This is a genomic window from Ferrovibrio sp. GW821-FHT12F09 (assembly GCF_058806775.1).
Genome location: NZ_JBXAPZ010000003.1, coordinates 225,310 through 278,948 on the forward strand (window position 1 = coordinate 225,310; position 53,639 = coordinate 278,948).

The 53,639-nt window shown below is 62.9% G+C and carries 62 protein-coding genes and 1 tRNA gene (2 of these 63 only partly in view); 40 read left to right on the top strand and 23 right to left on the bottom strand.

All coding sequences use genetic code 11. The features are described 5' to 3' along the window. The 3 genes in view from hemB to AC1ROB_RS21355 are tightly spaced (at most 50 nt apart) and all read right to left on the bottom strand, a layout consistent with a single transcriptional unit that may run on beyond the window. Window positions 1–122: the 5' portion of a porphobilinogen synthase gene (gene hemB / locus AC1ROB_RS21345; protein ID WP_492973057.1), read on the bottom strand. The gene continues 901 nt to the left of window position 1, outside the view; 122 of the gene's 1,023 nt are visible here — the first part of the coding sequence; the start codon lies at window positions 120–122; its stop codon lies off the left edge, out of view. Next, on the bottom strand, window positions 123–350 hold the full coding sequence (locus AC1ROB_RS21350) for a helix-turn-helix transcriptional regulator (protein WP_492973056.1): 228 nt from the start codon (window positions 348–350) through the stop codon (window positions 123–125). It abuts the gene before it with no gap. A gap of 50 nt (window positions 351–400) precedes the next feature. Further along, a complete protein-coding gene (locus tag AC1ROB_RS21355) occupies window positions 401–2,644 on the bottom strand; it encodes a sensor histidine kinase (protein ID WP_492973054.1) in 2,244 nt (747 codons plus the stop codon). Between the two features lie 150 nt (window positions 2,645–2,794). Here AC1ROB_RS21355 and AC1ROB_RS21360 point away from each other — a divergent pair, with 150 nt between their 5' ends. Genes AC1ROB_RS21360 through mmsB form a run of 3 tightly spaced genes read left to right on the top strand, consistent with a single transcriptional unit; the run spans window position 2,795 to window position 5,934 of the window. Beyond that, window positions 2,795–3,946, top strand: coding sequence for an isobutyryl-CoA dehydrogenase (locus AC1ROB_RS21360; RefSeq protein WP_492973053.1), 1,152 nt, complete (start codon window positions 2,795–2,797; stop codon window positions 3,944–3,946). Window positions 3,947–3,965: 19 nt separating this feature from the next. Next, window positions 3,966–5,015: an enoyl-CoA hydratase/isomerase family protein gene (locus AC1ROB_RS21365; protein WP_492973052.1), complete on the top strand. Its 1,050-nt coding sequence runs from the start codon at window positions 3,966–3,968 to the stop codon at window positions 5,013–5,015. A 28-nt stretch (window positions 5,016–5,043) separates the two neighbouring features. Beyond that, a complete protein-coding gene (gene mmsB, locus AC1ROB_RS21370; RefSeq protein ID WP_492973051.1) occupies window positions 5,044–5,934 on the top strand; it encodes a 3-hydroxyisobutyrate dehydrogenase in 891 nt (296 codons plus the stop codon). Between the two features lie 8 nt (window positions 5,935–5,942). On the opposite strand, the gene AC1ROB_RS21375 is transcribed toward mmsB, so the two are convergent. From AC1ROB_RS21375 to AC1ROB_RS21385, 3 genes are all read right to left on the bottom strand, one after another. Then, window positions 5,943–6,428 carry a PRC-barrel domain-containing protein gene (locus AC1ROB_RS21375; RefSeq protein ID WP_492973050.1) on the bottom strand — a complete coding sequence of 162 codons (486 nt, stop codon included), beginning with the start codon at window positions 6,426–6,428 and terminating at the stop codon, window positions 5,943–5,945. Beyond that, window positions 6,428–6,619: a hypothetical protein gene (locus AC1ROB_RS21380; protein ID WP_492973048.1), complete on the bottom strand. Its 192-nt coding sequence runs from the start codon at window positions 6,617–6,619 to the stop codon at window positions 6,428–6,430. The genes AC1ROB_RS21375 and AC1ROB_RS21380 overlap by 1 nt, the downstream gene beginning before the upstream one ends. A gap of 112 nt (window positions 6,620–6,731) precedes the next feature. Further along, complete coding sequence (locus AC1ROB_RS21385; protein ID WP_492973047.1) at window positions 6,732–7,130, bottom strand: RidA family protein; 399 nt, start codon at window positions 7,128–7,130, stop codon at window positions 6,732–6,734. A gap of 188 nt (window positions 7,131–7,318) precedes the next feature. Between AC1ROB_RS21385 and AC1ROB_RS21390 the strand changes: the two genes are divergently transcribed. The 19 genes from AC1ROB_RS21390 to AC1ROB_RS21480 all read left to right on the top strand — a co-directional run bounded on the left by AC1ROB_RS21390 (window position 7,319) and on the right by AC1ROB_RS21480 (window position 24,125). Beyond that, the gene (locus AC1ROB_RS21390) at window positions 7,319–7,534 is read left to right on the top strand and encodes a DUF6898 family protein (RefSeq protein ID WP_492973045.1); all 216 of its coding nucleotides are present in this window, start codon (window positions 7,319–7,321) and stop codon (window positions 7,532–7,534) included. Further along, a complete protein-coding gene (locus AC1ROB_RS21395) occupies window positions 7,534–8,448 on the top strand; it encodes an ABC transporter permease subunit (protein ID WP_492973044.1) in 915 nt (304 codons plus the stop codon). The genes AC1ROB_RS21390 and AC1ROB_RS21395 overlap by 1 nt, the downstream gene beginning before the upstream one ends. A 1-nt stretch (window position 8,449) precedes the next feature. Then, window positions 8,450–9,733, top strand: a complete 1,284-nt coding sequence (gene livM / locus AC1ROB_RS21400) for a high-affinity branched-chain amino acid ABC transporter permease LivM (RefSeq protein ID WP_492973043.1) — start codon at window positions 8,450–8,452, stop codon at window positions 9,731–9,733. Next, entirely contained in the window at window positions 9,730–10,554 is an 825-nt protein-coding gene (locus AC1ROB_RS21405) for an ABC transporter ATP-binding protein (protein WP_492973042.1), read from the top strand. The genes livM and AC1ROB_RS21405 overlap by 4 nt, the downstream gene beginning before the upstream one ends. Further along, complete coding sequence (locus tag AC1ROB_RS21410; RefSeq protein WP_492973041.1) at window positions 10,554–11,261, top strand: ABC transporter ATP-binding protein; 708 nt, start codon at window positions 10,554–10,556, stop codon at window positions 11,259–11,261. The genes AC1ROB_RS21405 and AC1ROB_RS21410 overlap by 1 nt, the downstream gene beginning before the upstream one ends. Continuing rightward, complete coding sequence (locus AC1ROB_RS21415) at window positions 11,261–11,614, top strand: DUF6867 family protein (protein WP_492973040.1); 354 nt, start codon at window positions 11,261–11,263, stop codon at window positions 11,612–11,614. The genes AC1ROB_RS21410 and AC1ROB_RS21415 overlap by 1 nt, the downstream gene beginning before the upstream one ends. Window positions 11,615–11,682: 68 nt before the next feature. Beyond that, a complete protein-coding gene (locus tag AC1ROB_RS21420) occupies window positions 11,683–12,783 on the top strand; it encodes a branched-chain amino acid ABC transporter substrate-binding protein (protein WP_492973039.1) in 1,101 nt (366 codons plus the stop codon). 193 nt (window positions 12,784–12,976) lie between these two features. Then, entirely contained in the window at window positions 12,977–13,420 is a 444-nt protein-coding gene (rpiB, locus tag AC1ROB_RS21425; protein ID WP_492973038.1) for a ribose 5-phosphate isomerase B, read from the top strand. A gap of 35 nt (window positions 13,421–13,455) precedes the next feature. Further along, window positions 13,456–14,754, top strand: a complete 1,299-nt coding sequence (glyA, locus tag AC1ROB_RS21430) for a serine hydroxymethyltransferase (RefSeq protein WP_492973037.1) — start codon at window positions 13,456–13,458, stop codon at window positions 14,752–14,754. A gap of 32 nt (window positions 14,755–14,786) precedes the next feature. Continuing rightward, on the top strand, window positions 14,787–15,254 hold the full coding sequence (nrdR, locus tag AC1ROB_RS21435; protein WP_492973036.1) for a transcriptional regulator NrdR: 468 nt from the start codon (window positions 14,787–14,789) through the stop codon (window positions 15,252–15,254). Beyond that, complete coding sequence (gene ribD, locus AC1ROB_RS21440; protein WP_492973035.1) at window positions 15,247–16,365, top strand: bifunctional diaminohydroxyphosphoribosylaminopyrimidine deaminase/5-amino-6-(5-phosphoribosylamino)uracil reductase RibD; 1,119 nt, start codon at window positions 15,247–15,249, stop codon at window positions 16,363–16,365. Before nrdR ends, ribD begins: the two co-directional genes overlap by 8 nt. Window positions 16,366–16,374: 9 nt before the next feature. Further along, the gene (locus AC1ROB_RS21445; RefSeq protein ID WP_492973034.1) at window positions 16,375–16,971 is read left to right on the top strand and encodes a riboflavin synthase; all 597 of its coding nucleotides are present in this window, start codon (window positions 16,375–16,377) and stop codon (window positions 16,969–16,971) included. 5 nt (window positions 16,972–16,976) lie between these two features. Continuing rightward, window positions 16,977–18,098, top strand: a complete 1,122-nt coding sequence (gene ribB / locus AC1ROB_RS21450; protein ID WP_492973033.1) for a 3,4-dihydroxy-2-butanone-4-phosphate synthase — start codon at window positions 16,977–16,979, stop codon at window positions 18,096–18,098. A 2-nt stretch (window positions 18,099–18,100) separates the two neighbouring features. Beyond that, window positions 18,101–18,649: a 6,7-dimethyl-8-ribityllumazine synthase gene (locus AC1ROB_RS21455; protein WP_492973032.1), complete on the top strand. Its 549-nt coding sequence runs from the start codon at window positions 18,101–18,103 to the stop codon at window positions 18,647–18,649. Continuing rightward, window positions 18,646–19,140, top strand: a complete 495-nt coding sequence (gene nusB / locus AC1ROB_RS21460) for a transcription antitermination factor NusB (RefSeq protein ID WP_492973031.1) — start codon at window positions 18,646–18,648, stop codon at window positions 19,138–19,140. Before AC1ROB_RS21455 ends, nusB begins: the two co-directional genes overlap by 4 nt. Window positions 19,141–19,147: 7 nt before the next feature. Next, entirely contained in the window at window positions 19,148–20,143 is a 996-nt protein-coding gene (thiL, locus tag AC1ROB_RS21465; protein ID WP_492973030.1) for a thiamine-phosphate kinase, read from the top strand. A 26-nt stretch (window positions 20,144–20,169) separates the two neighbouring features. Next, on the top strand, window positions 20,170–20,640 hold the full coding sequence (locus tag AC1ROB_RS21470; RefSeq protein ID WP_492973029.1) for a hypothetical protein: 471 nt from the start codon (window positions 20,170–20,172) through the stop codon (window positions 20,638–20,640). 25 nt (window positions 20,641–20,665) lie between these two features. After that, complete coding sequence (locus tag AC1ROB_RS21475; RefSeq protein WP_492973028.1) at window positions 20,666–21,865, top strand: MFS transporter; 1,200 nt, start codon at window positions 20,666–20,668, stop codon at window positions 21,863–21,865. A gap of 175 nt (window positions 21,866–22,040) precedes the next feature. Next, window positions 22,041–24,125 (top strand): sodium-translocating pyrophosphatase, encoded by a 2,085-nt coding sequence (locus AC1ROB_RS21480; protein WP_492973027.1) that lies wholly within the window; start codon window positions 22,041–22,043, stop codon window positions 24,123–24,125. A gap of 60 nt (window positions 24,126–24,185) precedes the next feature. On the opposite strand, the gene cobS is transcribed toward AC1ROB_RS21480, so the two are convergent. Further along, on the bottom strand, window positions 24,186–25,037 hold the full coding sequence (gene cobS, locus AC1ROB_RS21485; protein ID WP_492973026.1) for an adenosylcobinamide-GDP ribazoletransferase: 852 nt from the start codon (window positions 25,035–25,037) through the stop codon (window positions 24,186–24,188). A 78-nt stretch (window positions 25,038–25,115) separates the two neighbouring features. Here cobS and cobT point away from each other — a divergent pair, with 78 nt between their 5' ends. Continuing rightward, window positions 25,116–26,138: a nicotinate-nucleotide--dimethylbenzimidazole phosphoribosyltransferase gene (gene cobT, locus AC1ROB_RS21490; protein ID WP_492973025.1), complete on the top strand. Its 1,023-nt coding sequence runs from the start codon at window positions 25,116–25,118 to the stop codon at window positions 26,136–26,138. Here cobT and AC1ROB_RS21495 read toward each other — a convergent pair. Next, on the bottom strand, window positions 26,135–26,608 hold the full coding sequence (locus tag AC1ROB_RS21495; RefSeq protein ID WP_492973024.1) for an outer membrane protein assembly factor BamE: 474 nt from the start codon (window positions 26,606–26,608) through the stop codon (window positions 26,135–26,137). The two genes, cobT and AC1ROB_RS21495, sit on opposite strands and share 4 nt — an antisense overlap. 99 nt (window positions 26,609–26,707) lie before the next feature. On the opposite strand from AC1ROB_RS21495, the gene AC1ROB_RS21500 reads away from it, so the two are divergent. The 8 genes from AC1ROB_RS21500 to AC1ROB_RS21535 all read left to right on the top strand — a co-directional run bounded on the left by AC1ROB_RS21500 (window position 26,708) and on the right by AC1ROB_RS21535 (window position 31,748). Then, window positions 26,708–27,253: a ubiquinol-cytochrome C chaperone family protein gene (locus tag AC1ROB_RS21500; RefSeq protein ID WP_492973023.1), complete on the top strand. Its 546-nt coding sequence runs from the start codon at window positions 26,708–26,710 to the stop codon at window positions 27,251–27,253. Between the two features lie 105 nt (window positions 27,254–27,358). Continuing rightward, window positions 27,359–27,919: a YceD family protein gene (locus tag AC1ROB_RS21505; protein WP_492973022.1), complete on the top strand. Its 561-nt coding sequence runs from the start codon at window positions 27,359–27,361 to the stop codon at window positions 27,917–27,919. A gap of 104 nt (window positions 27,920–28,023) precedes the next feature. Continuing rightward, window positions 28,024–28,209, top strand: coding sequence for a 50S ribosomal protein L32 (gene rpmF, locus AC1ROB_RS21510; protein WP_492973021.1), 186 nt, complete (start codon window positions 28,024–28,026; stop codon window positions 28,207–28,209). 30 nt (window positions 28,210–28,239) lie between these two features. Beyond that, on the top strand, window positions 28,240–29,316 hold the full coding sequence (plsX, locus tag AC1ROB_RS21515) for a phosphate acyltransferase PlsX (protein ID WP_492973020.1): 1,077 nt from the start codon (window positions 28,240–28,242) through the stop codon (window positions 29,314–29,316). Beyond that, window positions 29,313–30,287 carry a beta-ketoacyl-ACP synthase III gene (locus AC1ROB_RS21520; protein ID WP_492973285.1) on the top strand — a complete coding sequence of 325 codons (975 nt, stop codon included), beginning with the start codon at window positions 29,313–29,315 and terminating at the stop codon, window positions 30,285–30,287. Before plsX ends, AC1ROB_RS21520 begins: the two co-directional genes overlap by 4 nt. Before the next feature lie 133 nt (window positions 30,288–30,420). Then, on the top strand, window positions 30,421–30,750 hold the full coding sequence (locus tag AC1ROB_RS21525; RefSeq protein WP_492973019.1) for an integration host factor subunit alpha: 330 nt from the start codon (window positions 30,421–30,423) through the stop codon (window positions 30,748–30,750). 20 nt (window positions 30,751–30,770) lie between these two features. After that, window positions 30,771–31,271 carry a MerR family transcriptional regulator gene (locus AC1ROB_RS21530; protein WP_492973018.1) on the top strand — a complete coding sequence of 167 codons (501 nt, stop codon included), beginning with the start codon at window positions 30,771–30,773 and terminating at the stop codon, window positions 31,269–31,271. Between the two features lie 400 nt (window positions 31,272–31,671). Further along, a tRNA-Pro gene (locus AC1ROB_RS21535) sits at window positions 31,672–31,748 on the top strand. Between the two features lie 30 nt (window positions 31,749–31,778). Here the strand turns inward: AC1ROB_RS21535 and AC1ROB_RS21540 are convergent. After that, on the bottom strand, window positions 31,779–31,964 hold the full coding sequence (locus AC1ROB_RS21540; protein ID WP_492973017.1) for a hypothetical protein: 186 nt from the start codon (window positions 31,962–31,964) through the stop codon (window positions 31,779–31,781). Window positions 31,965–32,157: 193 nt separating this feature from the next. Between AC1ROB_RS21540 and AC1ROB_RS21545 the strand changes: the two genes are divergently transcribed. The 5 genes from AC1ROB_RS21545 to AC1ROB_RS21565 all read left to right on the top strand — a co-directional run bounded on the left by AC1ROB_RS21545 (window position 32,158) and on the right by AC1ROB_RS21565 (window position 36,189). Then, window positions 32,158–32,580 carry a hypothetical protein gene (locus AC1ROB_RS21545; RefSeq protein ID WP_492973016.1) on the top strand — a complete coding sequence of 141 codons (423 nt, stop codon included), beginning with the start codon at window positions 32,158–32,160 and terminating at the stop codon, window positions 32,578–32,580. Between the two features lie 160 nt (window positions 32,581–32,740). Continuing rightward, a complete protein-coding gene (yajC, locus tag AC1ROB_RS21550) occupies window positions 32,741–33,091 on the top strand; it encodes a preprotein translocase subunit YajC (RefSeq protein ID WP_492973015.1) in 351 nt (116 codons plus the stop codon). 124 nt (window positions 33,092–33,215) lie between these two features. Further along, window positions 33,216–34,820 (top strand): protein translocase subunit SecD, encoded by a 1,605-nt coding sequence (gene secD, locus AC1ROB_RS21555; protein ID WP_492973014.1) that lies wholly within the window; start codon window positions 33,216–33,218, stop codon window positions 34,818–34,820. A 13-nt stretch (window positions 34,821–34,833) separates the two neighbouring features. Beyond that, window positions 34,834–35,790, top strand: coding sequence for a protein translocase subunit SecF (secF, locus tag AC1ROB_RS21560; RefSeq protein ID WP_492973013.1), 957 nt, complete (start codon window positions 34,834–34,836; stop codon window positions 35,788–35,790). Window positions 35,791–35,814: 24 nt separating this feature from the next. Then, complete coding sequence (locus AC1ROB_RS21565) at window positions 35,815–36,189, top strand: Mth938-like domain-containing protein (protein ID WP_492973012.1); 375 nt, start codon at window positions 35,815–35,817, stop codon at window positions 36,187–36,189. A gap of 78 nt (window positions 36,190–36,267) precedes the next feature. On the opposite strand, the gene AC1ROB_RS21570 is transcribed toward AC1ROB_RS21565, so the two are convergent. Beyond that, window positions 36,268–36,846 (bottom strand): urate hydroxylase PuuD, encoded by a 579-nt coding sequence (locus AC1ROB_RS21570; RefSeq protein WP_492973011.1) that lies wholly within the window; start codon window positions 36,844–36,846, stop codon window positions 36,268–36,270. Between the two features lie 164 nt (window positions 36,847–37,010). Here AC1ROB_RS21570 and AC1ROB_RS21575 point away from each other — a divergent pair, with 164 nt between their 5' ends. After that, on the top strand, window positions 37,011–37,838 hold the full coding sequence (locus AC1ROB_RS21575) for a phytoene/squalene synthase family protein (protein WP_492973010.1): 828 nt from the start codon (window positions 37,011–37,013) through the stop codon (window positions 37,836–37,838). Here AC1ROB_RS21575 and trmFO read toward each other — a convergent pair. The 4 genes from trmFO to uvrA are packed head-to-tail and all read right to left on the bottom strand — an operon-like array spanning window position 37,835 to window position 43,091. After that, a complete protein-coding gene (gene trmFO, locus AC1ROB_RS21580) occupies window positions 37,835–39,190 on the bottom strand; it encodes a methylenetetrahydrofolate--tRNA-(uracil(54)-C(5))-methyltransferase (FADH(2)-oxidizing) TrmFO (RefSeq protein ID WP_492973009.1) in 1,356 nt (451 codons plus the stop codon). The genes AC1ROB_RS21575 and trmFO overlap by 4 nt on opposite strands. Then, a complete protein-coding gene (locus tag AC1ROB_RS21585; protein ID WP_492973007.1) occupies window positions 39,177–39,758 on the bottom strand; it encodes a regulatory protein RecX in 582 nt (193 codons plus the stop codon). The genes trmFO and AC1ROB_RS21585 overlap by 14 nt, the downstream gene beginning before the upstream one ends. Window positions 39,759–39,766: 8 nt before the next feature. Further along, window positions 39,767–40,180, bottom strand: a complete 414-nt coding sequence (locus AC1ROB_RS21590) for a GlcG/HbpS family heme-binding protein (protein ID WP_492973005.1) — start codon at window positions 40,178–40,180, stop codon at window positions 39,767–39,769. Between the two features lie 19 nt (window positions 40,181–40,199). After that, entirely contained in the window at window positions 40,200–43,091 is a 2,892-nt protein-coding gene (uvrA, locus tag AC1ROB_RS21595; protein WP_492973004.1) for an excinuclease ABC subunit UvrA, read from the bottom strand. Window positions 43,092–43,203: 112 nt separating this feature from the next. On the opposite strand from uvrA, the gene ssb reads away from it, so the two are divergent. The 3 genes from ssb to AC1ROB_RS21610 all read left to right on the top strand — a co-directional run bounded on the left by ssb (window position 43,204) and on the right by AC1ROB_RS21610 (window position 46,429). Next, on the top strand, window positions 43,204–43,713 hold the full coding sequence (gene ssb, locus AC1ROB_RS21600; RefSeq protein ID WP_492973003.1) for a single-stranded DNA-binding protein: 510 nt from the start codon (window positions 43,204–43,206) through the stop codon (window positions 43,711–43,713). 200 nt (window positions 43,714–43,913) lie between these two features. Next, on the top strand, window positions 43,914–46,040 hold the full coding sequence (locus tag AC1ROB_RS21605; protein ID WP_492973002.1) for an ATP-binding protein: 2,127 nt from the start codon (window positions 43,914–43,916) through the stop codon (window positions 46,038–46,040). Continuing rightward, window positions 46,037–46,429 carry a response regulator gene (locus AC1ROB_RS21610; RefSeq protein WP_492973001.1) on the top strand — a complete coding sequence of 131 codons (393 nt, stop codon included), beginning with the start codon at window positions 46,037–46,039 and terminating at the stop codon, window positions 46,427–46,429. The genes AC1ROB_RS21605 and AC1ROB_RS21610 overlap by 4 nt, the downstream gene beginning before the upstream one ends. 3 nt (window positions 46,430–46,432) lie before the next feature. Here AC1ROB_RS21610 and AC1ROB_RS21615 read toward each other — a convergent pair whose 3' ends face one another. The 9 genes from AC1ROB_RS21615 to AC1ROB_RS21655 form a co-directional block, all read right to left on the bottom strand. Beyond that, window positions 46,433–46,762 carry a hypothetical protein gene (locus tag AC1ROB_RS21615; RefSeq protein WP_493031558.1) on the bottom strand — a complete coding sequence of 110 codons (330 nt, stop codon included), beginning with the start codon at window positions 46,760–46,762 and terminating at the stop codon, window positions 46,433–46,435. A gap of 83 nt (window positions 46,763–46,845) precedes the next feature. Then, entirely contained in the window at window positions 46,846–47,154 is a 309-nt protein-coding gene (locus AC1ROB_RS21620) for a hypothetical protein (RefSeq protein ID WP_492972999.1), read from the bottom strand. Between the two features lie 11 nt (window positions 47,155–47,165). After that, window positions 47,166–47,447, bottom strand: coding sequence for a CsbD family protein (locus AC1ROB_RS21625; protein ID WP_492972998.1), 282 nt, complete (start codon window positions 47,445–47,447; stop codon window positions 47,166–47,168). Window positions 47,448–47,489: 42 nt separating this feature from the next. Then, entirely contained in the window at window positions 47,490–47,786 is a 297-nt protein-coding gene (locus tag AC1ROB_RS21630) for a CsbD family protein (protein ID WP_492972997.1), read from the bottom strand. Window positions 47,787–48,002: 216 nt separating this feature from the next. Beyond that, a complete protein-coding gene (mazG, locus tag AC1ROB_RS21635; RefSeq protein ID WP_492972996.1) occupies window positions 48,003–48,824 on the bottom strand; it encodes a nucleoside triphosphate pyrophosphohydrolase in 822 nt (273 codons plus the stop codon). A gap of 87 nt (window positions 48,825–48,911) precedes the next feature. Further along, on the bottom strand, window positions 48,912–50,321 hold the full coding sequence (locus tag AC1ROB_RS21640; protein WP_492972995.1) for a homospermidine synthase: 1,410 nt from the start codon (window positions 50,319–50,321) through the stop codon (window positions 48,912–48,914). 121 nt (window positions 50,322–50,442) lie between these two features. Further along, window positions 50,443–51,672, bottom strand: a complete 1,230-nt coding sequence (locus AC1ROB_RS21645) for a type III PLP-dependent enzyme (protein ID WP_492972994.1) — start codon at window positions 51,670–51,672, stop codon at window positions 50,443–50,445. Window positions 51,673–52,002: 330 nt separating this feature from the next. Next, window positions 52,003–52,896, bottom strand: coding sequence for an agmatinase (speB, locus tag AC1ROB_RS21650; RefSeq protein WP_492972993.1), 894 nt, complete (start codon window positions 52,894–52,896; stop codon window positions 52,003–52,005). Between the two features lie 16 nt (window positions 52,897–52,912). Further along, on the bottom strand, window positions 52,913–53,639 hold the 3' portion of the coding sequence (locus tag AC1ROB_RS21655) for an RMD1 family protein (RefSeq protein WP_492972992.1). Its footprint extends 80 nt past the window's final position; the window shows 727 of its 807 coding nt (coding positions 81–807); its start codon lies off the right edge, out of view — the gene reads right to left on this strand; the stop codon is at window positions 52,913–52,915.

Genomic DNA, 53,639 nt, shown 5'->3' on the forward strand with positions numbered 1-53,639 from the left:
ATCAGGTCATCGACGCTCAGGCGGTTCTCGGCGACCAGGCGGCGCGTCCAGTCGGACTGGCGCAGGCGGCGGGGACGGGAGACCGGGAATGGCGGGGGCGGGGTAATCGGATGGCTGCTCATTCACAGAGCTTTATCAAACCGCTCCTGAAACGCAATCCAGACCCAGGGAGAAGTACCCAGAATCCGGCCCAGACGCAGGGCAAGGCCGAAGGAAATCGGCCTTTGGCCGGATAGCACCAGTTGTAGCAGCCGGCGTGGCATGCGGGCTTCGCGATGGAACAGCTGGGGGTCTGAGCCGCGGGCGCTGATGGCGCGCTCCAGCAGGGTTCCAGGATGGATCGGTAGCATGATCGGACCTCCACGCCATGATGATGGCGGAGAATCATGCGCCTGGTTGGTTAATGTCCCGTAACGCCGCCACCGCCGCGCGGTGTGCGGCCTGCCAGACGATCGAACTGGCTGACCAGGTCTGCGACGTCTTTCTCCAGCGGTTCGGGCGGCAGCAGGGTGGCGGCATCGTTGGCTGCGGGCGGTGCCGGCTGTTTGACGGGCTGCTGGGCGGCCAGCTTGGCGGTGAGCTCGATATCCTCGCGGCACCGTACGGTGAACCAGAATGTCGAGCCTTCCCCCAGGGCGCTCACCATGCCGATCTCGCCGCCCATCAGATGCACCAGATGCCGGCAGATCGTCAGGCCCAGGCCGGTGCCGCCATAACGGCGGGTCATGGAGGCGTCGGCCTGGGTGAAAGGTTCAAAGAGCTTGTTCTGCTGGTCTGCTGCGATGCCGATGCCGGTGTCACGGATGGCGCAGTGAAGCATGAAGTCGCCGTTCTGCAGCGGCGTGGCGGTAATCGTTATGGTAACCAGGCCGTTCTCGGTGAACTTGATGGCATTGCCGATCAGGTTAATCAGGATCTGGCGCAGGCGCAGCGGATCGCCGATCACATGCTCGGGCACACCATCTGCGAGGTCGATGGTCATGCGGTTGTTATTGTCACGGGCGCGGGGCGTCAGAAGTGCGACAACATTATCGATGGCTGGGCGAAGGTCGAAATCGATCGCCTCGATCTGCAATTTGCCCGCTTCCAGTTTTGACACATCGAGAATGTCGTCGATCAGGCCGAGCAGATCGCGCGCCGACTGATGCGCCACTTCGGCATAGCGCTTCAGGGCCGGTTCCAGCTCACTGCGATGAATCAGGCTGAGCATACCGAGTACGCCGTTCATCGGCGTGCGTATTTCGTGGCTCATCATGGCCAGGAAACTGGATTTCGCGCGGTTGGCCGACTCTGCGGCATCTTTGGCCAGCGCGAGCGCCTGTGCCGTTTCAGCCAGCTTCACCGACTGTTCTTCAAGCAACTGGCGCTGTAGTTCCAGTTCGTTCATCTGACGGCGGATCTGGTCGACGTCTTCCAGGCTGCCGATCATGCTGACAGGTTTGCCGGTCTCATCCCTGCCGACCTCGGCGCGGGCCAGCACCCAGATGTAACGACCATCGGCACGGCGGATGCGGAACTCGATTTCATAAGGGATCGTCCCCCGCTGCGCATCCTTGGCGCGCCGCTCCACCATCTTGAAGTCATCGGGATGAATGAGCGTGTTGAAGGTCTCGATTGACATGCGCGATGTCAGCAGGTCATTGGCGTTGCCGTCCTGCAGATAGTTGGCGACGATCAGCAACTCGCCTGTTGCCAGGTTCCAGTTCCAGATGCCCAGGCGACTGCTGCGTGCAGCAGCCTTGAACAGGTTGTTGCTGGCTTCCAGGGCACTGCGCGCTGCTTCCATCGCACGCTGCTGGATGGTGACGCGCACGGCCAGGGCGATGAGGCCTGCGATCATATAGGTGGCGACAAGACAGGCCATGAAGGACAGCGCCGGCACCAGGGGGTGCGACGCGGTGGCGACATTCGCCTGCCAGAGAATGAACGATGCCAGGACGCCGCCAATCAAGACGACGGACTGGCCGATCAGCAGGGTGATCGGTGCAATCTGCGGTGACAGGTGGAAGGTGCGGGCAGCGCAGGCCGCGCCAAACAGCAGCAGGATTAAGGCACCGTCTGGCAGCGCCGCAGCATGGGCGGTCCATGACGGCCGCTGGGGCAGCAGGTCCAATGCGCCAATGGTCAGTGTCAGCGCCAGGGCCAGCAGGGTCATGGCGATGGACCAGCCCAGCGGCACGTTGGTGAGGGTTGCCCGACCGGCCGCGGGCACATAGAGCCGCGCGGCGGTCAGAAGATAGCCGAAGGCAACCAGCGGTCCCATATGGCCGGACCACAGACTGCTCAGGGCCAGAGGGGCGGCTTGTGTGGCCAACTGTAAATCGGCGTGCTGCAGGAATGCCAGCAGACCGACAATAGCCAGGCAGCCCATCGCGAGTGCCAGCATGCGTGACAGGCCGCCAGCCGTATCCCGGGTCAACAGGGACAATCCACCCAATGCGGCGCCAACAGCGATGTCGAGATGCGCCGGTGGTTTCCCTGGTAGCCAATCGATGTTCGGCATGCCGCCGATGAGGGGCAGGCCAAGCAGAACTGCGGCAATGGCGATCAGCAGTCCGGCCAATCCATAGGCAGCACCGCGCAAGGGCCAGCCGATGCCTGATTTCGCATCCGGCATTGGTTCAGCGGTTGGGGACGGCAGCATGGATAAGTATCATGAAGGCCAATGGAAACGGCCGCGAAGCTAGCATGGGGGGCTGGGCCGTGCGACTCTATTGAGGTGGCGTTACCCTTTTGGAGTAGGCGTTGACTGGTGTGTAGCGGGCGATTAAGACCCGTTAAAAGGGAGAAACAGATGCTGTTCGAGCTTTCCGAGGATCAGCGGGCCATACAGGATACCGCACGCCGCTTTGCCACGGATCGGATGCTGCCCAATGCCGCGAAATGGGACGAAAACAAACATTTCCCGGTCGAAGAACTGCGCGAAGCGGCAGCCCTCGGCTTCGGTGGCATCTATGTGCAGGATGATGTCGGTGGCTCCGGGCTCAGCCGCCTGGATGCCGCGCTGATTTTTGAGGAACTGGCGGCGGGTTGTACATCCACGGCAGCCTATATCTCGATCCATAACATGGCGGCCTGGATGATCGACCGCTTTGGCGGGGATGAACAGCGGCAGCGGTTCCTGCCTGACCTCTGCAGCATGCAGTCTTTTGCGTCCTATTGCCTGACCGAACCGAATGCCGGCTCGGATGCGGCTGCCCTGCAGACAAAGGCCGTGGACGCCGGCGATCATTATGTGTTGAACGGAACCAAGGCCTTTATTTCGGGCGGGGGGCGTTCGGATATCTATGTCTGCATGGTCCGCACCGGCGAGCCAGGTGCGCGTGGCGTCACCTGCCTGGTGGTGGAAAATGGCACGCCGGGCCTCTCTTTCGGTGCGCAGGAGCGCAAGCTTGGCTGGAACAGTCAGCCAACCGCCATGGTCATTTTCGAAGACTGCAGGGTTCCGAAGTCGAACCGCATCGGTGCCGAAGGCGAGGGATTTCGTATCGCCATGGCCGGACTCGATGGCGGCCGTATCAATATAGGCGCCTGTTCGCTGGGAGCCGCCAAAGCCTGTCTGAATACGACGCGCGAGTATGTCGTGAACCGCAAGCAGTTCGGTCATGCGATTGCCAGTTTTCAGGCGACGCAGTTCAAGCTTGCAGATATGGCCACCGATCTGGCGGCCGCCAGGCTGATGATTCGCCATGCTGCAGCTTTGCTGGATGCAAAAAGCCCGGAAGCGACCATGTATTGTGCTATGGCCAAGCGGTTCGCCACCGATGCAGGATTCGCGATCTGCAATGAGGCATTGCAGATGCATGGAGGTTACGGATACCTGAAGGATTATCCTGTGGAACGCTACTTGCGCGATGCCCGCGTCCATCAGATTCTGGAAGGCACAAACGAGATCATGCGCGTGATCGTTTCCCGTGCTCTCCTCTCCGGTTCATTCCACGATTGATTTTAATCTCAAGGCTCCCATGACACAGGATATTCTGTTTGCGGTTCACAACGGCGTTGCCGTCATTACGCTGAACCGCCCCAAAGCCCTAAATGCCCTTACCCATGACATGTGCGTGCCGCTGGAACAGCATCTGCGCGCCTGGGCGAGCGATTCTGCGATAAAGGCGGTAATCATAAAGGGCGAGGGTGACCGCGCCTTTTGTGCGGGTGGCGATATCCGCAAGCTGGCTGATCGCGGTCCCGAAGGGGCGTCTTACCGCAAGCAGTTCTGGCATGACGAATATCGTTGCAACACCCTGATTGGCGAATATCCGAAACCGTTCATTGCTCTGATCGACGGTATCTTCATGGGCGGCGGCGTCGGCCTTTCGGTTCACGGCAGCCATCGCATCATCAGCGAGCATGCCCATTTCGCCATGCCGGAAACCGGTATCGGTCTGTTCCCCGATGTCGGCGGCACGTATTTCCTGCCGCGCTGTCCGGGCGAACTCGGTCTTTACCTGGGTCTGACAGGTGCACGCTTGAAAGGGGCCGACATTATTACGGCAGGGGTGGCGACGCATTTCGTACCACGCGAGCAAATGGCGGCTCTGGAGCAGGCGCTGATCGCCGCATCCCCGGGTGATCCGTCTGCCGTGGATACTATCGTCGGGCAATTTGCGGGCGATCCGGGTGCTTCACCGCTGGCTGAAATCAAGCCGCAGATTGACCGACTGTTCGCCGGTCATAGCGTGGCTGAAGTCATGATGGCCCTGGAGACGGAAGCATCACCATTCTCCATCGAGCAGGCAGCAACGATCCGTGCCAAGTCACCCACGTCAGTGAAGCTGACCTTTGCGCAGTTGCGTCGCGGTCGGACATTATCCCTGCGCGACTGCATGAAACTGGAATGGCGCATGTGCAACCATGTCGCCCTGGGGCACGACTTCTACGAAGGCGTGCGAGCCGTCATCATTGACAAGGATCACCGCCCGAAATGGCAGCCGGCTAAACTGGAGGATGTCAGTGACGCCGCCATTGAGGCCTATTTTGCGCCGGTAGCCGAGGGCGAACTGCAATTCGGTTGAACGACAGAAAAATCCAGTGGAGGAACACATGGCGAGTATCGGTTTTATCGGCGTCGGCAATATGGGCGGGCCGATGGCGCGCAACCTATTGAAGGCCGGGCATGCGGTAAAAGCCTTCGATCTTTCAGCGGAGCTGGTGCAGAAGGTTGTCGAGTCCGGCGGCATCAAGGCGTCGAGCGCACAGGACGCCGCCACCGATGTGGATGCCGTGGTCAGCATGCTGCCAGCTGGCAAGCATGTGTTGAGTGTTTATACGGGAGAGAAAGGGATTCTCGCCGTCGCCAGGCCCGGCACCCTGTTCATCGACAGCTCGACTATCGACGTAAGGTCCGCCCGCGAAGCGATTGCCGCTGCTGAAGCGAAAGGCATGCTGATGCTGGATGCGCCGGTTTCGGGTGGGATCGCCGGCGCCGAAAATGCGGCATTGACCTTTATGGTTGGCGGTACCGATGCTGCCTTCGCCAAGGCCAGGCCGATCCTGGAAGCCATGGGAAAGAAGATTGTTCATGCCGGTGGAGCCGGAAACGGTCAGGTGGCCAAGATCTGCAACAACATGGTGCTGGGCATTACCATGGTTGGCATTTCCGAAGCCTTTGTGATGGCCGAGAAGCTGGGCCTGTCAGCGCAGGCCATGTTCGACATCGTATCCAGTTCGTCGGGCGGATGCTGGGCGTTGGCGAACCATTGTCCCGTACCGGGACCGGTACCGACGTCAGCCGCCAATCGGGACTATAAGCCGGGCTTTGCCGCCGAACTGATGCTGAAGGATTTGAAGCTGTCGCAGGAAGCGGCGCGCAGCGCCAAGGTGCAGACGCCACTCGGATCCGAAGCCACGGCGCTGTATGCCGAGTATGTCGATTCCGGAAACGGCCCCAGCGATTATTCCGGCATTATTCGTATGATCCGCGATCTGGGGTAAGCGGGGGATCAGCTTGCCTGCCGTTTTGGCGGGGTGAATTTCGCCTGGCTGCGGAGTTCATCCTTGCTGAGCGCAGTAATGAAATATGCGTCGGCGTCTTTACGCTCGAAACGTACCTGCTTCCACTCGATCTCAACTTTGTCTTCGGCGAGTCCCAACAGCTTGTCGACGCCGATGACCAGGGCAACCACGCGGCCGTCCCGGTCGATCACAAGGTTTTCGACTGTGCCGATTGCCTCGCCGTTTTCGTTGCGCAGTCTGGTGCCAATGGCAACGACCTGATCGCTGCTCAGCCGTGGCATATGCTCTTCAGCGGAGAAATCAGGGCTCTTGGATTTTTCACCGGCGGGAATACCCGGTTCGGCATTCGGGCCAGGCACTGCGGCCCGGGGCTGACGCGAAGCGGGTTCTTCCTGCTTGGGCGCAGGCTGGGCCTGACCGATAACCGGCTGAATGATCAGCAGAGCGGCGATGGCGGCGAGGGTGTAGCGCATCAGCGCCGTTCCGCGGTCACACTGACCGGCATGGCTTTCGGCATGCTGTAGGCGCCACCGGTCTGGCGCAGATCATCGCTCCAGAGACTTGCGGCCTGATGGCGCGGGGCTGTCTGGAACCATTCGTTGAAGGCGACAAAAGGCAGGGCGGCGATACAGGCGGCGAACAGGATCAGGATGGCTTCACGCATGGTTCTCTCCCTCGGGAGATGACCGTCCGTCAGTCAGGCGGTCATTCGTAAACCAAACGTTAATGCCGGGATGCGGTTCCCGGCCGGCCCTGCGATATAACTGTGAGAATACTCAGCCTGTAACAGGCAGAACGGCAGTGGCTTCGATTTCGACTTTGGCGCGGTCTTCCAGCAGGGCAGCCACCTGCACAAGCGTCATTGCCGGATAGTGACGGCCCAGAATCTCGCGGTAGACGGCGCCTAGTTCGGCATTGCGGGCCATGTAGTCGCGCTTATCGACCACATACCAGGTCAGACGGACGATATGCTCCGGCCGGGCCCCGGCTTCTGCCAGTACACGAACGATATTGCGCAGGGCCTGCCCGGTCTGATCGACAAGGTCGTCACTCTCGAACCGGGCGTCGGCTGTCCAGCCGATCTGACCGGCGACAAAAATCGTCGTGCCCTGAGCGGCGATGCCATTGGCGTAACCTTTGGGCTTTGCCCATTCCGCCGGATTGAGAGTTTTCATGCCACGCCTTCGGTGCGTCGGTGATTTTATTTTATATATAAAATAAATTGCCGGCGCGAGCAAGGGCAGACTTGCAGGCAGGAAATTATATTTCCGCAAAGCCGTGGGCGACGCAGCATGATTCGAATGAACAGATGGAAGTTGCATAACTCTTGAGCCGGCTTGTGAAGCGGTGGTAACAACGAGTCATGTCACACGCGACAGGGAGCGGTGGCGGGGAAGACGTAATCGTCGAATTCCGTCGCATCGGGGCGGCACTGCAGGTGATTGCGATTGATCCGGCAACCGGCATGGAAGTGTCCATGGTTGGCGACCCCCGTCTGTCGCAGCATGAACTCGCGCGATTGGCGGCGCAGAAGCTGCGCTACATGCTGAACAAACAGCAGGGCGACAACGGGGGCTAATGGAGTATTTTCTTCAACAGCTGATCAACGGTATCACGCTGGGTGCGGTCTACGCGCTGATTGCCATCGGCTATACGATGGTCTACGGCATCATCGGCATGATCAATTTCGCCCATGGCGAAATTTATATGATCGGTGCTTTCATCGCGGTCATCAGCTTCTCGATCCTCGGCCTTGTGGGAATTACCTGGGTCCCGTTTGCCCTGGTTGTCGTTCTCGTTGTCTCGATGGCCATTACCGGTCTTTACGGCTGGACCGTGGAGCGCATCGCCTACCGGCCACTGCGCGGCTCGTCGCGTCTGGCGCCGCTGATCTCTGCGATCGGCATGTCGATCTTCCTCCAGAATTACGTGCAGATTGCCCAGGGCGCCAAGATCAAGCCCTTGCAGCCCATGGTGCGTGGCGGCATCGAACTGGTGCGCGGCGAAACCTTCTCGGTCACGCTGAGCTATCTGCAGATCATGATCGTGCTGCTGACGCTGGCCCTGATGGCCGGGTTCTCCTGGCTGATTGCCGCCACGCCGCTGGGCCGGGCCCAGCGTGCCTGCGAGCAGGATCGCACCATGGCTGGGTTGCTGGGCGTCAATACCGACCGCACGATTTCACTGACCTTCGTACTGGGCGCGGTACTGGCGGCTGTCGCCGGCGTGATGGTCTCGCTCTATTACGGCGTCGTCGATTTCTACATCGGCTTCCTGGCTGGATTGAAAGCCTTTACCGCCGCCGTGCTGGGCGGCATCGGCAGCCTGCCGGGTGCCATGCTGGGCGGGTTACTGATCGGCCTGATCGAGGCCTTCTGGTCTGCGTATTTCAGCATCGAATACAAGGATGTTGCCGTCTTTGGCATTCTGGTCGTGGTGCTGATTTTCCGTCCCACCGGCCTTCTGGGCCGGCCGGAAGTGGAGAAGGTGTGACATGAGCATCGTGGATCGTCTGCGCGATGCCGTGATGGCCGCCTTCGTGGCGGCTGTGCTCGCGCTGCCCCTGGTTGGCTTTGAAACCGTCGATACCGGCGGCCCGCTCGGCATCAAGACTCGGTTCGACTGGATTGCCTATGCCGCCATCGCGGTGTTTATCGGCCGTTTCGGGTTGCGATATGCGCTTGACTGGCGCCGGCGCTATCGCGAGGAGCTGGCGCCAGCAGACGCAGTCACCCGCAAGTCCCTGCTCAGCGACCTTGGCCGCAAAGCCGATAAATGGCTGATGCCGGTGCTGATCGGTTTCGCGGTTATCCTGCCGTTCCTGCCATTTGCCAGTCGCACCGTGGTAGACCTCGCAACCGTGGTGCTGATCTATGTGATGCTGGGCTGGGGCCTGAACATCGTTGTCGGTCTCGCAGGTCTTCTGGATCTTGGCTATGTCGCCTTCTACGCGGTGGGCGCCTATACCTATGCCTTGCTGTCGCAGCATTTCGGTTTCAGCTTCTGGACCAGCCTGCCGCTCGCCGGTCTGTTTGCCGCCAGCTTCGGTGTTGTGCTTGGATTCCCGGTGCTGCGCCTGCGCGGCGATTATCTGGCGATCGTTACGCTGGGCTTCGGTGAGATCATCCGCATCGTGCTGCTGAACTGGCAGCCAGTCACCGGCGGCCCGAATGGCATCAGCGGCATTCAGCGCCCGTCCTTCTTCGGCATTCCCTTCACCAATTCCCCGCCCGAAGGCGTGAAGGCCTTCCATGAGGTATTCGGACTGGAATTCGCCTCGGTGCACCGCATCATCTTTCTTTACTACGTGATCCTGGTGCTGGCGCTGATCACCAACCTGTTCACCATGCGCATCCGCAAACTGCCGGTCGGGCGCGCCTGGGAGGCGTTGCGCGAGGATGAGATCGCCTGCAAGGCGCTGGGCATCAACCCGACCAATACCAAGCTGACCGCCTTTGCCATCGGCGCCATGTTCGGTGGTTTTGCCGGCAGCTTCTTCGCCACGCGCCAGGGCTTCATCAGCCCGGAAAGTTTTACCTTTATCGAGTCTGCCGTGATCCTGGCCATTGTCGTGCTGGGTGGTATGGGCAGTCAGGCGGGCATTGTCCTGGCGGCGGCTTTCCTGACCTTGCTGCCGGAAATCGCCCGTGAATTCTCGCTGTTCCGCATGCTCGCCTTCGGCGCCGCCATGGTGCTGATCATGGTCTGGCGACCGCAGGGCCTGCTGTCGCATCGTGAACCGACCATCCGTCTGTCCAGGGCGGAGGCAAAGTCATGAGCGAGCCGCTCCTGAAGGTCGAGCATCTGACCATGCGCTTTGGCGGTCTGATCGCCGTCAACGATGTGTCTTTCGATGCCAAGCCGGGGGAAATCACAGCGATCATCGGGCCGAACGGCGCCGGCAAGACCACGGTGTTCAACTGCATCGCGGGTTTCTATAAACCCACCATCGGCAGATTGCTGCTGAACAATAACGGCACGCCGTTTCACCTGGAACGCATGCCGGGCAATGACATTGCCGGCAAGGCACGTGTGGCCCGCACCTTCCAGAATATCCGCCTGTTCCCCAAGATGACGGTGCTGGAAAACCTGATTGTCGCCCAGCACAACAAGCTGATGCGCGCTTCGGGATTCACGCTGCTCGGACTTGTGGGCTGGCCCGGTTATGCGAAGGCCGAAGCAGCAGCCGTCGATCAGGCGCGCTACTGGCTGGACCGCACCAGCCTGACGGCCATGGCGGATGAAGAGGCTGGCAGCCTGCCCTATGGCGGTCAGCGTCGCCTGGAGATTGCCCGGGCGATGTGCACGGAACCGGTGCTGCTCTGTCTGGACGAACCGGCCGCCGGATTGAACCCGCGGGAGTCAGCAGAGCTGAATGCATTGTTGCGTTTCATCCGCGATGAACACAAATGCGGCGTGCTGCTGATCGAGCATGACATGAGTGTGGTGATGCAGATTTCCGATCATGTCGTGGTGCTGGATTACGGCAAAAAGATCGCGGATGGCTCGCCGGAAGCGGTACGCAACGATCCGAACGTGATCCGGGCCTATCTGGGCGAACCGGAAGATGATGCGGCATCGGCCAAGGGAGCGGCCTGATGCTGAAAGTCTCTGGCCTGCACACCTATTACGGCGCGGTGCATGCCCTGAAGGGCGTGGACATCGAAGTGGGGAAGGGCGAGATCGTCGCTCTGATCGGCGCCAACGGTGCCGGCAAGTCGACTTTGCTGATGAGCCTCTGTGGCAACCCGAAGCCCCGGCATGGTTCTGTGCTGATGGCTGGCGAAGACATCACGGGCATCGCGACGCATCTGCTGGTTCGGCGTGGTCTGGCGCATGCGCCGGAAGGCCGCCGCATTTTTCCGCGCATGACCGTGCTGGAAAATCTGCGGATGGGTGCCGTTGCCTGCGACCCGACATACTTCAACAGCGATCTCGAGCGCGTCTTCGCATTATTCCCGCGCCTGAAGGAGCGCCGCGAACAACGTGGCGGCACGCTGTCGGGCGGCGAACAGCAGATGCTCGCCATCGGCCGAGCCCTGATGAGCCGGCCGCAACTGCTGTTGCTTGATGAACCCTCGCTCGGCCTGGCGCCGCTGGTGGTGAAACAGATTTTCAACATTATCGAAGCCGTCAATCGCGACGGCATGACCGTGTTGCTGGTCGAGCAGAATGCTTATCACGCGCTGAAGCTGGCACACCGTGGCTATGTGCTGGTCAATGGTCGCATCACGATGAGTGGCAGTGGTGCTGACCTATTGGCCAACGAACAGATCCGCGCCGCCTATCTGGAAGGAGGCCACTGATGCTGGCGGCTATCCTGGGCGAGAGTCCCACAGTCTTTTTTGGCCTGACCGTTATCCTGGTGGGCGGTTGCGCCTTCATGATGGGGCAGGCGATCGCCAGCACCTGGCGGTCTTATTGGCAGATTTTGCCCTACAGCCTGATCATGGGGGCGGCGAACCGGTTTTTGGCCTTTGCACTGTTCAAGGAGCAGTTGCTGGCGGTCATCCCCTATCTGGTCGGCGTGGCCGTCGTCTGGGCATTGGCAAGCCTGGGATACCGGCTTACCCAGGTTGACCTGATGGTTCACCAGTATCCATGGCTTTACGAGCGTTCCGGCCTGCTCGGATGGCGTGAAAAGCAGGGGACACCCTAGGTTGTTGCCCAGACCCGCCGGACTGATCTAGACTTTCATCCAGCGTTTCAAAACAGGGAGAGGATATCATGCGTAAACTTATGACTGGTTTGGCTGTTGTTGCTGCGGTCGGCATGTTTGCCGGCGCCGCCTCGGCCCAGATCAAGATCGCGCTGAATGGCCCGATCACCGGCCAGCTCGCCAGCTTCGGCGAACAGATGAAGCGCGGCGCCGAGATGGCGGTTGCCGATCTCAACGCCGCCGGTGGTGTCAATGGCCAGAAGATCCAACTGGTCATCGGCGATGACCAGTGCGACCCGAAGCAGGCCGTTGCGGTTGCGAACCGCGCGGCGCAGGAAAAGGTCGCTGTCGTAATCGGCCATTTCTGCTCGGGTTCTTCGATCCCGGCTTCGGATGTCTACAAGGAAGAGGGCATCCTGCAGATCACCCCGGCCTCGACCAACCCGACCTTCACCGAGCGCAAGTACACCAACGTCTTCCGCGTCTGCGGCCGCGATGACCAGCAGGGTATCGTCGCCGGCGACTACATCATGGACAAGTTCAAGGGCAAGAAGGTTGCCATCATCCATGACAAGACCGCCTACGGCAAAGGCCTGGCCGACGAGACCAAGAAGCGCCTGAACAGCAAGGGCGTGACCGAAGCCATGTATGAGGCGATCTCGCCCGGCGAAAAGGATTACTCGGCCCTGATCTCGAAGATGAAGCAGGCCGGCGTCGAGCTGATCTATCTCGGTGGCTATCATCCGGAAGGCGGCCTGATCGTGCGTCAGGCCAAGGAGCAGGGCCTGAATGCCCCGCTCATGGGTGGCGACGCCCTGGTCGACAAGCAGTTCTGGGCGATCTCGGGCCCGGCCGGTGAGGGCTCGCTGATGACCTTCGACGCCGATCCGCGCAAGAACCCGGTGGCCAAGCCGCTGGTCGACAAGTTCAAGGCGCAGGGCTACGACCCGGAAGGCTACACCCTGTACACCTATGCTGCCGTGCAGGTCTGGGCCCAGGCGTCCACGACGGCGAAGTCGGTGAAGACGGCTGACGTCGAAAAGGCGATGCGGGCGGGCAAGTTCAGCACCGTGCTGAACGAAATCTCGTTTGACGCCAAGGGCGACACCACCTCGCCGGCCTACAAGGTCTATGTCTGGAAGAACGGCTCCTACGACTACGTGAACTGAGCCTCTTCATTTGAGAGGCAGGAGGGCCCGGCGCGCGAGTGCCGGGCTTCTTTTTTGCCGGAAATTCAGTATTTGTTCTCGTTTGCGCCGGCCTAATCCCGCCGGCAGCTTAAGCATTTCCCTTGGTGGTAGGGTTGGCACCAGCCACCGGATATTGTAGGGTCCGGCCCGTCTTCCCCGAGGTGTGCTGCCCATGTCCAAGCCCACGGTCGCTCTTGCCGCCGATCATGCCGGTTTTGAATTGAAAAACCTGCTGCGCGATGAGCTGAAGGCCCAGGGTTATGGTGTGCTCGACCTCGGCACCAATTCCTCCGACAGTGTCGATTATCCCGATTTCGGCCGTAAGCTGGGCGAGACCGTCGCCGGGGGCCAGGCCCAGTTCGGGATTGCCGTCTGTGGCAGTGGTATCGGCATCTCGATTGCCGCCAACCGTATTCCCGGCTGTCGTGCCGCCCTGTGCAGCGACAGCCTGATGGCGCGCCTGTCGCGCCAGCACAACGACGCGAATGTTCTGGCGCTCGGCGCCCGCCTCATCGGCCCCGATACAGCGCGCGATTGCCTGAAAGCTTTTCTTGAGACCGGCTTCGAAGGTGGCCGGCACCAGCGCCGCGTCGACAAGCTCGGTACCGCTGCCTAATCCCATTCAGACGCCCAGAAATCCGGAGTAAGCCGATGTCCAGCACCGCCGCCAAGCCCACCGTCACCCATGCCGGCTTTTTCCAGCGCAGCCTGCAGGAAGCCGATCAGGCCCTCTACAAGTCGGTGACTGACGAGCTTGAGCGCCAGCAGACACAGATCGAGCTGATCGCCTCGGAGAACATTGTCAGCCGTGCCGTGCTCGAAGCGCAGGGCTCGGTGATGACCAACAAGTATGCCGAGGGTTATCCGGGCAAGCGTTATTACAACGGCTGCGAATTCGTCGATGTTGCCGAGACCTTGGCCATTGAGCGTGCCAAGCAGCTGTTCGGCTGCAACTTCGCCAATGTGCAACCGCATTCTGGCGCGCAGGCGAACCAGGCCGTGTTCATGGCCGTGCTGAAGCCGGGCGACACCTTCATGGGTCTCGACCTCGCCGCCGGCGGCCATCTCACCCATGGTGCCGCGGCCAACCAGTCCGGCAAGTGGTTCAACGTTGTCAGCTACACCGTGCGCAAGGAAGACCAGCGCATCGACATGGACCAGGTGGCCAGGCTGGCGCAGGAGCACAAGCCGAAGCTGATCATCGCCGGCGGCTCCGCCTATCCGCGCTTCTGGGACTTTGTGCGTTTCCGCGAAATCGCCGACAGCATCGGCGCGCTGTTCATGGTCGACATGGCGCATTTCGCCGGCCTGGTCGCGGGTGGCACGCATCCGAGCCCGTTCCCGCATGCGCATTTCGCCACCACCACCACGCATAAGACCCTGCGTGGTCCGCGCGGTGGCATGGTGCTGACCAATGACGAGGCGCTGGCCAAGAAGATCAACTCGGCCGTTTTCCCGGGCCTGCAGGGTGGCCCGCTGATGCATGTGATCGCTGCCAAGGCCGTGGCCTTCGGCGAAGCGCTGACCCCGGAGTTCAAGTCCTATGCCCAGGCTGTGGTCGATAACGCCAAGGCGATGGCGTCGGCGCTGCAGGAGCGCGGTTATGACCTCGTGTCCGGCGGCACCGATAATCACCTGATGCTGATCGACCTGCGGTCGAAGGGCCTGAAGGGCAATGTCTGCGTCGAAAGTCTGGAGCGAGCCCGGATCACCACCAACAAGAACGGCGTGCCGTTCGACACCGAGAAGCCGACGGTGACGTCAGGTATCCGCGTGGGCAGCCCGGCTGGCACCACGCGTGGCTTCGGTGTGGCCGAATTTCGCCAGATCGGCAACCTGATTGCCGATGTGCTGGATGGCCTTGCCAAGCAGACCAATGATAATTCCGATGTGGAAAAGGCTGTGGCTGAGAAGGTGGCGGCGCTCTGCACCCGCTTCCCGATCTACTGATCAAGCCAGTTTAGGGCGGGGGAAACCGAACAATGCGTTGTCCGTTTTGCGGCAATGACGACACCCAGGTGAAGGACTCACGGCCGACCGAAGACAATTCGGCGATCCGTCGTCGTCGCTTCTGCCCGAATTGCGGTGCGCGTTTCACGACATTCGAACGCATTCAGTTGCGTGAGCTGACTGTGATCAAGAAGAACGGACTGAAGGCGCCGTTTGACCGCGACAAGCTCGCTCGCTCGATCATGATCGCCACCCGCAAGCGACCGATCGATCCCGATCGCATCGAGCGTCTGATCAACGGCATTGTCCGTCGACTGGAAAGCTCGGGAGAGACCGAGATCAAGTCGGACATGATCGGCGAGCTGGTGATGGACGGCCTGGCGGCACTGGACAAGGTCGCCTATGTCCGCTTCGCCTCGGTCTATCGTAACTTCCGCGAAGCCAAGGATTTCGAGGAATTCATCGGATCGCTCGCCGGACCGGGCAGCGACGATGACTGACAGGGCTGCCGCCGCCCGCGACGAGCGCTACATGCGCATCGCGCTGGGGCTGGCGGCGCGCGGGCTGGGCAATACCTGGCCCAACCCTGCGGTCGGCTGTGTTCTGGTTAAGGATGACCGCATCGTCGGACGCGGCTGGACGCAGGTTGGCGGCCGGCCTCATGCTGAAACTCAGGCTCTGCTGCAGGCCGGAGACGCAGCGCGCAGGGCCACCGCTTACGTCACGCTTGAACCCTGCAGCCATCATGGCCGCACGCCACCCTGCGCCGATGCATTGTCCGCTGCCGGAATTGCGCGCTGCGTCGCTGCGCTGGAAGACCCCGACAGTCGTGTTGCCGGCCGCGGGATTGCCGCCCTGCGCGAGGCCGGAGTCCAGGTCGATGTCGGCTGTCTTGCCGAGGCCGCGTCAGATCTCAATGCCGGTTTCCTGATCCATCGCGAGCGCGGCCGGCCGGCCGTGACCCTGAAGCTGGCGGTCAGTCTGGATGGACGGATTGGCACGCATAGCGGCGACAGCAAATGGATCACCAGTCCGGTGGCGCGCATGCGCGCGCATCTGCTGCGGGCGCAGCACGATGCCATCATGGTCGGCAGTAATACCGCCCTGCAGGATGATCCGGATCTGACCTGCCGGCTGCCGGGCCTGCCCAGGCGCCCCGGTATTCGTGTCATCCTGGATGGCCGGTTGCGGCTCAGCCTGACCGCCAAGGTGGTGACGACGGCAAAGCAGGTGCCGACCTGGATCGTGACCCGCGAGGATGCCGATCCGACCCGTCGCGAAGCGTTTGAGGATTGCGGTGTGGACGTCTTGGCTGTCCCGGCCGACAGCGCCGGTTTTCCCGATCTGACGCCGGCCCTGACCATGCTGGGCGAGCGCGGGATTACCCGCATCCTGGTTGAAGGCGGCGGCAAGCTGGCTGCCAGCCTGATCCGGGCCGATCTGGTCGACCGTATGATCTGGTTCCGGTCCCCCAGCGTGATTGGCGGGGACGGATTGCCGGCGATTGCCGGTTTCGGCATCGATACCGTAGCGGAAGCGCCGCGCTGGCAGCGGGTCCGGGCCGATATTCTGGGTGACGACCTGCTGGAAACCTTCGTCCGCCCCAACTAAAACAGGGTCATGTTTACTGGCATCATCACCGATATCGGCACCGTCATCGCCCGCGAAACCCGCGGCGATACCCATTTCCGCATCCGCACCGTCTACGACACCGGCACGATCGCCATCGGGGCCTCGATTGCCTGCGCCGGTGTCTGCCTGACCGTGGTTCAGAAGGCAGCCGACTGGTTCGCCGTGGATGTGTCGGCCGAAACTCTGTCGCGCACCACGCTGGGCAACTGGCGCGATGGTGCGCCGGTAAATCTGGAACGCAGCCTGAAAGTCGGTGACGAACTGGGCGGCCACATCGTCTCGGGCCATATCGACGGTGTTGGCGATGTCACGTCAGTCCGGCCGGAAGGCGAGTCCCTGCGCATCGATTTCCGGGCGCCGGATGGCCTGGCCGGTTTCATCGCCGAGAAGGGTTCGATCACCATCGACGGCGCCTCGCTGACCGTAAATGGCGTCGAAGGGGCAGTCTTCGGCGTGAACCTGATCCCGCATACCCAGCAGGTCACCACGCTTGGCAAGCTGAAAGCCGGCGACAAGGTCAATCTGGAAATCGATGTGCTGGCGCGCTACGTGGCGCGACTGCAGCAATGGGGTAAGGCGTCGTGAACAGCATGGACGATATCAAGCGCTATATCGCCTCTTCGGAAGACATCATTGAAGAGGCCCGCCAGGGCCGCATGGTGATCCTGGTCGATGAGGAGGATCGCGAGAACGAAGGCGATCTTTATATCCCGGCGGAAATGGCCGACGCCGCCGCCATCAACTTCATGGCCAAATACGGCCGTGGCCTGATCTGCCTGACGCTGACCCGCCAGCGCATCGAACAGCTGGGTCTGCCGCTGATGGCGCAGAACAATGCCTCGCGACATCAGACGGCCTTCACGGTTTCTATTGAAGCGCGCGAGGGCGTCACCACCGGCATCTCGGCGGCTGACCGTGCGCAGACCATCGCGGTTGCCATTGATCCCGGCAAGGGCCCCCAGGATATCGCTGTACCGGGTCACATCTTCCCGCTGATGGCGCGGGATGGCGGTACGCTGGTGCGCGCCGGCCATACCGAAGCCGGCGTCGATATCGCCCGGCTAGCCGGCCTCAATCCTTCGGGCGTGATCTGCGAGATCATGAATGACGACGGCACCATGGCGCGCCTGCCGGATCTGGTCTCGTTCGCCCAGCACCACAATCTGAAGATCGGGACCATCGCCGATCTGATCGCCTATCGTCGCCGCCATGACAACCTGATCCAGAAGGTGGTCGAGGGCGAGATCGACAGTGTCTGGGGCGGCAAGTTCCGCATGCTGGTCTATCGCAACCGGGTGGAATATGCCGAGCATATTGCCCTGGTGAAAGGCGATGTCAGCGATGGCAAGCCGGTCCTCGTGCGCATGCATGCCATGAATGTGCTGGAAGACGTGCTTGGCGATCATGGTGCCCGCTCGGGGCTGCTGCATGGCGCCATGCAGATGATCGGCGAGGCGGATCGTGGTGTGGTGGTGCTGATCCGCGAACCCCGGCCGACGGCTCTGTCCGACAAGGTTCGCCAGAAGATGGGGGAAGCAGTTGAAAATTCAGCGCAACTCCGGGATTATGGCATCGGGGCACAGATCCTGATCGATCTGGGGGTGAAAGACATGATCGTTCTATCCAATACGGAACGCACCATTGTCGGACTGGAAGGTTACGGCCTCTCGGTTGTCGAAACCCGCCGCATCAAGACTGGCAGGGAGATCTGAATATGGTGGCGCGTAAGCCGGCTGCGAAAAAGGCAGTGAAGAAGAAGTCTGCCAAGACGCAGACCTTCTCGAAGAGCAAGACCCAGATGATGGGGGACCTGACGCTTGAAATCCGCAAGCCGCGGGTTTTGATCGTCGAGGCGCGCTTCTATGAGGATATTGCCGATGCCCTGTTCGAGGGCGCCAAGGCAATCATCGAGGCCTCTGATTTCGAATACGACCGGATCGATGTCCCGGGTGCACTGGAACTGCCGGCAGCGATCCGCTTCGCCATGAACCGCAAGGGCGAACGCGCCTATGACGGTTACGTGGCGCTGGGCTGTGTCATCCGTGGCGAGACCGCGCATTTCGACGTGGTCGTCAATGAAAGCGCCCGGGGCCTGCAGCAGCTCGCCATCGAGCATCAGCTCTGCATCGGCAATGGCATCATCACGGTTGAAAACGAAGAGCAGGCCTGGGATCGCGCCCGCAAGGATCGTCAGGACAAGGGTGGCCAGGCCGCGCTGGCGGCGGTCGCCATGATCGGCCTGAAGCAGCTGTTCTCGGTATGAGCGAGGGCGGGCAGCGCCGGGGAACACGCAACGACCGACCTGCCGGACGCCGGTCGGTCGCGCGACTGTTCGCGGTGCAGGCCCTCTACGAGATCGAGTTCGGCGGCGGCAATCCGGAAGCGGTGATCGTCGACTTCAAAACGCATCGCCAGTCCGAAGAGATCGAAGGCGTGCAGATGCGCGAGGCGGATGCCGACTGGTTTTCCGAAATCGTGCGTGGCGTATCGCGGCGCGGCGATGAAATCGATGGCATTATCAAGGACGCCATGCCGCGCGCCGATGCTCTCGACCGCATGGAAGCCATTCTGCGCGATGCGCTGCGCTGTGCGGCCTATGAAATTCTGGCGCGTATCGATGTTCCTGCTGCCACCGTGATCGACGAGTATATCGGTATCGTGCGCGCCTTCTTCGGTCCACGCGAGATCAAGCTGGCCAACGGCGTGATCGATGCCGTGGCGCGCAAACTGCGCCCCGGCGAATTCCCGGCCTGAGGCGAGCATGGCCGGGCCGGGCCTCGGCGAATTCGATCTGATTGCCCGGTATCTGGCACCCCTGAGCCGTGGCGCCGCCGGCAGCTTCAACCTGACAGATGATGCCGCCACGATCGCCGTGCCCGAAGGTGCGGAACTGGTCGTGACCAGCGATGCCATGGTCGAAGGCATTCATTTTCTGGCCCGGGACGGGGCCGAACGGATCGCGCGTAAGCTGTTGCGGGTAAATCTCTCCGATCTGGCCGCCAAGGGGGCTGCCCCGCTCGGTTATCAGCTGGTGCTGGGGCTGCCGGCTGTGGACGAAGCCTGGCTGTCCTCCTTCGTTGCCGGCCTCGCGCAAGAGCAGAAGATATTCGGCATCGTGCTGCATGGCGGCGACACCGTGCGCAGTCCTGGCGGCATCCTGCTGAGCGTGACGGCCTTCGGACATCTGCCGGCTGGCAGCATGATCCGCCGTGGCGGCGCGCAGGCCGGCGATGATCTGTATGTCACGGGCAGCATTGGCGATGCCGCGCTCGGCCTGGAAGTGAAGCTGAATCACCGGCTGTTTTCATCCGCCGCAATGATGGTGTTCGATTCCCGTCTGCATCTGCCGGCACCGCGCGTCGCTTTCGGCCAGAGCATGCGCGGGCTGGTTCATGCTGCCATGGATGTCTCCGACGGCCTTGTGCAGGATACCGGCCATATTGCCGCGGCCAGCGGTCTGCAGGCGGTGATCGAGGCCGCTGCGGTGCCGTTGTCGCTGGCGACGAAGCAGGCGGTGCTGGACGACCCCGACCTGCTGTCGGTGGTGCTGACGGGTGGCGACGACTATGAATTGCTGTTTACGGCGCCGCCGGCCCGCGCAGATCAGATTCGCAGCCTGTCCCGGGCAGCCGGACTGGCGGTTACCCGTATCGGCTCCATGACGGCCGGGGCAGGGGTGACGGTGCTGGGCCCGGATGGGCACCCGCTGACGCTCGCTCAAGGCGGCTTCCAGCATTTCGGGACTGGGGTAGACTAGACGGGGATTCGACTGGAAGGCGACATTTGCGCAAGGTTGCTCTGATTGTTATCGCCGTCGTGGTGCTGCTGACTCTGGCTGGCGGCGGCGCGGCTGTTTATTTCATGGTGCTGGCGCCAAAGCCGCAGCAGGAGTCGACCGCCGATCCGAACGATCCGCCGCCACCGGCGCCGGTCAAGCGCCCGGCCTTCATTCCCCTGGAGCCGTTCAGCGTCTATGTGCATCCCGAAGGCCAGAAGCCGCGCGAGATCATGGTGATCCTGCATCTGGAGGTGCCGCCGGATAATGTGCCGCTGGTCAATGACAGGATGCACCTGCTGCGGGATCGCTATATCCGCGAACTGCTGAAAGGCGATCCGGTTGAGGTGCCGTCGCGGTTCACGGCCAAGGACCTGTTCGATATCCGCGACCGCCTGCGCACGCCGACAGAAGAAGTTTTTGGCAAGGGCGTGGTGACGCAGGTCCTGCTTCTGAATATTATTGGCCAGCTGAAATAAGTAGAATCGGCCCGTCCGCCTCCTCATGAACACTCTCTCGCCGGCCGCTGCCAAGCGGAACGTCTTCATTCTTGCCGCCTGTATGGCTCTGGCCAATTCGGCTGTGACGCTGCAGGTCACGCTGGGCGGGCTGGTCGGCCATATGCTGGTCGAAGACAAGGCGCTGGCCACCCTGCCTGTCACCTTCGTGGTGGGCGGCACGGCAGCAGCCACCATTCCGGCTTCGCTGCTGATGCGTCGGATAGGGCGCCGGCAGGGTTTCATGATCGGCTGTCTGATCGGCATCATTGGCTCGCTGATTGCAGCCTATGGCCTCTATTCGGCCCATTTCTGGACCTTCTGCCTGGGCACCTTCATTTTTGGCGGGTCCAGCGCCTTTGTGCAGCTGTATCGTTTCGCCGCCGCCGATATCGCGCCGCAGGCGATGAAAAGCCGGGCGATATCCTGGGTCATGGTCGGCGGCCTGGTGGCGGCGTTCCTGGGGCCGGAGATCGCCAAGCATACCCGCGAATTGCTGTCGCCCCATCTGTTTCTCGCTTCGTATCTGGCCGCGGCCATTCTGCCGGTCTTCGTTCTCGCCATCCTGACGACGGTGAATATCCCGGCGCCGACCGTGAACGAGATCCGGGAAGAGGGGCGCCCGCTGGCCGAAATCATACGCCAGCCGACCTTTGTGGTGGCGGCTCTGGCCGGCATGTTCGGCTATGGCGTGATGAACCTGCTGATGACCGCAACACCGCTGGCCATGCAGATTTGCGCGCATCCCTTCGCCGCGGCCGCCACCGTGATCCAGTGGCATGTCTTCGGCATGTTCTTCCCTAGTTTCTTCACCGGCAATCTGATCGCCCGCTTCGGCGCCCTGCGGATCATCATCACCGGGGCCGTGCTCAATGTGATCTGCATCGCCATCGCTCTCAGCGGCGTCGAGGTCCTGCATTTCCAGCTGGCCCTGCTGTTGCTTGGGGTGGGCTGGAATTTCATGTATATCGGTGGCACCGCCCTGCTGACCGAGGTCTACCGTCCGGCCGAGCGCAACAAGACCCAGGCGCTCAACGACTTTCTGGTCTTCGGTACGGTCGCCCTGGCCTCCCTGGGGTCGGGCAAACTGCTGTATCACTGGGGCTGGGACTTCGTGCCCCTGTCGGCCCTGCCGTTCGTTCTGATGGCCGCCCTGGCCGCCATCTGGCTGATGCTGCAGAAGCGCCGCGCCAGCCTGCCGGCATAACCTGCGGAAACATATGTCTTATTGCGCCCTAAGCGCTTCTCTGGCATAACGAATCCGGTCTGCCCCGCCACGAGTCTGGGGCCAATAATGGTAGCAGTCGCAGTACCCCGTCGGGCCGCACTGCCCGGTCGGGTAAGTCTCGATTACATAATCTGAGGAACGAAGGGAAACGCTCATGACGGAGTTGTGGTTCGCCATCGCCTGCGGCGGTTTGGCGTTGTTGTACGGCATCTGGACCTCACGGTCGGTGCTGGCTGAATCTGCAGGCAATGCGCGCATGCAGGAAATTGCTGCGGCGATCCAGGAAGGCGCATCCGCCTACCTCAATCGGCAGTATCGCACCATTGGCATTGTCGGCATCGTGGTTGCAATCATCCTGGCCTTCACGCTGGGCCTGAAGGTCGCCATCGGCTTTATCATCGGCGCCGTGCTGTCGGGCGCCGCAGGCTATATCGGCATGAACGTATCGGTCCGCGCCAACGTGCGCACGGCCGAAGGCGCGCGCAAGGGCATGGAGCATGCGCTGAGCATCGCCTTCAAGTCCGGCGCCGTCACCGGCATGCTGGTGGTGGGTCTCGCGCTGCTCGGCGTCGCGATCTACTACGTCGTGCTGCTGAAGATGGGCGCGCCGGTTCGTGAGATGGTCGACGCCCTGGTGGCGCTCGGCTTCGGCTCGTCGCTGATCTCGATCTTCGCCCGCCTGGGTGGCGGCATCTTCACCAAGGGCGCCGATGTCGGCGCCGACCTCGTCGGCAAGGTCGAGGCCGGTATCCCGGAAGATGACCCGCGCAATCCGGCGGTGATCGCCGACAACGTGGGCGACAATGTCGGCGACTGCGCCGGCATGGCTGCCGATCTGTTCGAGACCTATGCGGTGACCATCGTCGCCACCATGGTGCTCGCGTCGATCTACTTCGCCGCCGATGCCGCCCTGATGGCAAAGGTCATGGCCTATCCGCTGGTGATCGCAGGCGCCTGCATCATCACCTCGGTGATCGGGACGTACTTTGTCCGCCTCGGCAGCAGCCAGAATATCATGGGCGCGCTGTACAAGGGCCTGATCGTCACCGGTGTTCTGTCGGCGATCGCGCTCTGGCCGATCACCGATTACATGCTGGGCATGAAGACGACGATGACGGCGGGTACGGCAACCTTTACCGGTATGAGCCTGTTCTGGTGCGGCATCATTGGCTTGCTGGTGACGGCAGCCATCGTCTGGGCGACCGAATACTACACCAGTACGGAGTTCCGTCCGGTGCGTAGCGTCGCGCAGGCTTCGACCACGGGTCACGGCACCAACGTGATCCAGGGGCTGGCCATCTCGATGGAGGCGACGGCTGCGCCGGCGCTGTTCATCGTCGTCGGCATCATCACCACCCACATGCTGGCAGGCCTGTTCGGCATTGCCATCGCGGTGACGACCATGCTGGCCCTGGCCGGTATGGTTGTGGCGTTGGATGCCTATGGTCCGGTGACCGACAATGCCGGTGGCATTGCCGAAATGTCGGATCTTCCGAAGGATGTCCGCAAGACCACTGATGCACTCGATGCGGTCGGCAACACCACCAAGGCCGTGACCAAGGGCTATGCCATCGGTTCGGCCGGTTTCGGCTCGCTGGTGCTGTTCGCCTGTTACACCGAAGATCTGAAATACTTCTTCAAGGGTGTGACAATCGACTTCTCCCTGAGCAACCCGTATGTCGTGGTTGGCCTGCTGATCGGCGGTTTGCTGCCGTATCTGTTCGGCGCCATGGGCATGACGGCGGTCGGCCGTGCGGCCGGTTCGGTCGTCGTGGAAGTGCGGCGTCAGTTCAAGGAAATCCCCGGCATCATGGAAGGCACGGCGAAGCCTGATTACTCCAAGGCTGTCGACCTGCTGACCAAGGCAGCGATCAAGGAAATGATCGTGCCCAGCCTGCTGCCGGTGCTCAGCCCGATCGTGCTGTACTTCATCATCAACCTGATTGCCGGCCAGGCCGCGGCCTTTGCCGCTGTCGGTGCCATGCTGCTGGGTGTGATCGTAACAGGTATCTTCGTTGCCATCTCGATGACGGCAGGCGGCGGTGCTTGGGACAATGCCAAGAAGTACATTGAGGAAGGCCATCATGGTGGCAAAGGTTCGGATGCCCACAAGGCAGCCGTGACCGGCGACACCGTCGGCGACCCCTACAAGGATACGGCCGGTCCGGCGGTCAATCCGCTGATCAAGATCACCAACATCGTTGCGCTTCTGTTGCTCGCCATCCTGGCGCATAGCTGATCGCAACATCGGACAGGTAAGGAGAAAGGCCGGGGCAACCCGGCCTTTTTTTTGTCCGCGTCAGACCGTCATCGCGACGGCGCTGATCGCCAGCAGGGCAGCGATCTCGGTCACCTGCTGCGTGGCCCCGAGTACATCGCCGGTATGGCCGCCGATCTGGCGCCAGGCCAGCAGGGCGATGCCCAGCGCCAGCAGGGTGGCGGCGCCCAGCACGAAGGCAAAGGCAAAACCCGGCAGCAGGATGACGGCCAGTGCGGCCGAGATCGCCGTGGCAACCAGCACCGACGGCAGCGGGACGGTACCGCTGGTTGCAGCCAGTCCATCGCTGCGGGCCGCCGGCAGTGCATACCAGACAAAGGCCATGGCTGCCCGGGACACCGCGCCTGCCGTAACCAGTGCAATGATAATGGCACTGGTATGGCTGACGGTCTCGTCCATCTCGTCGGTTACCGACAGCAGGTTGGTCGCCAGCTCCTGCAGCGCTGTGAAGCGCAGGCCGAAGGCCAGCAGCAAGGCCACGACGCCGTAAGTGCCGATGCGACTGTCGCGCATGATCGCCAGTTTATGGTTGCGGTCGCGGCCGCCGCCGAAACCGTCGGCCGTGTCGGCCAGGCCATCTTCGTGAAGGGCACCGGTGACCAGCACCTGCCAGGCGATCGCCAGCAGGGCGGCACTGGCGATGCCAAGGCTGAGCCGGTTGGCGATCAGGAAGATGACGCCACCGCCCAGGCCGACCAGGACTCCCACCAGGGGAAAGATCCAGGCCGCGCGTGCGACATCCGTCCCCATCGGCTGACTGCCGCGTGGCATGGGCAGCCGGGTGAGCAGCATCAGGGCGAGCCTGAGGTCGCCGAACCAGCGCTGGCGGCTGCTGGGTTGTTGAGACGGGGCGGCGGGGTCTGGATCAGACATGGTTCGTTGCGATTAAGAGTTTCGTGGCTTATAGCACGCAGGCAACAGGACGCGAAGCGGGGCCAGGCTGACAAAACCATGACCGAATCATTCCGGGACTTTGCGGCCATCCGCGCTGTTGTGCAGAACCTGCCGTTGCCCGATGCGACGGCCGTATCCGTTGCGCGGCAGCGGGACGCGGAGTTGACCAAGCCTGCCGGCGCGCTGGCGCGGCTGGAGGACTGCATCCTGCATCTGGCGGGCTGGCAGCGTTGCAGTACGCCCCGGCTTGAGCAGGTGCGCATTCTGATCTTCGCTGGCAATCATGGGGTGGCCGCCCGCGGCGTCTCGGCCTATCCCGCCGATGTCACCGTGCAGATGGTTGCCAATTTCGAAAACGGCGGCGCGGCGATCAATCAGCTGGCCAAACTCCATGGCGCGAGTCTGTCGGTGACGGCCCTGGATCTTGAAAATCCGACGGCCGACTTCACCATAGCGCCGGCGATGAGCGAGGCGGATTGCCTGCGGGCGATCAACCGTGGCGTCGAGGCTGCGTCTGCTGCCGAAGCCGATCTGTTGATTCTCGGTGAGATGGGGATCGGCAATACCACTGTGGCAGCGGCTCTGGCTGCAGCGCTGTATGGTGGCGATGCGGCAAGCTGGGTCGGACCTGGCACGGGCGTCACCGGCCCGGCGCTTGTGCACAAGATTGCTGCCGTTGATGCCGCGCTGAAATTCCATGGTGAAGCGCTGCAAGACCCGCTGGAAGCGCTGCGTCGGGTTGGTGGTCGTGAATTGGCGGCCCTGTTCGGTGCGCTGCTTGCTGCACGACTGCGCGGAATACCCGTTCTGCTCGACGGATTTGTCGTCGGTGCTGCCGCGGCGGTTCTGGGGCGTTTATCCGACGCGGGGCTGGCGCATTGCCTTGCCGGCCATGTCTCGGCCGAGCCTGGCCACCGCCGCCTGCTGAATGTGCTGGGACAGGTGCCGTTGCTCGATCTCGGTATGCGGTTGGGTGAGGGATCGGGCGCGGCTGTTGCGCTCGGCGTTCTGAAAGCGGCGGTTGCCTGTCACGCTGGCATGGCCACCTTTGCCGAGGCCCAGGTCAGCAGTCGCCGTTAGCGACCGACGCCCGAGGTTGGCGCTGCCGTACTGGAATTGAAGCGGCCAAGATTGCCGAACAGCTGCTCCAGGAACGTCATCTCCTTGCCGCGGGTCGGCGTTTCGCGATCGACGAAGGCGATCTGCTTGCCGTCCTTCAGGCCATAGCGCTTGATCTCTTTGACGCGATTGTCCTTGTCGAAGGAAATCGCCAGCACCTGCTGATCGATCAGTTCCGGCGCAAGGAAGGCAACCGTCTCGGTTTCGCTGGAGATGTAATAGTAGGTGGTGCCCCAGTCGGGGAATGTGGAGATCGTGGACGGCGAGCCGAGCAGGGCGCCAACCTGCGCTTCCGTGCTGGTGCCTACGGCGACCAGCTTCAGCTTGTCTTCGTCGATGGCGGTGCCGCGATAATCCTGTCGCGGCGCGCAGGCCGTGATTGCCAGGAGCAGCAGGGCGACAAAGGCCGTTCCGTAAAGACGTATCGACATGGCTGAAGACTCGCTATAACGCGGGCCGCATATTATCTTCACCGGCCCCGAAACGCAAACGACCGCGGTCCCACCCCGTGATTTGCAAAGCGCGTGCAGATGCTTAATCGACTTATCTCATTCTTCAACAAAAGCCCGGCCAGCGATGGGGCCATAGCCCTGTACCGGCAGATCGTCCAGCAGGCGCGGCAGCCGGACTTCTACCTGCGCCATGCGGTTCCCGACAGTCTGGATGGCCGCTTCGACATGATCGTCATGCATGCGTTCCTCACCATGCGTCGGCTGAAGCGGATTGCCGATCCGGCCGCCCAGAGGTTGAGCCAGCAGCTGTTCGACCTGTTGTTCGCCGATATGGACAGCAACCTCCGTGAAATCGGGGTCGGCGACCTGGGCGTGGGCAAGCGGGTGAAGAAAATGGCGCAGGCCTTCTATGGCCGCGCGGAAGCCTATGAAACCGGCCTCACGGCCGAGGACAGGCAGGTGCTGGCCGAGGCACTGGGCCGCAATCTCTACGGCACGGTCCAGGCCCCGGCCGCCGCAATGGCGGCAATGGCCGATTATCTCTACCGCGCCGATCGGGCCCTGACCGCCCAGCCGGACGCGGAGATTCTCTCCGGAAAGCCGGCTTTTCCAGAAATTATATAGCTTTGGCAAATGCTTAACGGGCAGTTGACCGACTGGCCGCTTGCTCTTATGGTCCGCCGCCTTGATGGCCGGGCATGAATCGGGCCGGTCGGAAGAGGGTTTGCCGTGTCGAAAGACGGGATTGGCAAGGAATTCAGCCATATCGTCGACCTCGATCGGGTAGGTCCGCAGGGCCTGCCGGTCAGGCTCGAAGCTGACGAAGCAGCCTGCCGGGCTCTGGCCCAGCGGATGCAGATTCCGGCGGTACTGGCCTTGAAGGCCGAGCTCCGGGTTTTGCCCGAGCCGGGACTGCAGGGTCACTACCGGCTGAAGGGACGGCTGGACGCCGAGGTGGAGCAGACCTGCATCGCCTCGCTGGAGCCGGTTCGGCAGCAAATCAGCGAGGCTTTTCAGCGGCTGTTCGCTCCGGCGGTCAGTCTGAAGCCGGCAGCGGCGCTGGCCGATGACGAAGCGGAGCTGCTGGACCCCGATGCCGAAGATCCGGCCGATCCGATCACGGATGGTCAGGTCGATATTGGCGAGGTGGTGGCCGAGGAACTGGCCCTGTCACTGGATCCCTATCCGCGTAAATCGGATGCGGATCTGCCGGCAGGGTACAAGCCGGATGCGGATGTCGGGGCGAAAGTCAGCCCCTTCGCCGTCCTGGCAAAGCTGAAAAAGGATTGAGGCGAAAGAGCTTGGTCCCCGGGCGCGCCGAGAGTATATAGGCGGGGATTTTGGGGCAGGCGGATCGCGACCGCCGCCCAGGCATTACTGAGAGAGACTGTATCATGGCTGTTCCGAAGAAGAAGAAGTCCAAGTCGAAGCGCGACATGGGTCGTTCGCATCACGCGCTTGCCCCGACCACTCATATGGAGTGCTCGAATTGCGGCGAGCTGAAGCGCCCCCATCACGTCTGCGGCGCTTGCGGCCATTACGATGGCCGTGAAGTGGTGGCCAAGACGGCCGCTGCCTGAATCTGATGCTGAACGGTTAAGGGCAACGGTGTGACCGCGGCCTTTACCATCGCGCTCGATGCCATGGGGGGAGATCATGCCCCCGATATGGTCATCAAGGGCGCCGCAGCCATTCTGCCGCGATTTCCGCAGGTCAAGTTCCTTCTGTTCGGCGATGCCGCACGGATAGAACCTCTGCTGCGCCAATTTCCGGCGCTGAAGGACCGTTGCGAGCTACGCCATACCGCCGAGAAGGTGGGCAGCGAAGACAAGCCGAGCCAGGCCCTGCGCCGTGGCCGCAACACCAGCATGCGTCTTGCCATCGACACGGTGGCAAGTGGTGAAGCCCAAGCCATCGTATCGGCCGGCAATACCGGTGCGCTGATGGCGATGGCGAAGTTCGTGCTGCGCATGTTGCCCGGTATCGAACGGCCTGCGATTGCCTCCTTCCTGCCGACCATGAAGGGCGAGACCGTTGTGCTCGACCTCGGCGCCAATGTGGAATGTGATGCGCGCAACCTGGTGCAGTTCGCTGTCATGGGCGCCAACCTTGCACACTCAGCACTTGGCCGGCATCGCCCGCGCGTGGGCCTGCTCAATGTCGGCGTCGAAGAGCTGAAGGGCCACGACGAAGTGCGCGGCGCCGCCGAGCTGCTGCGCAATGTCGCCAATCCGCCGTTCGAATTCGTTGGCTTCGTCGAGGGCGACGACATCACCAAAGGCGAGACCGATGTGATCGTCACCGACGGTTTCACCGGCAATATCGCGCTCAAGACCGCAGAAGGCACCGCAAAGCTGATGGCCACGCTGCTGCGCGCGGCGTTCCAGCGCTCGCTTCTGACCAAGCTGGGGTATCTGCTGGCGCGGTCAGGCCTTGCCATGCTGCGCGACCGCATGGATCCACGCTTTTACAACGGCGGCGTGCTGCTCGGTCTGAACGGCATCGCGGTCAAAAGCCACGGCGGTACCGATGATGTCGGTTTCGCGGCGGCACTGGAAGTTGCCATCGATATGGCGCAGGATCGCCTGATCGATCGCATCAAGGCAGACTTCTCAGGCGCCTTTGCGGAATCGCTGGCGGCGCAGACCGCCCAGAACGAACAACAAGTGGCGAGTGCGGGGATATAATGATTCGCTCTGTCGTGGCGGGAGTTGGCAGTTACCTGCCGGAGCGGATATTGACCAATGCCGATCTTGCCAAGATGGTCGACACCACGGATGAGTGGATCGTCGAGCGCACCGGAATCAAACAGCGCCATATCGCCGCCGAGGGCGAGAAGACCTCCGACCTCGCCCTGAAGGCGGCCGAGGCTGCGCTGAAGCATGCCGGCCTCACGGCGCAGGATGTTGACCTGATCGTACTGGCCACCGCGACGCCAGACGAAACCTTCCCGGCGACGGCATGCCGTGTCCAGGCCGCGCTTGGCATGACGAAGGGCTTTGCCTTCGACGTGCAGGCGGTCTGCTCGGGTTTCATCTATGCGCTCGCCACCGCCGACAACTTCATCAAGGCCGGGCAGGTCAAAACCGCTGTCGTCATCGGGGCTGAAACCTTTTCGCGCATCATCGACTGGACCGACCGCACCACCTGCGTGCTGTTCGCCGATGGCGCCGGCGCGCTGGTGCTGAAAGCGGAAGAGTCTGCCGGCACCAACGAAGATCGCGGCGTGCTGACCACGCATCTGCATTCCGACGGTCGCCATCATGACCTGCTCTATGTCGATGGCGGCCCGTCCAGCACCCAGACCACCGGCCATCTGCGCATGCTGGGCAAGGAAGTGTTCCGCCATGCGGTGGTCAATCTCGCCGATGTGGTGAAGGAAACGCTCGCCGCCGTCGACATGAAGACCGAGCAGATCGACTGGCTGGTGCCGCACCAGGCCAACAAACGGATCATTGACGGCACCGCCCGCAAGCTCGGCCTGAGCACCGACAAGGTGGTGCTGACGGTCGACCGCCATGGCAACACCTCGGCCGCCTCGGTGCCGCTGGCCCTGGCTGAAGCCGCCCATGACGGCCGTATCAAGCGCGGCGATGTGCTGCTGCTGGAGGCCATGGGCGGCGGTTTCACCTGGGGCAGCGCCCTGGTCCGCTGGTAATTTCATTTCAAAGTAGCAATACCCGGCCCAAGGCCCCGATTCGACACGGCTCTTCGGCCAAGGTCTTGTTGACGCCTGCTTGGGCTTAAGTTAGCGTGCCTGCTATAAAATTTAATAATTAGGGGCGTTGGCGATGAGCGATAATACCCTGACCCGGGCGCAACTCAGCGAAGCGATCTACCAGGAGGTGGGTCTGTCTCGCAGTGAGTCGGCCCAGCTGGTCGAAACGGTGCTGAACGAGATTATCGACAGCCTGATCGCCGACCATATGGTCAAGATCTCGTCCTTCGGCACCTTCCAGGTCCGCTCCAAGGGCGGCCGCATGGGCCGCAACCCCAAGACCGGCCAGGAAGTGCCGATCGATCCGCGCAAGGTGCTGGTGTTTCGCGCCAGCCATGTGCTGAAGGAAAAGATCAACGCCGGCATGCATGCCGCCTCGCAGCAGGCCAAGACCAGCGCCTGATTACACCTGTGCCGTGAGCCATGGCCGACCAGCCTGAATCCCAGGACAAGACCGCCAGGAGCAAGACGGGGTCCGCTTTCCGCACGATCGGCGAAGTGGCCGAGACGCTGGGCCTGCCGCAACATGTGCTGCGCTTCTGGGAGAAGAAATTCCACCAGATCCGCCCGGTGAAGCGCAATGGCGGCCGCCGTTACTACCGCGTTGAGGATATCGCGCTCTTAAGCGAAATCCGCACCCTGCTGCACGACCAGGGCTACACCATCAAGGGTGTGCAGAAGCTGCTGCGCGAGGGCGGCCTGGCCAAGGCGGTGCGGGCGCGGGCCCAGAACGAGAAGATGCTGGGCGAGAAGAAAGCAACACCAGCGACCGAAGCGCCGCCCAGGAAGGTCGCCGATACGCGCCAGATCGGCATGCCCTTCGACCTGCTCAACGATATGGGCAGCATGAAACAGGCGCTGAAAACCTGCCTGAAAGAGCTGGAATCGATCCACGCCGATATCGTGGCGCGCCAGAATCGCTGAAAGCGCGATTCAACCCAATACATTTCAATAGTTTAGTGGGCCAGTCATAGATAAAGCCGGTCCGATTGAGTCCTGTTCGGGACCAATTCGATCCGATGCGGAGCCAATTGCGTCCAGTTCAGAGCCAGTTCGGGCCAAGTCCGTCCAGTTGAAGGCCAATTGAGTCCCATTCTGTCCCGATGCAGGAATGGCAGACGGATTCACGATGTTCGACAGCAAAAACGGCTGCGAATGAAATGGGAACAGCGATCTGCAAATCAAGATGTCCTGCGGAATTACAGCGCGTTCCCTCACTGGATTCCCAAGGGGTTGGCGCAGTTGCGCCTGCATGGGGCGGTGGCTATAGTGCGCGCCGCTTCGCCGCGCCGCCTGCTTACCCGGCCGCGCAGCAAAGCCCGGTCGGACTGTAGCGCAGTCTGGTAGCGCACTTGTCTGGGGGACAAGGGGTCGTGGGTTCAAATCCCGCCAGTCCGACCATTTCTTTCCATCTCTGAAAAACCGAATCCGTCAGGCCTGCAACTGCTCTTCGGCGAGCCGGGGCAGGTGCCAGACCTCGTGTTCGACCAGGATGCCGACTTCGTCGCGCCACCAGGCTTCATCCCGGGTGCGGCGGTCAGAATGGCGGTTTTCGGTCCTGCGCTCAGAAACGGTGCTGACCATGGCGATGCCCTCTCTGTACGGATGGGATTGCATGACCAGCCTAACCGGGCGGGACGGGTGGGCGTTCCGCTGCACTGCGGGATGTCTCGCGGATGCCACAAGGCCACAGCCGTTTCACAGGTAAAATACCGGAGGCGGTGGAATACAACCGTGCCACCACCTATGCGTCAGTCAAAAATTAACCATAACCAAGTTCCACTGGTCTCGGGCAGTCATGGGGATGACGGTGGAACAGCAGACAACGGTGCAGGACGCATCCATTCACCTCGGCGAGCGGGGCGACTTTGTCGCCCTGCGTGCCACGGATGGCATGCTGATGATCGATCTGGTGGGCGCACCGGATGGCGAGCAGATCTATCTCGGCATGCAGGAAGGCTTCGCGCGTGGCTGGATCACCACCTCGATGCCCACCCTGGTGGATGTCTCGGCATTTCGCGGCAATATCAACTGGGCGGCAATCAAGGCGGTCAGCAAGCTGGCCGACTGGGGGCGCGGCAACAGGGAGCCGTCGCGCGTCGCCTATGTGAGCGGCGATCCGATCTTCGCCCTGGTGGTGAAGGCAGTGAGCGCCATGTTCCCGAACTCGCGTCACTGCATGTTTCCCGATCGCCAGACGGCGCTGGACTGGCTGCACAGCGTGCGGCATTAGAGGCTTGATCCGCCTTGCTTTTTTGCGGCCCTGAGCCACGCGGAAACAGGGCGCGATACTTGCATTTGAAGCATCCCCGGCTATAGTCCGCGTCTCTCGCTGGCGGCAGGTTTGCCGCCTGGCTGCACATACACGATACAGATACGACAGGGAGCCTTTCATGCTGATTTCCGAGGCCTATGCGCAGGCGGCCGGTGGCACCACCGACATGCTGACCTCGCTGCTGCCGCTGGTCCTGATTTTCGTTGTCTTCTACTTCCTGCTGATCCGTCCGCAGCAGAAGAAGATGAAAGACCACAAGGCGATGATTGAGGCCGTGCGTCGCGGCGACGTGGTCACCACGGCCGGCGGGATCGTCGGCAAGGTGATCAAGGTTCAGGAAGACGGCCTGGTCCAGATCGAGATCGCCGAAGGCGTCAAGGTCAAGGTCATCAAGGGCACCATCGGCGAAGTCCGCTCCAAGGGCGGCGACACCGACGCCGAAGAGAAGACCGAAGCCAAGGCCGGCTGATTTTTCAATGACTGCGAACGGCGCCGATGGTTTCGGCGCCGTTCGTTCTTGAACGACACGCCATTTCCGAACGACACGACCGCTTGCCCCGCTTCGTCGGGCAGCCTCTGACGGTGTAACGACCATGATGTATTTCGCGCCCTGGAAGATTGCGCTGATCGCCCTGGCCTGCCTGGCCAGCGTGATCCTGAGCATCCCGAGCTTCTTCTCGGCCGCAACCGTGGCAAGCTGGCCCAACTGGCTGCCCAAGCGCCAGATCAGCCTCGGCCTCGATCTGCGCGGCGGCGCGCATCTGCTGCTGGAAGTGGATACCAGCGTGGTGCTGCGCGAGCGCCTGGAAGCCGTGGTGGAAGGCGCGCGTAACGAGCTGCGCACCGCACGTATCGGCTATACCTCGCTGGGTGTTTCCGGCAGCAACAGCGTGGCTGTGCGTCTGCGCGATCCGGCCCAGACCGAGCAGGCGCGCCAGCTGCTGACCAAGCTGGGCAATCCCGTGCAGAGCACCGCCGGCCTCGGCTTCGGCGCCACGCAGACCGATCTGCAGGTATCGGCCACGCCGGACGGCCAGATCCGCATGACGCTGTCGGAAGCCGCGCTGGTCGAGCGCGCCCGTAACGCCGTGACACAATCCATTGAAATCGTCCGCCGCCGTATCGACCAGACCGGCGTGTCGGAACCCACCATCCAGCGTCAGGGCGACAGCCGCATCCTGGTCCAGCTGCCCGGCGTGGGTGATCCGCAGCGCATCAAGACGCTGGTCGGCACCACCGCGAAGCTGACCTTCCGCATGGTGGACACCAATGCCGATCCGAATGCGCCGGCGCCGCCGGGCTCGGAAATCCTGGAAGGCGACAAGGGCCGCGGCGAACGCTATGTCGTGAAGCGCAAGGTTGAGGTTGCCGGCGATAATCTGGTGGATGCCCAGCCGGGCTACGACCAGCGCGGCGGCCAGCCCATCGTCTCCTTCCGCTTCGATACCACCGGCGGCAAGCGCTTTGCCGAGATCACCCAGCAATCCGTGGGCCAGCCCTTTGCCATTGTGCTCGACAACAAGGTGCTGAGCGCGCCGGTGATCCGCGAGCCGATCCTGGGCGGCTCAGGCCAGATCAGCGGCAACTTCACCGTGGCCGAAGCCAACGATCTTTCCGTGCTGCTGCGTGCCGGCGCCCTGCCGGCGCCGCTGAAAGTGGTGGAGGAACGCACTGTCGGTCCCGACCTGGGCGAGGATTCGATCCGTGCCGGCCTGATCTCGATTGCCGTCGCTGCCGCGCTGGTCGTGGTCTACATGGTGCTGGCCTATGGCCTGTTCGGCCTGTTCGCCGATGTGGCGCTGCTGGTCAACCTGGTGATGACGCTGGCCGCCATGTCGCTGCTGCAGGCGACCCTGACGCTGCCCGGCATCGCCGGCCTGCTGCTGACGCTAGGCATGTCGGTCGACGCCAACGTGCTGATCAACGAGCGCATCCGCGAAGAAGTGAAAATGGGCAAGTCGCCGATGGCGGCGATGTCGGCCGGATTCAGCCGCGCCTTCAGCACCATCTTCGATGCCAACGTCACCACGCTGATCAAGATGGCGCTGCTCTATTCGCTGGGCTCCGGCACGGTGAAGGGCTTTGCCGTCACCATCTCGATCGGCATTCTCACCTCGATGTTCACTGCCACCGTCCTCGTTCGCCTGATGATGGTGACCTGGCTGCGCCAGCGTCGTCCGACGCTGCTGCCGGTGTAAGGAGGCGACCGTTATGTACAAGCTTCGTCTGATCCCGGACAACACCGCCTATCCCTTCATGAAGGGCCGCGTCATCGGACTGGCCGTTTCGGCCTTCCTGTCGGTGATCTCGGTCGTCCTGTTCTTCTATCCGGGCCTGAATTACGGCATCGACTTCAAGGGCGGCATCGTGATCGAGGCCCGCCTGCAGCAGCCGGCCGATTTCCCGGCGCTGCGCGGCCTGATCGGCAACCTGAATCTCGGCCATTCGGCGTTGCAGCAGTTCGGCGGGCCGAATGATGTGCTGATCCGTCTGGAGCGCCAGGGCACGGAAGACTCAGCCGCGCAGCAAGCCGCCGACAAGGTGCGCGTTGCGCTGACGCAGGCCTATCCGGGCACCGAAATCCGCCGCGTGGAAGCGGTGGGCGCATCCGTGTCGGAAGGCCTGTTCCGCGATGGCATGCTGGCCATGGGCTTGGCGCTGGTCGCCATGCTGATCTACATCTGGTTCCGCTTTGAATGGCAGTTCGGCATCGGCGCCATCGCCACCCTGGTGCTCGACGTCACCAAGACCATCGGCTTCTACGTGGTGACCGACATCCAGTTCAATCTGGTGGCCATTGCGGCCGTGCTGACCGTGATGGGATTCTCGGTCAACGACAAGGTGGTGGTCTATGACCGCGTGCGCGAGAACCTGCGCAAGTACAAGTCGCTGCCGCTACGCGAACTGATCGACAAGAGCATCAACGAGACGCTGAACCGCACGGTCAACACCTCGCTGACCGTGTTCCTCTCGACCATCCCGCTGGCCCTGTTCGGCGGCGAGGCGGTGCGCGAATTCGCGCTGGTGCTGCTGTTCGGCATCGTGCTGGCGACCTCGTCCTCGATCTTCATCGCCGCACCGATCCTGCTGTTCCTGGGCGAGAACCGCCTGCGTCGCGGCCAGCCGGCCGAGCAGGCCGAAGCCAAGGCCGCCGCGCAGCGGCCGTAAGGGGCGCGCGGAGCGAGCGGCGTCATGGACCTGCTGCCGCGCATTCCCGGCGACCGCCAGGTCATCAATGCCTATGGCGATGGCGGCTTCCGCATCTCCGGCAAACACTGGACGGAATCCGTGCTGGTGTTCCCGACCCAGACGCTGGCCTGGGGAATCATCGATATCAAAGAGATGACACTGGCTTCGCTGGAACCGGTCTTTGCTATCGCCGGCGAGGTGGAAATCCTGCTGCTCGGCTGCGGTCCGGACATGGTCTTCATCGACAAGGCGCTGCGCGCCGAGGTGCGCAAGCGTGGCCCGGTGATCGAGACGCTGGACACCGGCGCCGCCTGCCGCACCTACAATCTTCTCATGGGCGAGAGCCGCCGGGTGGCGGCGGCGCTGATCCCGGTCTGACCGGCAGTCGGTTCACGCAGGCAAAGAAAAAGGGCGGCCCGCAAAGGCCGCCCTCGTTCGTTTTGAAAGGCTGTCGCCTTACCAGGCGCCGCCATTCTGCTGCGCGACCATGCAGTACAGCATCGGGATCGACAGCATGAAGTTGGTGCGCGAGCCCAGCATGGCCATGCGGGCCGCCTTGGCCTTCGACGCATCGTCGGTCGGCACGATGCCCAGCGCCTTCTTCTGGTTCGGCCAGATGACGAACCAGACATTGGCGGCCATGAACAGGCCGAGCCACATGCCGATACCGATGGTGCGGCTGCCTTCCTGCAGGGCCAGCGCCTGATGGCCGTAGCCGTTCAGGAAGGCCAGGATCAGGCCGGTGATGACCGTGGCGAGCGCCGCCCAGCGGAACCAGAACAGCGCCTCGGGGGCGATGAACTTGCCCACGGCGGGCTTCAGCTCGGCCGGGATCTTCGGCATGGTGGGGATCTGCACGAAGTTGAAGTACCACAGCAGGCCGATCCACAGGATGCCCGAGAGGACATGCAGCCAGCGGAAGAAGAAGCTGACGAAGGCAGCATCGAAGCTGCGGTGGACAAGGAAGAACAGCACCAGCGCCAGGACGACGCCGGCGCCGAGCGCCTTGTAGAGGTTTTCCAGAATCTTTGCCATGATGCGGGTCCTTATTGTTCTTGTTCAGGCGTTGCTGGTTATGCTGGTCCGCAGCCGGGGCCCTCGGGGACGAGGGCGAGGGAAGGAACGAATCGATTACCCATGTCTGCGCGCAACAGCCCTGATTCGCTGCGCTGAAGTTATCACAAAACCGCTAGTCCGGAATGACCGAATCGCCTGATGACCATTGCGCCCGCGAGTTGCGCCGGCTGGACCCTGACCGCTGGCTGAGTGCGCTGTTCGCACCGGATGCCCGGCGGGCAGGCCTGTTCGCGCTCTACGCGTTCAACAGCGAGATCGCCCGGGCCCGCGAAACCGTCACCCAACCCATGATCGGCCAGATCCGCCTGCAATGGTGGCGCGAGGCCTGGGAGGGTATCCGCGCCGGCACGCCGCGGCAACATCCCGTTGTACTGGCGCTGCATGCCCATTGCCGTGGTTTGGATATGGAACAGGCGCTGGCGCTGATCGACGGGCGCGAACGCGACATGGACGAAGCGCCGCTCGCCGACATGGCGGCGCTGCTGGACTATGCGGCCGCGACCTCGGTGCCGTTGATGCGGCTGGCGGCACAGCAGCTCGGCGCAACGATAGATGACAGCATCCTGCAGCCGGCGGCCACGGCCTATGCGCTGACCGGCATCCTGCGCGCGACACCGCATCTGATCGCGCAGCGCCGCATCCTGCTGCCGGCCAGTCTGCTCGGCGCCCATGGTATTTCGCCCGATGCGGTGATCCAGACCGATGTGAGCGCCAAGCTGCCGGCCGTGCTCGCCGAGATCGCGGGTGAGGCCAAACGACTGCTGGCTGCCGCAAGGCAGGGAACGTCATCGCGCCAGGCTTTGCCGGCGCTGCTGCCGGCAAAACTGGCCGGCCTGCATCTGAAGGCGCTGGAACAGTGCGGCTACGATCCGATGATGGCCGAGGCGCGTGTTACGCCGCTGCGCAAACAGATGGCACTGCTCTGGGCCTCGTTGCGCGGCCGGATCTAGGCGGCAGCGGCCGCGGCGCCGCCAAGCCAGGTCCCGAGATCGGCCAGCGCGCGACGGCTCAGGACTTTCTTGCGTTCGCTTTTATGCACGTCCTCGCCGACCGGCGGGAACAGGCCGAAATTCACATTCATCGGCTGGAAGTGCTTGGCATCGGCGCCACCGGTGATGTGGCTGTGCAGCGCGCCGAGCGCCGTGGTCGGCGGCGGCGGCGTCTGTTCGCTGCCCAGGCGCTGGCTTGCCGCCATGCGGCCGGCGATCAGGCCTATAGCTGTGCTTTCGACATAGCCCTCTACGCCGGTGACCTGGCCGGCGAAACGCAGCCGCGGCATCGCCTTCAGGCGCAGCTGCGTGTCGAGCAGCTTGGGCGAGTTGAGGAAGGTGTTGCGGTGGATGCCGCCGAGCCGGGCGAATTGCGCATTCTCCAGCCCCGGGATCATGCGGAAGATGCGGGTCTGCTCGCCATGCTTCATCTTGGTCTGGAAGCCGACCATGTTGTAGAGCGTGCCGAGCTTGTTGTCCTGGCGCAGCTGCACGACCGCATAGGGTTTGCGGCCGGTTTTCGGATCGGTCAGGCCGACCGGCTTCATCGGACCGAAGGTCAGCGTGCGCGGGCCGCGCTCGGCCATCACCTCGATCGGCAGACAGCCCTCGAAATAGGGCGTGTTCTTTTCCCACTCTTTAAACTCTGTCTTTTCCGCAGCGAGCAGCGCCGCATGGAATTCGAGGTAGTTGGGTTTCTCGAAGGGGCAGTTGATGTAATCGGCGCCGTCTCCGGCCGGTCCCACCTTGTCGTAGCGCGACTGGAACCACGCCTTGTCCATGTCGATGCTGTCTTTGTGGATGATCGGCGCGATGGCATCGAAGAAGGCCAGGCTCTGCAGGCCGGTGAGCTGGCCCACGGCTTCAGCCAAAGCGGGCGAGGTGAGCGGCCCGGTGGCGACGATCACGCTGTCCCAGTCCGCCGGCGGCAGGCCGGCGATCTCGCCGCGTTCCAGCGTGATCAGCGGCTCGGCTTCGATGGCCTTGTGCACCTCGCCGGAAAAGACATCGCGGTCGACGGCGAGGGCGCCACCGGCCGGCACTTTCGCCACTTCAGCGGCCCGCATGATCAGCGAATTGCAACGCCGCAGTTCTTCATGCAGCAGCCCGACGGCATTGCCTTCCACATCGTCGGAGCGGAAGGAATTTGAGCAGACCAGCTCGGCCAGGTTGTCGGTGTGATGGGCATCGGTCTTGCGGATCGGCCGCATCTCGTGCAGCACCACCGGCACGCCCAGGCGCGAAACCTGCCAGGCGGCTTCCGAGCCGGCGAGCCCGCCGCCGATGATGTGGATGGGCTTAATCTGCGTCATGCAACATCTCCTCGAGCGCGGCGACGCTGCCGGCGCTCAGTATCTTCATGGCAATGGCCTGGCTGAAGCCGCGACGCGCCAGCGCGCCGAGATCCTTCTGCTTCATGGTCCGGCGTTCTTCGGCGTCCATCCGATATGGCCCCAACTTGCGTTTGCGGGCGAAGGCGGCGGCCGCCGGCAGGTCGGAGACCGGTGCATCCGCTTCATCCTGCAGGCGCTCGAAAGCGGCAGCCACATCGTCCTGCGCCACGCCTTTGACGGCCAGCGTCTGCTTGATGCGGCCAAGCGACTTGCCCTCGGCATAGAGCCGCCGCACCCGGCCTTCGGCATATTTGCGGTCGTCCAGCAGGTTGAGCCGCTGCAGCTTGGCCAGCAGGGCTACGATCCATTGCACCGCCTCTTCGGCTGTCGGCGCGCCATGTTCGGCAATCGAGCGCCGCACCTTGCGGTCCAGCACCCGGCGGAGATTCTCCGCCGAACTGCTGTAGCGTTCGAGATAGAACAGGGCGGCCTTTTCCAGATAGTCCGGCGTGATCTTTTTCGGGACCTTGCGCGGACGCGGCGGCACGGATGGCCTCAGGCCACCAGTTTGGCGATGCCGGCCAGCGCGATCTGGGAATCCTCGCTGGACTTCACGCCCGACACGCCGACGGCGCCGATGCAGATGCCGTCCACGATGATCGGTTCGCCGCCTTCCAGCAGCACCATGTCGCTGACAGCGGCCGCGGTCAGGAAGGCGGTGCGGCCGTTGCCGATCACCTCTTCCAGGCCCTTGGTCGGCTTGCGCGCATAGGCGGCCGCCTTGGCCTTGCCCTGGCTGATATAGGTCGACTGGGTCGGCGCGCCGTCGAGACGCTGGAAATGCAGCAGATGGCCGCCGTCATCGGCAATGGCGATGCTGACCTTCCAGTTGTTCTTCACGGCTTCGGCTTCGGCGCCGGCGGCAATGGCCTGGACGTCGGACAGGGTGAGGGCCTTGCGGGTAATCATCGACAGGTGCTTCCTTGTTTTATTCCGCCGCGGCGCGGCCGACTTTTTTCGAGGCCGGCGCAGCCGAACGCTGCGCCGCCGGTTTCAGATACTCTTTCAGATACTGGCCTGTATAGCTGTCCTTGACCTTGGCCACGTCTTCCGGTGCGCCCTGGGCGACCACGCGGCCACCGCCGCTGCCGCCTTCGGGGCCCATATCGACGATCCAGTCGGCGGTCTTGATCACTTCGAGATTGTGCTCGATCACGATCATGGTGTTGCCGGAATCGACCAGCGTGTGCAGCACTTCGAGCAGCTTGCGCACATCCTCGAAATGCAGGCCGGTGGTCGGTTCGTCGAGGATGTAGAGCGTGCGGCCGGTGGCGCGCTTGGACAGTTCCTTGGCCAGCTTGACGCGCTGCGCCTCGCCGCCCGACAGCGTGGTGGCCGACTGGCCGATCTTGATATAGCCGAGGCCGACCTTTTCCAGCGTCTCCAGTTTGTCGCGGATGGTCGGCACGGCCTTGAAGAAGGCGGCGCCGTCTTCCACCGTCATGTCGAGCACATCGGCAATCGACTTGTCGCGATAGTGGATTTCCAGCGTCTCGCGGTTGTAGCGCCTGCCTTTACAGACGTCGCATTGCACGTAGACGTCGGGCAGGAAGTGCATCTCGATCTTGATCAGGCCGTCGCCCTGGCAGGCTTCGCAGCGGCCGCCCTTGACGTTGAACGAGAAGCGGCCAGGCGCATAGCCACGTGTCTTGGCTTCCGGCAGGCCGGCGAACCAGTCGCGGATCGGGCCGAAGGCGCCGGTATAGGTGGCGGGATTGGAGCGCGGCGTGCGGCCGATGGGCGACTGGTCGATATCGACGATCTTGTCGAGCCATTCCAGACCCTCGATCCGCTCATGCGAACCCGGAATCTCGCGACTGTTGTTGAGCTTGCGCGAGATTGCCTTGAACAGCGTCTCGATGGTCAGCGTCGACTTGCCGCCGCCGGATACGCCGGTGACGCAGGTGAAGATGCCGAGCGGAAAGTCGACCGAGATATTCTGCAGGTTGTTGGCTTTCGCCCCGATCACCTTGATCTGCTTGTTGGCGACGCGCTTGCGGCGCTGCTTCGGGATGGCGACCGATTTCGCACCGGTCAGATACTGGCCGGTGACGGATTTCTTCGACCGCATGATATCGTCGGGCGTGCCCTGGGCGATGATTTCGCCGCCATGCACGCCGGCTGCCGGGCCCATGTCGATGACATAATCCGCCTGGCGGATCGCTTCCTCGTCATGTTCGACCACCAGCACCGAATTGCCGATATCGCGCAGATGGACCAGCGTCTCCAGCAGCTTGGCGTTGTCGCGCTGATGCAGGCCGATGGAGGGCTCGTCCAGCACGTAGAGCACGCCGGTCAGGCCAGAGCCGATCTGCGAGGCCAGACGGATACGCTGGCTTTCGCCGCCCGACAGCGTACCTGATGAACGGGCCATCGACAGGTAATCGAGGCCGACATTGACCAGGAAGCCAAGGCGGTCGTTGATTTCCTTGAGGATGCGCGCGGCGATATCCTTTTCCTTGGGCTTCAGCTTTTTGGTCAGGTCGAGAAACCACTGGCGCGCATCGAGGATCGAGTATTCGCAGACCTGGCCGATATTCATGCCGCCGACCTTGACCGCCAGGGCTTCCGGCTTGAGGCGGTAGCCGTTGCAGGTCTCGCAGGAGGTGGCGGACTGGTAGCGCGACAGTTCCTCGCGGATCATGTCGGACTCAGTCTCGCGCCAGCGACGTTCGAGATTGGGCAGAACGCCTTCGAACGGCCGCTTCACCGTATAGGTGCGCATGCCGTCGTCGTAGGAGATCGGCACGATATCGTCGCCCGAACCCTGCAGGATGGCGTTGCGGATCTTGACCGGCAGCTCCTTCCATTTGGTGTTCAGCGAGAATTTGTAGAATTTCGCCAGACCTTCCAGGGTCTGCAGGTAGTAGGGCGAGGGCGTGGCGGCGCGCGACCACGGCACGATCGCACCTTCACGCAGCGATATGCTTTCCTCCGGCACCACCATGGCGGCGTCGAAATACATCTTCGAGCCGAGGCCGTCGCAGGTGGGGCAGGCGCCATGGGGACTATTGAACGAAAACAGCCGCGGCTCGATCTCTTCGATGGTGAAACCGGATACCGGGCAGGCGAACTTGGCCGAAAAGATCGTGCGCTCGTCCTTGTCGGCATTCTCGGCGAAGGCGATGCCGTCGGCGAGATTCAGCGCCGTCTCGATGGAATCCGCCAGGCGGGTCTTGATGTCGCTGCGGACAACAACACGGTCGACCACCACTTCGATATCGTGCTTCAGCTTCTTGTTGAGCGCCGGCACTTCGCCGATCTCGAACAGCTTGCCGTCGACCTTGACGCGCTGGAAGCCGCGCTTCTGCAGGTCCTGCAATTCCTTGCGATACTCGCCCTTGCGGTCGCGTACGATGGGGGCCAGCAGCAGCAGGCGGGTGCCTTCCGGCATCGCCAGCACGCGGTCCACCATCTGGCTCACGGTCTGGCTCTCGATCGGCAGGCCGGTGGCGGGCGAGTAGGGCACGCCGATACGGGCATAGAGCAGGCGCAGATAGTCGTAGATTTCGGTAACGGTGCCGACGGTCGAGCGCGGGTTTTTCGAGGTGGTTTTCTGCTCGATGGAGATCGCGGGGCTGAGGCCGTCGATGTGATCTACATCGGGCTTCTGCATCAGCTCCAGGAACTGGCGCGCATAGGCCGAAAGGGATTCGACATAGCGCCTCTGGCCTTCGGCATAGATCGTGTCGAAGGCGAGCGACGACTTGCCCGAACCGGACAGGCCGGTCAGCACGACCAGCTTGTCACGGGGGATGTCGACATCGACATTCTTCAGATTGTGCTCGCGGGCGCCGCGGACGGAAATGAACTTCTGCATGGATTTACGCCGGTCTCTGGGGGTGCCGATTATTGCGCTTTACGGGACAGTTGTTCACTATACCCGCCTGTTATATTATAGGATCAGTTCAAGAACGGATAGGGGTTAAACAATGGCTGGCAGCGTCAACAAAGTGATCCTGGTCGGTAATCTAGGTCGCGACCCTGAAATCCGTAGCATGCAGTCGGGCGAAGAGATCGCCCAGCTGTCGGTGGCGACCTCGGAAACCTGGAAAGACAAGGCTTCGGGTGAGCGCAAGGAGCGCACCGAATGGCACCGGGTGGTGATTTTCAACGAAAACCTCGTGAAAGTGGCCAAATCCTATCTGAAAAAGGGTTCCAAGCTCTATATCGAGGGCTCCCTGCAGACCCGCAAGTGGACCGATAAGGACGGTGCCGAGAAGTTCACCACCGAGGTGGTGCTGCAGCGTTTCCGCGGCGAACTGACCATGCTGGACGGCCGTGAAGGCGGCGGTGGCGGTGGGGGCGGCGGATTCGGCAGCGGCGGCGATGATTACGGCAGTGGCGGCGGCGGTTCCTCTGGCGGTGGATTCGGCGGCGGCAAGTCCAGTGGCGGCTCCCCGGCCCGTCGCGATGACATGGACGACGAAATCCCGTTCTGATCCGATCCGCATCGAAACCGGAAAGCGCGGCCCCAGGGCCGCGCTTTTTTGTGCCTGAATTCGAACCGGACTGCACTCTTCGGTTGTAAACCGGTGGCTTCGCGCCAGCGGCTTTGATAGCGTCGGTGTCATAGACACCAACGCTGCCGGGGGAGGCGCGCCTGTCTCAGTCCGCCCTGTTGCGCGGTTTTGCCCGCTCCGTGGATTTCTTTGTGCCGCCGGCCGTGCTGCGCAGCGGCGATCCGCGCAAGCTGCACCGCTATCGCAGCATCCTGCAACTGACCCTGTCGGTCTGCGTCGCGCTGCTGCTGATCCCGCCCTATGTCGCCATCCGCTCCAGCCTCAATGCCTGGGAGGTGGCCGGCTTCCTGTCGATGATCGGCGGGCCTTTGATCGGCGCGCTGCTGATCCGCTTCACCGGCAATATCGCACTCGCTATTGGCTTCATGGCGCTGAACGGCGGTCTGGGCAATACGGTGCTGACGCTGGGGACCGGCGGACTGACCTCCAGCTTCGCCCTGTTCAGCGTGCTGGGCCTGGCGCTGACCATGCTGACCAACAATGGCCGGGTGATCGCCTGGGTGGCGGCGATGGCGACGCTGAATTATGTCGTGCTGCTGCTGTGCCATCTGCTCGATCTGGTGCCGGCCTTCAACGTCACGCCGCACGAACAGATGCTGCTGTATTTCCTTTGCCTGGTGTTTGCCGTGCTGCTGATGCTGCGCTCGGCCATCGCCTCCCTGACGGCCCGCATCAAGGCCAAGCTGGCGCTGCAGGCGGCCAAGGCCGAGGCCGAGGCAGCGGCAAAGGCCAAATCGGAATTTCTGGCGATGATGAGCCATGAAATCCGCACGCCGATGAACGGGGTGCTGGGCCTGACGCGGCTGCTGCTGAAGACGCGGCTGGATGACGAGCAGCGCGACCTGGTCAATACCAGCCTGCAGTCGGGCGAAGCCCTGCTGGCCATCCTGAACGACATCCTGGATTTTTCGAAACTGGAAGCCGGGCGCATCGAGCTTGAGACCATCGATTTCGACCTGCCGGCACAGATTGCGGCCGCGGTGGCGCTGCAGAGCGTACGCGCCGATGAGAAGGGCATCGCTCTCCGGCAGGATATCGCTCCCGATCTGCCGCGCTATTTGCGTGGCGATCCGGGCCGGCTGCGGCAGGTGCTGCTGAACCTGGTGTCCAATGCGGTGAAATTCACCGAGCGTGGCAGCGTCACTATCTCAGTCCGCTGCGAAAGTCCGGCAGCCGGCGCACAGCCGGCGATGATCCGGTTCGAAATTCGCGACACCGGCATCGGCATCACACCGGAAGGCATTGCCAGACTGTTCGGCAGCTTCGTACAGGCCGATGCCTCGATCACCCGTCGCTTCGGCGGCACCGGGCTCGGCCTGGCGATCTGCCGCACCCTGGTGCAGGCCATGGGCGGTGAGATCGGCGTGGACAGCGTGCCGGGGCAGGGCAGCACCTTCTGGGTCATCCTGCCGTTGCCGGCCGGCGAGAAGCCGCAGGAGAAAGCAGCAGTCGAGCGGCCGCCGCTGCCGGCCCTGCGCATCCTGATCGCCGAAGACAATCCGATCAACCAGAAGGTCATCGGCGGCCTGCTCGCCCATGCGGGGCACAGCATCACCTTCGTCTCCGATGGCGCAGCAGAGGTGGCGGCCGCCGCTGCCGAGGATTTCGACCTGATCCTGAGCGATATACATATGCCGGTGATGGACGGGCTGGCGGCGACACGGGCAATCCGGGCCCTGCCGCCGCCGCGCAATGCCGTGAAGATCATCGCGGTCACCTCGACCATGAGTGCGGTGGGTATCCGCAGTTGCCTGGAAGCCGGCATGAACGATTTCGTCGGCAAGCCGATCAATCCCGATACGCTGGATCTGGCCATGCGCCGCGTGCTGGGGCTGGAGCATGACGCCGACGATCTTCTGGCCGTGGTACCGGACGATGACGTGGAGGTCTTTTCGGGCGTGGCCATGGATGCCGGTGCCCATCAGCAGCTGACCGAAACCTTCGGCAAGGGCGGTCTGGTCGAGCTGATCGACACTTTCTTTGCCATGATCGGCAATCAGAAAACCGCGATTGCAGCGGCACGGGAGGCCGAGGCCTGGCCCAAGATTGCGATTGTGGCCCACAGCCTGCGCGGCGCGGCCGGGAGTCTGGGGCTGCGGCGCCTGCAGCATGTGGCGCTGCGCACCGAGCTGGCTATCGGCAACGGCGACATTGCAGCGGCCGCGATCCTGCTCGATGCGATGCAGAGTGAAATCAACGAAGGCTGCGTCTGGCTGAGCCTCATCCGCGAGGAGGCGGCAGCATGACGGAGTTCAAGGATTTGTCGGTGCTGCTGGTCGAGGACGACGCCTATTCCCAGCGTCTGACCGTGATGATGCTGCGGCAGTTCGGCGTGCAGCATCTGATGACTGCCAATGACGGATCGGCCGCCATCGAGAAGCTGAACGAGACACGCGGTCATTTCGATCTGATCGTCTCGGACTGGAACATGCCGAACATCACCGGCCTGGATCTGCTCAAGCATGTGCGCAAGACCGGCGTGCGCACCCGTTTCCTGATGCTGACCAGCAATGCCAGCGCCGAATTCGTCATCACGGCGCGCGAGAGCCGGGTCGATGCCTATATCGCCAAGCCCTTCTCGGCCAACCAGCTCAAGCAGAAGCTGATCTCGCTGTTCAGCATGAAGCCGTGGTAACGGTTATTTCCGCAGGATCGAACTGAGCAGGACGCCAAGGCCGGCGGCAACGCCGACAGCCGCGAGCGGATGCTTGCGGGCGAGCGGCTCGATCTCGGCGCGGATTTTCTCGATGTCGTCGGTGAAGCTGTGGCGCGGCCAGTAGGTCCAGGCCAGTGCCGCCAGAATACCCAGCGCGACGATAACGCCAAGCAGGGTGGCACCGGCCGCGGCAGCGGCCAGATGCGGCGACAGTTTCAGGCCGAACACCAAGAACAGCGACCAGCCGAACAGGATGAAGGCGGCAAACAGCGCGGCACAGGCAATCACGCCGAGGCCGGCAACGACAGCCATGCGCTGTCGTTGCCGCTTAGACGCCGCTGCCTGAACGCCGCTGAGCAGCAGTCCAGGCAGCAGGGCTGCGAGAGGCGAGGCCATTACTTGCGCAGCAGAACGGCGATCAGCGCGCCGGCGGCGAAGGCGGCCAGCAGGCTGCCGGCCGGATGCTCCTGAACGGTCTCCTCGATCTTGTCGATTGCCTCGCGGCCGCGATCCTTCAGATCGCTTGTCAGTTCCTGCAGACGGCCCTGCAGGGCGACGATTTCGGCCTCGGCCAAAGCCGTGCCGTCTTTCTTGGCGCGGTCCAGCAGGGCGCCGAGCTGGCCGCCGATATCGGAAACCTGATCGCGCAGGACGGCGAGGTCGCCTTCAGGGGTCGCGGCGCGGCGACGGGTACGAGCTACCATGACATATACTCCTAGTGCTTGCTGGGGGACGGTTTGGTTTGGGTCTTTGAGATGTCGTTCATCCAGTCGGCGATCTGGCGCTCGGCCTGATCGGTCAGGATGCCGTAACGCTCCTGAAGTTTGCCGACCAGCTGCTGGCGCTGGCCGGCGATGACATCCATGTCGTCATCGGTCAGCTCGCCCCAGCGTTCCCGGGCCCTGCCGGCATACTGTTTCCAGTTGCCGGCGATGCGATCCCAGGAAGGCAAGGCGGCCTTCAGGTTGGCCTCGGCGCGTTTGACGGTATCGGTCATGGCAATCCTTTCAGAATGGAGGGCAGGGATGAGCGGGGCGGCCTACTTGCGGACGGCCTGGGTCTTTTCCCACTCGCTGACCTGCTTCTCGGCTTCCTTCTTGGCGAGGCCGTAGCGTTCCTGGATCTTGCCGACCAGCTCCTGGCGTTTGCCGTTGATCACGGTGATGTCGTTCTCCGTCAGCTTGCCCCAGCGCTGCTTGGCCTTGCCGGCAAACTGGTTCCAGTTGCCTTCGATCTGGTCCCAGGTGCCGGCGGTGGACGCGGCATAGACGGCTGCCGGGGGCGCGGCGGCGAGCAGGGCGAGGGCAGAAACGGCGGCGATGGCGATCTTGCGCATGGCGTAATCCTCCTGACGCGGGTGAGATGACACGGTTAAAACCGGAACAGCGGCCTTTAAGTTCCGCTGTGGGGCGTGGAAATCGCCCAGAGGCAGCAATAAGTCTTTGATTCGACTTGCTGCTGCACTGCAATAAATAGGAGAAGAGTGTGGCGAAGCCGGGCCGCTGGCGCGGCCATTTCAGGGCAGGGTTTGCCCCGGTCGGTGATTATGAAATCAGGCTTTTTCGCGCTTTTTGACCTGGTTCCAGGCCGCATCCATGGTGGCCAGATCACTCTTGGCCAGTTCCTTACCTTCAGAGTTCAGAACAGCTTCCATCTGACTGAAACGACGCTCAAACTTCCGGTTTGCGGCACGCAGGCAGACTTCCGGATCCAGCTTCAGATGGCGGGCCAGGTTGGCCACCACGAACAGGAAGTCGCCGAATTCCTCGGCCATCGCTTCTGATGAACCGCTTTCGATTTCGTCTTCAAGCTCCTGAAGTTCTTCCTTGATCTTGGCAATGACAGGCCGTTTGTCCGGCCAGTCGAAACCGACGCGAGCGGCACGGTTCTGCAGCTTCACGGCGCGGAGCAGGGCCGGCAACCCGGCGGTGACCCCGGCCAGCACCGGCGACAGGCCGGCCTCGACGGCGCTTTCGGACTTGGCGGCACGCTCGGCCGCCTTGATGGTTTCCCAGTTGGTGCTGACCGCCTCGGCATGATCGGCGGCGACGGTGCCAAAGACATGGGGGTGGCGCCGGATCATCTTCTCGCTGATCCCGGCAGCGACATCAGGGAAGGCGAAATGGCCGGCCTCCTCGGCCATGCGGGCATGGAACACCACCTGCAGCAGCAGATCGCCCAGTTCGTCCTTCAGGCCGGGCAAGTCGTTGCGGGCGATGGCATCCTCGACCTCGTAGGCTTCCTCGATCGTGTAAGGCGCGATGGTGGCGAAGGTCTGCTCCAGGTCCCAGGGGCAGCCGCCCTCGGGGTTGCGCAGCTGCGCCATGATACGCAGCAGTTCGGCCAGGCTGGAAAGGTCGGGGGATGCGGTCATGCAGGCCTCACGGGAATCACCGCATCATCCTGCCGGAATCGAAACGGGCCCGCCATTGCTGACGGGCCCGCTCTGAAATCCTGCGTCTCAGACGACGCGGAAATTCTGGAACTGCCAGGGATCGTCGCGGTCCACCGGCTCGGGGAACAGGGTCTCGCGGTCCTGCAGAGGTGTCCAGTCGGTATAGGCCCCGGCCATCTCGCCCAGATAGGGCAGGCAGATCTCCATGATGCGGGCATGATCGAGTTCGTCGGCCTCGACCAGGCCGGCTGTCGGGTTCTCGATGGCCCAGATCAGGCCGGCCAGCACGGCGACGGTCACCTGCAGCGAGGTGGCGTTGTTGTGCGGCACCAGCTTGCGGGTTTCCTCGATGGTCAGGCGCGAGCCATACCAGTAGGCGCCCTTCTTGTGGCCCATCAGCAGCACGCCGAGCTCGTCCATGCCGCTGGTGATCTCGTCCATCATCAGGCGCTTGCGCGACTGCATTTCCCAGTTCTTGCCGGCGATCTCGTGTACCGAGAGCACGGCATCGTCGCTGGGATGATAGGCGTAATGCACGGTGGGGCGATAGGCGACCGTGTCGCCCTGCTTCACGGTGTAGTAGTCAGCCATCGAGATGGCTTCGTTATGCGTGACCAGGAAGCCGTGGAAGGGACCTTCCAGCGGAGTCCAGGTGCGCACGCGGGTGCCGGCGCCGGGCCGCAGCAGGTAGATCGCCGCATCGCAGCCGAAATCGTGGCGGCGGCCGTCTTCCGGCAGCTGCTTCTCATGACTGCCCCAGCCGAGTTCGGCCGGCTGGCAGCCTTCGCCGACAAAGCCCTCGATCGACCAAGTGTTGACGAATTCGTCGCGTTCCTTGGGCTGGTTGGCAGCGACCTGGGTGTCACGCTCGGCGATATGGATCACTTTGACGCCGAGCGTCTGCGCCAGCGCGCTCCAGCCGGCGCGATCCTTCGGCACGGCCGTGCTGACGCCGGTATCCCTGGCGATGTTGAGCAGGGCTTCCTTGACGAAATGCGAGACCAGGCCCGGATTGGCGCCATGGGTCAGCACGGCGGTCGGACCACCGCGGTACTTCTCGATCAGGGTACGAGCGGAATCACGCAGCGCGTAGTTGGAACGCTGCGACGGGGTCTTGGACGGATCGGTATAGCCGCCGGCCCAGGGCTCGATGCAGGTATCGAGGTACAGCGCGCCCAGCTCCTGTGCCAGCTCGATGAGCGCCACGGAGGACACGTCGACCGACAGGTTCAGCAGGTAGTCGCCCTTGGTCAGCAGGGGCTGCAGCACCTGGCGGTAGTTGTCGCGGGTCAGGGCGATCTTCTCGAACCGGATGCCGTATTCGTTGGCGACGTCATGGCCGCGTTCTTCCGCTGTCACGATGCTGATCCGGTCGGCCGGCATGTCGATATGGCGCAGGATCAGGGGCAGGACGCCCTGGCCGATGCTGCCGAAACCGAGGATGACCAGACGGCCGGAAAACGCCACATGCTTCATTCTTGTTTGCTCCTGGGAAGGGACGGAATTTGGGGAAGGACTTACCCGATACTGTCCCCGGCTACCAGAGGGCGGTGACAGTTTGATGGTCGCCCCGGAGGATTAACCTCCGGGGCAGGCATCAGGCCACGGCATAGCCCGGAGTCTGCATCAGGGGCGGATCCGCCACCTCGACCAGCTGACCGCGGTCGAAACCGTTAAAGGCGGTGCGCAGGGTGGCACCATAGGCACCCAGCTGGCCGATTTCGATCCAGTCGCCCTCGGCCACATCGTCCGGCAGGCAAAAACCGCCATCCATGCGGTCCAGGCTGTCGCAGGTCGGCCCGAAGAGCGTGAAGGGCCGAACCGGCGCCGTGCTGTTGCGCAGCAGCCGCAGCGGAAACCGCCAGGCCAGGGTGCCGGCATCGGCCAGGCTGCCGTAGACACCGTCGTTGATGTAGAGCGCATCGCCCTTGCGGGCCTGCACCTGCACCACCACCGACGCGCCCTGGGCAACGAGGGCGCGGCCGGGTTCGGCCCAGATCTCGTCCGGGGCGTTGTCGCCCAGACTCTCGGTCAGGGCGACGACACCGGCATCGATCTCGGCCATGAAGGCGGCCAGCGGCGGCAGGTCGGTGCCCGGATAGGCGACCGGGAAGCCGCCACCGATATCCAGGATGTCGAGCTTCACGCCGGCTTCGGCGACGATGGCGCCGGCGCGCGCGATGGCGGCCGACCACATCACCGGATCGCTGCACTGGGAGCCGACATGGAAGGACACACCGATACGGCGCGCCACGGTCCGGGCGCGACGCAGGAGGGCCGGCGCTTCGTCGGCCGTGACACCGAACTTGCCCGACAGGTCGAGCGCCGCCTTGCCCTTCGGCAGGGCGATGCGGAGGATCAGGCCCAGCTCATCGGTGGCGCCGATCCCGGCCAGAATCTTTTCCAGCTCGGCTTCGCTGTCGAAGGCGAAATCGCGTACGCCATGCTGCTGCCAGGCCGAGCGGATGGCCGAACGCGCCTTGACCGGATGCATGTAATGGATGGTGGCGTCGGGCAGCACCTGGCGCACCAGCGCGACTTCGGCCGGGGACGCGCAGTCGAAGGCCGTCACGCCGCCGCGCCACAACGCCGACAGCACGCGCGGTTCCGGGTTGCATTTCACGGCATACAGCGTGCGACCGTCGAAGGCCTCGACGAAGGAGCGGGCCGCCGCGGTGATCGCCGCCGGACGCAGGCAGTGCAGCGGCTCTTCCGGGCGCAGGTTCGCGACCACGGCATCGACCGAGGGCAGGGCTTCAACAGAGCGTCGTCGCGACGGATCGCGGCGTAGTGGAGAGACGGCAACACGAAGACGGGACGCGGTCATCCGCATATCCTCCAAGACGTCAAAACGCGCCGCTCGAAAGCGGCGGTTAAAAGCGAATTTTGGTGGAATGCTGCCGGCCTGGCTCACCGCTGGTGAAGCGGGTCATCACCTGAGACCGACAGGTCGTGAGCTAAACCAAGCTCCGTAAGTGCCTGAACAACATCGTCAGCTCCTTCAAGGCGCCAGCCCACGCGGCTGGCTCTCCGAAAAGGACGCGTGCGTCGTTGCTTGACCGGAATGGCCGAGGGCACGTGCGACCTGCGTCTTGAGTGATGCAATTAAAGCAAATGCGCCGCGATGCAAGAGGTAATTTTGATTACGGCAAAAATGTCATATTTCTCGGCGGACCAGCGCCAGGTATTCGTAGACCAGTGTGGCCGCTGCCAGCGCCGTCACTTCGGCATGATCGTAAGCAGGCGCGACCTCGACCATGTCCATGCCAACGAAGTTCACGCCGTGCAGCCGGCGCAGCAGTGCCTGCGCCTGCCAGGTTGCCAGGCCGCCGATCTCCGGCGTGCCGGTGCCGGGCGCGAAGGCGGGATCGAGCGCGTCGATGTCGAAGGTCAGGTAGGTTGCCGCAGTGCCGGCTACCTGGCGGATCTGCGTCGCCACAGCCTCGACGCCGCGCTCATGCACGTCCTGGGCGCTGACGACGGTGACGCCCTGCTGCAGCGTCCAGTCCATCACGTCATTCTGCACCGGCGAGCGGATGCCGATCTGGATCATGCGCCGCGGGTCGACAAGGCCTTCGTTGATGGCGTGGTAAAAGCACGAGCCATGGCCATAGGGCTGACCGAAGCTGTCGGGCCAGGTGTCGACATGGGCGTCGAAATGCACAAGGCCGACCGGGCCGCCCTGTCGTTTGCGGAGGGCGCGCAACAGCGGCAGGGCGATGGAATGATCGCCGCCCAGCGTGATCAGGTGTTCGAACTGGCCCGCCTGCTGCTCGATCAGGGCCAGACTGGCTGGCACATCGCCAAGCGCGATGGCGAAATCGCCGGCATCGGCAAGGCCGGCGGCCAGATCACGGCGCAACGTCGGGTGATCGCCATCGACCAGCATCTTGCTGGCACGACGAATCGCCTCCGGGCCAAAGCGCGCGCCCGGCCGGTTGGTGGTGGCGATGTCGAAGGGAATGCCGGCAATCGTGATGCCGGCTTTGCCGGCCGCACCGGTCACACCGAGAAATCCACCCGCGACGGCAAAAGTTGGCTGGCCACTCATACCGACATGCACTCCATCAGACGTAAGCCCAGTGTACCAAAGTGAGTACGATCTCGAACACGATCAAGAGCACAATCGCCATTTCCAGACGCAGACTGCGCTGGGCGTCGATCAGGTCGGTGAGGGCGCTGGTGGTGGCCTGGATCACCGAAAGCTTGTTGGCCAGGGCCGCCGCGCGCTCGGTCAGTTCATACTCGTCCTGCAGGCGGTTGAAAAGGCGCTCCAGTTCCGGTCGGTCCCACAGCACGTCCGGCTTGTCTTCGACGGCAACGCGGCCAGCCATGCGATGTTCGACCAGCAGGGATTCGCCGATTAGACGCAGCAGGCGTTTGCGGTTGCCCGGCACGCGGCCGTTGCCCGCCATGGCGCGCGCCAGCGGGTCGATCACGTCGAACACAACGCTGACCTGACGTTCGTTATGGGCCAGCGCCACGCTCTTGGCCATGGCATCGGCAATAATGAGGAAGCGTTCCGGCGTCAATTCGCGCAGTTGGATGGCGCCGCCAGGCGGGATGGTGTCGTCAGCCTCGACAGACAGGGCGATGATGGCGATCTCATCCTCGACCGGCTGGAAAGCGCCGCTGACCCGGGGGGCGATCTTGCGCAGAAGATCGTCTTCTTCGACCGGCGACAGACCGGCAGTCACCACGGCGCCATATCGGAAGAAGGCGACCAGGCCGGTCTCACCGACCCGGAAGGCAAACGGATTGGTGGAAATGGTGTCTGAGCGTTCGAGGCCTGAG

What these genes read in the sequence shown, in the direction of transcription:
- AC1ROB_RS21350 (WP_492973056.1), bottom strand. Translation starts at nt 350, where the DNA reads ATGCTACCGATCCATCCTGGAACCCTGCTGGAGCGCGCCATCAGCGCC.
- AC1ROB_RS21355 (WP_492973054.1), bottom strand. Translation starts at nt 2,644, where the DNA reads ATGCTGCCGTCCCCAACCGCTGAACCAATGCCGGATGCGAAATCAGGC.
- AC1ROB_RS21360 (WP_492973053.1), top strand. Translation starts at nt 2,795, where the DNA reads ATGCTGTTCGAGCTTTCCGAGGATCAGCGGGCCATACAGGATACCGCA.
- AC1ROB_RS21365 (WP_492973052.1), top strand. Translation starts at nt 3,966, where the DNA reads ATGACACAGGATATTCTGTTTGCGGTTCACAACGGCGTTGCCGTCATT.
- mmsB (WP_492973051.1), top strand. Translation starts at nt 5,044, where the DNA reads ATGGCGAGTATCGGTTTTATCGGCGTCGGCAATATGGGCGGGCCGATG.
- AC1ROB_RS21375 (WP_492973050.1), bottom strand. Translation starts at nt 6,428, where the DNA reads ATGCGCTACACCCTCGCCGCCATCGCCGCTCTGCTGATCATTCAGCCG.
- AC1ROB_RS21380 (WP_492973048.1), bottom strand. Translation starts at nt 6,619, where the DNA reads ATGCGTGAAGCCATCCTGATCCTGTTCGCCGCCTGTATCGCCGCCCTG.
- AC1ROB_RS21385 (WP_492973047.1), bottom strand. Translation starts at nt 7,130, where the DNA reads ATGAAAACTCTCAATCCGGCGGAATGGGCAAAGCCCAAAGGTTACGCC.
- AC1ROB_RS21390 (WP_492973045.1), top strand. Translation starts at nt 7,319, where the DNA reads ATGTCACACGCGACAGGGAGCGGTGGCGGGGAAGACGTAATCGTCGAA.
- AC1ROB_RS21395 (WP_492973044.1), top strand. Translation starts at nt 7,534, where the DNA reads ATGGAGTATTTTCTTCAACAGCTGATCAACGGTATCACGCTGGGTGCG.
- livM (WP_492973043.1), top strand. Translation starts at nt 8,450, where the DNA reads ATGAGCATCGTGGATCGTCTGCGCGATGCCGTGATGGCCGCCTTCGTG.
- AC1ROB_RS21405 (WP_492973042.1), top strand. Translation starts at nt 9,730, where the DNA reads ATGAGCGAGCCGCTCCTGAAGGTCGAGCATCTGACCATGCGCTTTGGC.
- AC1ROB_RS21410 (WP_492973041.1), top strand. Translation starts at nt 10,554, where the DNA reads ATGCTGAAAGTCTCTGGCCTGCACACCTATTACGGCGCGGTGCATGCC.
- AC1ROB_RS21415 (WP_492973040.1), top strand. Translation starts at nt 11,261, where the DNA reads ATGCTGGCGGCTATCCTGGGCGAGAGTCCCACAGTCTTTTTTGGCCTG.
- AC1ROB_RS21420 (WP_492973039.1), top strand. Translation starts at nt 11,683, where the DNA reads ATGCGTAAACTTATGACTGGTTTGGCTGTTGTTGCTGCGGTCGGCATG.
- rpiB (WP_492973038.1), top strand. Translation starts at nt 12,977, where the DNA reads ATGTCCAAGCCCACGGTCGCTCTTGCCGCCGATCATGCCGGTTTTGAA.
- glyA (WP_492973037.1), top strand. Translation starts at nt 13,456, where the DNA reads ATGTCCAGCACCGCCGCCAAGCCCACCGTCACCCATGCCGGCTTTTTC.
- nrdR (WP_492973036.1), top strand. Translation starts at nt 14,787, where the DNA reads ATGCGTTGTCCGTTTTGCGGCAATGACGACACCCAGGTGAAGGACTCA.
- ribD (WP_492973035.1), top strand. Translation starts at nt 15,247, where the DNA reads ATGACTGACAGGGCTGCCGCCGCCCGCGACGAGCGCTACATGCGCATC.
- AC1ROB_RS21445 (WP_492973034.1), top strand. Translation starts at nt 16,375, where the DNA reads ATGTTTACTGGCATCATCACCGATATCGGCACCGTCATCGCCCGCGAA.
- ribB (WP_492973033.1), top strand. Translation starts at nt 16,977, where the DNA reads ATGGACGATATCAAGCGCTATATCGCCTCTTCGGAAGACATCATTGAA.
- AC1ROB_RS21455 (WP_492973032.1), top strand. Translation starts at nt 18,101, where the DNA reads ATGGTGGCGCGTAAGCCGGCTGCGAAAAAGGCAGTGAAGAAGAAGTCT.
- nusB (WP_492973031.1), top strand. Translation starts at nt 18,646, where the DNA reads ATGAGCGAGGGCGGGCAGCGCCGGGGAACACGCAACGACCGACCTGCC.
- thiL (WP_492973030.1), top strand. Translation starts at nt 19,148, where the DNA reads ATGGCCGGGCCGGGCCTCGGCGAATTCGATCTGATTGCCCGGTATCTG.
- AC1ROB_RS21475 (WP_492973028.1), top strand. Translation starts at nt 20,666, where the DNA reads ATGAACACTCTCTCGCCGGCCGCTGCCAAGCGGAACGTCTTCATTCTT.
- AC1ROB_RS21480 (WP_492973027.1), top strand. Translation starts at nt 22,041, where the DNA reads ATGACGGAGTTGTGGTTCGCCATCGCCTGCGGCGGTTTGGCGTTGTTG.
- cobS (WP_492973026.1), bottom strand. Translation starts at nt 25,037, where the DNA reads ATGTCTGATCCAGACCCCGCCGCCCCGTCTCAACAACCCAGCAGCCGC.
- cobT (WP_492973025.1), top strand. Translation starts at nt 25,116, where the DNA reads ATGACCGAATCATTCCGGGACTTTGCGGCCATCCGCGCTGTTGTGCAG.
- AC1ROB_RS21495 (WP_492973024.1), bottom strand. Translation starts at nt 26,608, where the DNA reads ATGTCGATACGTCTTTACGGAACGGCCTTTGTCGCCCTGCTGCTCCTG.
- AC1ROB_RS21500 (WP_492973023.1), top strand. Translation starts at nt 26,708, where the DNA reads ATGCTTAATCGACTTATCTCATTCTTCAACAAAAGCCCGGCCAGCGAT.
- rpmF (WP_492973021.1), top strand. Translation starts at nt 28,024, where the DNA reads ATGGCTGTTCCGAAGAAGAAGAAGTCCAAGTCGAAGCGCGACATGGGT.
- AC1ROB_RS21525 (WP_492973019.1), top strand. Translation starts at nt 30,421, where the DNA reads ATGAGCGATAATACCCTGACCCGGGCGCAACTCAGCGAAGCGATCTAC.
- AC1ROB_RS21530 (WP_492973018.1), top strand. Translation starts at nt 30,771, where the DNA reads ATGGCCGACCAGCCTGAATCCCAGGACAAGACCGCCAGGAGCAAGACG.
- AC1ROB_RS21540 (WP_492973017.1), bottom strand. Translation starts at nt 31,964, where the DNA reads ATGCAATCCCATCCGTACAGAGAGGGCATCGCCATGGTCAGCACCGTT.
- yajC (WP_492973015.1), top strand. Translation starts at nt 32,741, where the DNA reads ATGCTGATTTCCGAGGCCTATGCGCAGGCGGCCGGTGGCACCACCGAC.
- secD (WP_492973014.1), top strand. Translation starts at nt 33,216, where the DNA reads ATGATGTATTTCGCGCCCTGGAAGATTGCGCTGATCGCCCTGGCCTGC.
- secF (WP_492973013.1), top strand. Translation starts at nt 34,834, where the DNA reads ATGTACAAGCTTCGTCTGATCCCGGACAACACCGCCTATCCCTTCATG.
- AC1ROB_RS21565 (WP_492973012.1), top strand. Translation starts at nt 35,815, where the DNA reads ATGGACCTGCTGCCGCGCATTCCCGGCGACCGCCAGGTCATCAATGCC.
- AC1ROB_RS21570 (WP_492973011.1), bottom strand. Translation starts at nt 36,846, where the DNA reads ATGGCAAAGATTCTGGAAAACCTCTACAAGGCGCTCGGCGCCGGCGTC.
- AC1ROB_RS21575 (WP_492973010.1), top strand. Translation starts at nt 37,011, where the DNA reads ATGACCGAATCGCCTGATGACCATTGCGCCCGCGAGTTGCGCCGGCTG.
- trmFO (WP_492973009.1), bottom strand. Translation starts at nt 39,190, where the DNA reads ATGACGCAGATTAAGCCCATCCACATCATCGGCGGCGGGCTCGCCGGC.
- AC1ROB_RS21590 (WP_492973005.1), bottom strand. Translation starts at nt 40,180, where the DNA reads ATGATTACCCGCAAGGCCCTCACCCTGTCCGACGTCCAGGCCATTGCC.
- uvrA (WP_492973004.1), bottom strand. Translation starts at nt 43,091, where the DNA reads ATGCAGAAGTTCATTTCCGTCCGCGGCGCCCGCGAGCACAATCTGAAG.
- ssb (WP_492973003.1), top strand. Translation starts at nt 43,204, where the DNA reads ATGGCTGGCAGCGTCAACAAAGTGATCCTGGTCGGTAATCTAGGTCGC.
- AC1ROB_RS21610 (WP_492973001.1), top strand. Translation starts at nt 46,037, where the DNA reads ATGACGGAGTTCAAGGATTTGTCGGTGCTGCTGGTCGAGGACGACGCC.
- AC1ROB_RS21615 (WP_493031558.1), bottom strand. Translation starts at nt 46,762, where the DNA reads ATGGCTGTCGTTGCCGGCCTCGGCGTGATTGCCTGTGCCGCGCTGTTT.
- AC1ROB_RS21620 (WP_492972999.1), bottom strand. Translation starts at nt 47,154, where the DNA reads ATGGTAGCTCGTACCCGTCGCCGCGCCGCGACCCCTGAAGGCGACCTC.
- AC1ROB_RS21625 (WP_492972998.1), bottom strand. Translation starts at nt 47,447, where the DNA reads ATGACCGATACCGTCAAACGCGCCGAGGCCAACCTGAAGGCCGCCTTG.
- AC1ROB_RS21630 (WP_492972997.1), bottom strand. Translation starts at nt 47,786, where the DNA reads ATGCGCAAGATCGCCATCGCCGCCGTTTCTGCCCTCGCCCTGCTCGCC.
- mazG (WP_492972996.1), bottom strand. Translation starts at nt 48,824, where the DNA reads ATGACCGCATCCCCCGACCTTTCCAGCCTGGCCGAACTGCTGCGTATC.
- AC1ROB_RS21640 (WP_492972995.1), bottom strand. Translation starts at nt 50,321, where the DNA reads ATGAAGCATGTGGCGTTTTCCGGCCGTCTGGTCATCCTCGGTTTCGGC.
- AC1ROB_RS21645 (WP_492972994.1), bottom strand. Translation starts at nt 51,672, where the DNA reads ATGACCGCGTCCCGTCTTCGTGTTGCCGTCTCTCCACTACGCCGCGAT.
- speB (WP_492972993.1), bottom strand. Translation starts at nt 52,896, where the DNA reads ATGAGTGGCCAGCCAACTTTTGCCGTCGCGGGTGGATTTCTCGGTGTG.